General features: G+C 60.8%; 52 protein-coding genes and 3 pseudogenes (1 of these 55 only partly in view). 21 read left to right on the plus strand and 34 right to left on the minus strand.

Features of this window, described 5'->3' with window-relative positions:
- Positions 1–129: 129 nt before the first annotated feature.
- The 5 genes from QRN50_RS20285 to glnT all read right to left on the minus strand — a co-directional run bounded on the left by QRN50_RS20285 (position 130) and on the right by glnT (position 6,438).
- Positions 130–1,455, minus strand: a complete 1,326-nt coding sequence (locus QRN50_RS20285; protein ID WP_058399489.1) for an ammonium transporter — start codon at positions 1,453–1,455, stop codon at positions 130–132.
- Between the two features lie 547 nt (positions 1,456–2,002).
- The gene (locus QRN50_RS20290; protein WP_003367224.1) at positions 2,003–3,343 is read right to left on the minus strand and encodes an FMN-binding glutamate synthase family protein; all 1,341 of its coding nucleotides are present in this window, start codon (positions 3,341–3,343) and stop codon (positions 2,003–2,005) included.
- A 15-nt stretch (positions 3,344–3,358) separates the two neighbouring features.
- The gene (locus QRN50_RS20295) at positions 3,359–4,042 is read right to left on the minus strand and encodes a GltB/FmdC/FwdC-like GXGXG domain-containing protein (RefSeq protein WP_003367221.1); all 684 of its coding nucleotides are present in this window, start codon (positions 4,040–4,042) and stop codon (positions 3,359–3,361) included.
- Positions 4,039–4,959, minus strand: a complete 921-nt coding sequence (locus tag QRN50_RS20300; protein ID WP_011267556.1) for a class II glutamine amidotransferase — start codon at positions 4,957–4,959, stop codon at positions 4,039–4,041. Before QRN50_RS20300 ends, QRN50_RS20295 begins: the two co-directional genes overlap by 4 nt.
- A 144-nt stretch (positions 4,960–5,103) precedes the next feature.
- Positions 5,104–6,438 (minus strand): type III glutamate--ammonia ligase, encoded by a 1,335-nt coding sequence (glnT, locus tag QRN50_RS20305; protein WP_011267555.1) that lies wholly within the window; start codon positions 6,436–6,438, stop codon positions 5,104–5,106.
- A gap of 289 nt (positions 6,439–6,727) precedes the next feature.
- Between glnT and QRN50_RS20310 the strand changes: the two genes are divergently transcribed.
- The gene (locus QRN50_RS20310) at positions 6,728–7,333 is read left to right on the plus strand and encodes a helix-turn-helix domain-containing protein (protein ID WP_003423969.1); all 606 of its coding nucleotides are present in this window, start codon (positions 6,728–6,730) and stop codon (positions 7,331–7,333) included.
- Between the two features lie 48 nt (positions 7,334–7,381).
- Here QRN50_RS20310 and QRN50_RS20315 read toward each other — a convergent pair whose 3' ends face one another.
- The 4 genes from QRN50_RS20315 to QRN50_RS20330 form a co-directional block, all read right to left on the minus strand.
- Positions 7,382–8,548, minus strand: coding sequence for an acetyltransferase domain-containing protein (locus tag QRN50_RS20315; RefSeq protein ID WP_003408090.1), 1,167 nt, complete (start codon positions 8,546–8,548; stop codon positions 7,382–7,384).
- Between the two features lie 155 nt (positions 8,549–8,703).
- Entirely contained in the window at positions 8,704–9,264 is a 561-nt protein-coding gene (locus QRN50_RS20320; RefSeq protein WP_003408086.1) for a gamma carbonic anhydrase family protein, read from the minus strand.
- A gap of 11 nt (positions 9,265–9,275) precedes the next feature.
- Positions 9,276–10,181: a GTP cyclohydrolase FolE2 gene (gene folE2 / locus QRN50_RS20325; protein WP_058399488.1), complete on the minus strand. Its 906-nt coding sequence runs from the start codon at positions 10,179–10,181 to the stop codon at positions 9,276–9,278.
- A gap of 174 nt (positions 10,182–10,355) precedes the next feature.
- Positions 10,356–11,264: a LysR substrate-binding domain-containing protein gene (locus tag QRN50_RS20330; protein ID WP_058399487.1), complete on the minus strand. Its 909-nt coding sequence runs from the start codon at positions 11,262–11,264 to the stop codon at positions 10,356–10,358.
- A gap of 206 nt (positions 11,265–11,470) precedes the next feature.
- On the opposite strand from QRN50_RS20330, the gene QRN50_RS20335 reads away from it, so the two are divergent.
- The 8 genes from QRN50_RS20335 (at position 11,471) to QRN50_RS20370 (ending at position 21,179) form a co-directional block, all read left to right on the plus strand.
- A complete protein-coding gene (locus QRN50_RS20335) occupies positions 11,471–12,991 on the plus strand; it encodes an ABC transporter substrate-binding protein (RefSeq protein WP_058399486.1) in 1,521 nt (506 codons plus the stop codon).
- Positions 12,992–13,093: 102 nt separating this feature from the next.
- The gene (locus QRN50_RS20340; RefSeq protein ID WP_003348343.1) at positions 13,094–14,011 is read left to right on the plus strand and encodes an ABC transporter permease; all 918 of its coding nucleotides are present in this window, start codon (positions 13,094–13,096) and stop codon (positions 14,009–14,011) included.
- An 8-nt stretch (positions 14,012–14,019) separates the two neighbouring features.
- Positions 14,020–14,928, plus strand: a complete 909-nt coding sequence (locus QRN50_RS20345; RefSeq protein ID WP_003408073.1) for an ABC transporter permease — start codon at positions 14,020–14,022, stop codon at positions 14,926–14,928.
- Positions 14,929–14,944: 16 nt separating this feature from the next.
- Complete coding sequence (locus QRN50_RS20350; RefSeq protein ID WP_024652364.1) at positions 14,945–15,946, plus strand: ABC transporter ATP-binding protein; 1,002 nt, start codon at positions 14,945–14,947, stop codon at positions 15,944–15,946.
- Positions 15,943–16,965, plus strand: coding sequence for an ABC transporter ATP-binding protein (locus tag QRN50_RS20355; protein WP_054092302.1), 1,023 nt, complete (start codon positions 15,943–15,945; stop codon positions 16,963–16,965). Before QRN50_RS20350 ends, QRN50_RS20355 begins: the two co-directional genes overlap by 4 nt.
- The gene (locus QRN50_RS20360) at positions 16,962–18,389 is read left to right on the plus strand and encodes a M20 family metallopeptidase (protein WP_024638430.1); all 1,428 of its coding nucleotides are present in this window, start codon (positions 16,962–16,964) and stop codon (positions 18,387–18,389) included. The genes QRN50_RS20355 and QRN50_RS20360 overlap by 4 nt, the downstream gene beginning before the upstream one ends.
- On the plus strand, positions 18,386–19,537 hold the full coding sequence (locus QRN50_RS20365; RefSeq protein ID WP_096126678.1) for a M20 family metallopeptidase: 1,152 nt from the start codon (positions 18,386–18,388) through the stop codon (positions 19,535–19,537). Before QRN50_RS20360 ends, QRN50_RS20365 begins: the two co-directional genes overlap by 4 nt.
- Before the next feature lie 118 nt (positions 19,538–19,655).
- Positions 19,656–21,179 carry an amidase gene (locus QRN50_RS20370; protein WP_058399485.1) on the plus strand — a complete coding sequence of 508 codons (1,524 nt, stop codon included), beginning with the start codon at positions 19,656–19,658 and terminating at the stop codon, positions 21,177–21,179.
- Positions 21,180–21,188: 9 nt separating this feature from the next.
- On the opposite strand, the gene phnP is transcribed toward QRN50_RS20370, so the two are convergent.
- The 15 genes and pseudogenes from phnP to QRN50_RS26010 form a co-directional block, all read right to left on the minus strand.
- The gene (gene phnP, locus QRN50_RS20375; protein ID WP_024642918.1) at positions 21,189–21,941 is read right to left on the minus strand and encodes a phosphonate metabolism protein PhnP; all 753 of its coding nucleotides are present in this window, start codon (positions 21,939–21,941) and stop codon (positions 21,189–21,191) included.
- Positions 21,932–22,498 carry a phosphonate metabolism protein/1,5-bisphosphokinase (PRPP-forming) PhnN gene (phnN, locus tag QRN50_RS20380; protein WP_003403600.1) on the minus strand — a complete coding sequence of 189 codons (567 nt, stop codon included), beginning with the start codon at positions 22,496–22,498 and terminating at the stop codon, positions 21,932–21,934. Before phnN ends, phnP begins: the two co-directional genes overlap by 10 nt.
- A complete protein-coding gene (locus tag QRN50_RS20385) occupies positions 22,498–23,643 on the minus strand; it encodes an alpha-D-ribose 1-methylphosphonate 5-triphosphate diphosphatase (protein ID WP_003403601.1) in 1,146 nt (381 codons plus the stop codon). Before QRN50_RS20385 ends, phnN begins: the two co-directional genes overlap by 1 nt.
- Positions 23,637–24,353, minus strand: coding sequence for a phosphonate C-P lyase system protein PhnL (phnL, locus tag QRN50_RS20390; RefSeq protein WP_058399484.1), 717 nt, complete (start codon positions 24,351–24,353; stop codon positions 23,637–23,639). Before phnL ends, QRN50_RS20385 begins: the two co-directional genes overlap by 7 nt.
- A 41-nt stretch (positions 24,354–24,394) precedes the next feature.
- On the minus strand, positions 24,395–25,216 hold the full coding sequence (gene phnK / locus QRN50_RS20395; protein ID WP_003403603.1) for a phosphonate C-P lyase system protein PhnK: 822 nt from the start codon (positions 25,214–25,216) through the stop codon (positions 24,395–24,397).
- Positions 25,213–26,100, minus strand: a complete 888-nt coding sequence (locus tag QRN50_RS20400; RefSeq protein ID WP_003403604.1) for an alpha-D-ribose 1-methylphosphonate 5-phosphate C-P-lyase PhnJ — start codon at positions 26,098–26,100, stop codon at positions 25,213–25,215. The genes phnK and QRN50_RS20400 overlap by 4 nt, the downstream gene beginning before the upstream one ends.
- The gene (locus QRN50_RS20405; protein WP_024638435.1) at positions 26,097–27,176 is read right to left on the minus strand and encodes a carbon-phosphorus lyase complex subunit; all 1,080 of its coding nucleotides are present in this window, start codon (positions 27,174–27,176) and stop codon (positions 26,097–26,099) included. The genes QRN50_RS20400 and QRN50_RS20405 overlap by 4 nt, the downstream gene beginning before the upstream one ends.
- Positions 27,176–27,772 carry a phosphonate C-P lyase system protein PhnH gene (phnH, locus tag QRN50_RS20410; protein WP_058399483.1) on the minus strand — a complete coding sequence of 199 codons (597 nt, stop codon included), beginning with the start codon at positions 27,770–27,772 and terminating at the stop codon, positions 27,176–27,178. The genes QRN50_RS20405 and phnH overlap by 1 nt, the downstream gene beginning before the upstream one ends.
- Entirely contained in the window at positions 27,772–28,236 is a 465-nt protein-coding gene (phnG, locus tag QRN50_RS20415; protein WP_058399482.1) for a phosphonate C-P lyase system protein PhnG, read from the minus strand. The genes phnH and phnG overlap by 1 nt, the downstream gene beginning before the upstream one ends.
- Before the next feature lie 14 nt (positions 28,237–28,250).
- On the minus strand, positions 28,251–28,970 hold the full coding sequence (gene phnF / locus QRN50_RS20420; RefSeq protein WP_024642913.1) for a phosphonate metabolism transcriptional regulator PhnF: 720 nt from the start codon (positions 28,968–28,970) through the stop codon (positions 28,251–28,253).
- A 36-nt stretch (positions 28,971–29,006) separates the two neighbouring features.
- Positions 29,007–29,795, minus strand: a complete 789-nt coding sequence (gene phnE, locus QRN50_RS20425; RefSeq protein ID WP_011267540.1) for a phosphonate ABC transporter, permease protein PhnE — start codon at positions 29,793–29,795, stop codon at positions 29,007–29,009.
- 28 nt (positions 29,796–29,823) lie between these two features.
- Entirely contained in the window at positions 29,824–30,834 is a 1,011-nt protein-coding gene (gene phnD / locus QRN50_RS20430; RefSeq protein WP_011267539.1) for a phosphonate ABC transporter substrate-binding protein, read from the minus strand.
- A 44-nt stretch (positions 30,835–30,878) separates the two neighbouring features.
- Positions 30,879–31,712, minus strand: coding sequence for a phosphonate ABC transporter ATP-binding protein (gene phnC / locus QRN50_RS20435; RefSeq protein WP_011267538.1), 834 nt, complete (start codon positions 31,710–31,712; stop codon positions 30,879–30,881).
- Positions 31,713–31,939: 227 nt separating this feature from the next.
- The gene (locus QRN50_RS26005; protein ID WP_370661143.1) at positions 31,940–32,704 is read right to left on the minus strand and encodes a methyl-accepting chemotaxis protein; all 765 of its coding nucleotides are present in this window, start codon (positions 32,702–32,704) and stop codon (positions 31,940–31,942) included.
- A gap of 93 nt (positions 32,705–32,797) precedes the next feature.
- A pseudogene (locus tag QRN50_RS26010) lies at positions 32,798–33,829 on the minus strand (HAMP domain-containing protein); the annotation flags it as partial.
- Between the two features lie 333 nt (positions 33,830–34,162).
- On the opposite strand from QRN50_RS26010, the gene QRN50_RS20445 reads away from it, so the two are divergent.
- The 3 genes from QRN50_RS20445 to QRN50_RS20455 all read left to right on the plus strand — a co-directional run bounded on the left by QRN50_RS20445 (position 34,163) and on the right by QRN50_RS20455 (position 37,596).
- On the plus strand, positions 34,163–34,990 hold the full coding sequence (locus tag QRN50_RS20445) for an HDOD domain-containing protein (RefSeq protein WP_024638442.1): 828 nt from the start codon (positions 34,163–34,165) through the stop codon (positions 34,988–34,990).
- 170 nt (positions 34,991–35,160) lie between these two features.
- A complete protein-coding gene (locus QRN50_RS20450; RefSeq protein ID WP_096126679.1) occupies positions 35,161–37,131 on the plus strand; it encodes a DNA topoisomerase III in 1,971 nt (656 codons plus the stop codon).
- A gap of 63 nt (positions 37,132–37,194) precedes the next feature.
- Positions 37,195–37,596, plus strand: coding sequence for a RidA family protein (locus QRN50_RS20455; protein WP_011267535.1), 402 nt, complete (start codon positions 37,195–37,197; stop codon positions 37,594–37,596).
- A gap of 7 nt (positions 37,597–37,603) precedes the next feature.
- Here QRN50_RS20455 and QRN50_RS20460 read toward each other — a convergent pair whose 3' ends face one another.
- The 4 genes and pseudogenes from QRN50_RS20460 to QRN50_RS26020 all read right to left on the minus strand — a co-directional run.
- Positions 37,604–37,915 (minus strand): DUF6482 family protein, encoded by a 312-nt coding sequence (locus QRN50_RS20460; RefSeq protein WP_024638445.1) that lies wholly within the window; start codon positions 37,913–37,915, stop codon positions 37,604–37,606.
- A gap of 179 nt (positions 37,916–38,094) precedes the next feature.
- Positions 38,095–39,891 (minus strand): methyl-accepting chemotaxis protein, encoded by a 1,797-nt coding sequence (locus tag QRN50_RS20465; protein WP_058399479.1) that lies wholly within the window; start codon positions 39,889–39,891, stop codon positions 38,095–38,097.
- A 162-nt stretch (positions 39,892–40,053) separates the two neighbouring features.
- A complete protein-coding gene (locus QRN50_RS26015) occupies positions 40,054–40,917 on the minus strand; it encodes a methyl-accepting chemotaxis protein (protein ID WP_373605097.1) in 864 nt (287 codons plus the stop codon).
- Positions 40,912–41,667, minus strand: a pseudogene (locus QRN50_RS26020) (MCP four helix bundle domain-containing protein); the annotation flags it as partial. The gene QRN50_RS26015 and the pseudogene QRN50_RS26020, both read right to left, overlap by 6 nt.
- Before the next feature lie 205 nt (positions 41,668–41,872).
- Between QRN50_RS26020 and QRN50_RS20475 the strand changes: the two are divergent.
- Positions 41,873–42,817: a DNA/RNA non-specific endonuclease gene (locus QRN50_RS20475; RefSeq protein WP_003407890.1), complete on the plus strand. Its 945-nt coding sequence runs from the start codon at positions 41,873–41,875 to the stop codon at positions 42,815–42,817.
- A gap of 97 nt (positions 42,818–42,914) precedes the next feature.
- Here the strand turns inward: QRN50_RS20475 and QRN50_RS20480 are convergent, their stop codons facing one another.
- The 5 genes and pseudogenes from QRN50_RS20480 to QRN50_RS20495 all read right to left on the minus strand — a co-directional run bounded on the left by QRN50_RS20480 (position 42,915) and on the right by QRN50_RS20495 (position 48,090).
- Positions 42,915–43,835 (minus strand): substrate-binding domain-containing protein, encoded by a 921-nt coding sequence (locus QRN50_RS20480; protein ID WP_003407888.1) that lies wholly within the window; start codon positions 43,833–43,835, stop codon positions 42,915–42,917.
- 18 nt (positions 43,836–43,853) lie between these two features.
- On the minus strand, positions 43,854–44,567 hold the full coding sequence (locus tag QRN50_RS26025) for a methyl-accepting chemotaxis protein (protein WP_370737595.1): 714 nt from the start codon (positions 44,565–44,567) through the stop codon (positions 43,854–43,856).
- Between the two features lie 141 nt (positions 44,568–44,708).
- Positions 44,709–45,839: pseudogene (locus QRN50_RS26030) on the minus strand (HAMP domain-containing protein); the annotation flags it as partial.
- A gap of 205 nt (positions 45,840–46,044) precedes the next feature.
- Positions 46,045–46,881, minus strand: a complete 837-nt coding sequence (locus QRN50_RS20490; RefSeq protein ID WP_024647903.1) for a DUF1206 domain-containing protein — start codon at positions 46,879–46,881, stop codon at positions 46,045–46,047.
- 108 nt (positions 46,882–46,989) lie between these two features.
- On the minus strand, positions 46,990–48,090 hold the full coding sequence (locus QRN50_RS20495) for an SMP-30/gluconolactonase/LRE family protein (RefSeq protein ID WP_080267124.1): 1,101 nt from the start codon (positions 48,088–48,090) through the stop codon (positions 46,990–46,992).
- 190 nt (positions 48,091–48,280) lie between these two features.
- On the opposite strand from QRN50_RS20495, the gene QRN50_RS20500 reads away from it, so the two are divergent.
- The 3 genes from QRN50_RS20500 to QRN50_RS20510 all read left to right on the plus strand — a co-directional run bounded on the left by QRN50_RS20500 (position 48,281) and on the right by QRN50_RS20510 (position 50,196).
- Entirely contained in the window at positions 48,281–48,652 is a 372-nt protein-coding gene (locus QRN50_RS20500) for a hypothetical protein (protein WP_057457586.1), read from the plus strand.
- A gap of 2 nt (positions 48,653–48,654) precedes the next feature.
- Positions 48,655–48,837, plus strand: a complete 183-nt coding sequence (locus QRN50_RS20505; RefSeq protein WP_003315517.1) for a DUF1289 domain-containing protein — start codon at positions 48,655–48,657, stop codon at positions 48,835–48,837.
- 105 nt (positions 48,838–48,942) lie between these two features.
- Positions 48,943–50,196, plus strand: coding sequence for an MFS transporter (locus tag QRN50_RS20510; RefSeq protein ID WP_032653840.1), 1,254 nt, complete (start codon positions 48,943–48,945; stop codon positions 50,194–50,196).
- Between the two features lie 6 nt (positions 50,197–50,202).
- Here QRN50_RS20510 and QRN50_RS20515 read toward each other — a convergent pair whose 3' ends face one another.
- Entirely contained in the window at positions 50,203–50,952 is a 750-nt protein-coding gene (locus QRN50_RS20515; protein ID WP_096126680.1) for a carbon-nitrogen hydrolase family protein, read from the minus strand.
- 160 nt (positions 50,953–51,112) lie between these two features.
- Between QRN50_RS20515 and QRN50_RS20520 the strand changes: the two genes are divergently transcribed.
- The 5 genes from QRN50_RS20520 to purU form a co-directional block, all read left to right on the plus strand.
- Entirely contained in the window at positions 51,113–52,414 is a 1,302-nt protein-coding gene (locus tag QRN50_RS20520; protein ID WP_096126681.1) for an Nramp family divalent metal transporter, read from the plus strand.
- A 187-nt stretch (positions 52,415–52,601) separates the two neighbouring features.
- Positions 52,602–54,713: a TonB-dependent siderophore receptor gene (locus QRN50_RS20525; protein WP_096126682.1), complete on the plus strand. Its 2,112-nt coding sequence runs from the start codon at positions 52,602–52,604 to the stop codon at positions 54,711–54,713.
- 53 nt (positions 54,714–54,766) lie between these two features.
- Entirely contained in the window at positions 54,767–55,495 is a 729-nt protein-coding gene (locus QRN50_RS20530; RefSeq protein WP_096126683.1) for a DUF4198 domain-containing protein, read from the plus strand.
- Between the two features lie 399 nt (positions 55,496–55,894).
- Entirely contained in the window at positions 55,895–56,350 is a 456-nt protein-coding gene (locus QRN50_RS20535; protein WP_096126684.1) for a hypothetical protein, read from the plus strand.
- Positions 56,351–56,647: 297 nt separating this feature from the next.
- On the plus strand, positions 56,648–57,489 hold the 5' portion of the coding sequence (gene purU / locus QRN50_RS20540) for a formyltetrahydrofolate deformylase (protein ID WP_096126685.1). Its footprint extends 25 nt past the window's final position; 842 of the gene's 867 nt are visible here — the first part of the coding sequence; the start codon lies at positions 56,648–56,650; its stop codon lies off the right edge, out of view.

Consider the following 57,489-nt stretch of genomic DNA (forward strand, 5'->3'; position numbering starts at 1 on the left):
ACCCCCGGATCAGCGCCAGGACTCAGCCGTCACTAACGTCGCACTCTGCGTCGTCTGTGCCATCGCGATAGAAAAGCGCTTGTATATGCAGCGACCTCGCGCAAGGCATGACATTGGCCGGCAGCCCTCTCAATGGTTGTAGGCCCGTTCGTTGTGCTCGGCCAGGTCCAGGCCCATTTCTTCGACTGACTCGTGAGCGCGCAGGCCGATCAGTGCCTGCACGGCTTTGAGGATGATCCAGCTGACCGCGAAGCAGTAGGCGGTGGTGAACAGCACGCCTTTGATCTGGGCAATCACTTGGGCGCCCATGCTGACATCGGGCACCAGACCGCCCAGTGCGGGTACGCAGAACACGCCGGTCAGTACAGCACCGATCATGCCGCCGATGCCGTGCAGGCCGAAGACGTCGAGGCTGTCGTCATAGCCCAGGCGTTTTTTCAGCACGGTCACGCTCAGGTAGCAGAACACTCCGCACAGCACGCCGATGGCCAGTGCTCCGCCCACTCCGACGTAGGCACACGCCGGGGTGATGCCGACCAGACCCGCCAATGCACCGCTTGCCAGACCCAGCGCGCTGGGCTTGCCAACCTTGAACCACTCGGTGAACATCCAGCCAAGTATCCCGGCGCACGCCCCCACTTGCGTGTTGAGCATGACGATGCCGGACGTGCCGTTCAGGCCGCCACCGGAACCGATATTGAAACCGAACCAGCCGACCCAGAGCATGGCTGCGCCGGCCATGGTCAGGCTCAGGTTGTGCGCCGGCATCGGGGTGTTCTGATAACCCTTGCGCTTGCCCAGTACCAGGCATGCCGCCAGTGCCGCGACACCGGCATTGATGTGCACTGCGGTGCCGCCGGCGAAGTCCAGCACGCCCCAGTTGTGCATCAAGGCGCCGGCGCCACCCCAGACCATATGCGCGACAGGCGCATACACCAGGGTGAACCACAGCGCCATGAACAGCAGCGCCGCAGAAAACTTCATGCGTTCGGCGAAGGCTCCGGCAATCAGCGCCGGAGTGATGATGGCGAAGGTCATCTGAAAGGTCACGAACACCCCTTCAGGGATATCACCGACCAGGCTGTCGGGCGTCATGCCGGCTAGAAAAGCACGACTCAGACCGCCCACGAAGCTGTTGAAACTCACTTGCCCTTCGACCATGTTGCTAGTGTCCACCACCATGCTGTAGCCATAGATGACCCACAGCACGCCCACGACTCCGGCAATGCCGAAACATTGGGTAAACAGCGACAGCATGTTCTTGGCCCGTACCAGACCGCCGTAGAAGAGTGCCAGCCCCGGAAGGCACATGAACAGGACCAGAACGGCTGCGGTGACCATCCAGGCTGTGCTGCCGGTGTTCAGGACGGGGGCGTCAGTTGCCTGCGCAATCGGAGCAAAGGCGCCGAGCGCGAGTAAGGCTGTAAGGGATTTGCCGTGTAGACGATTGACCATGTTCAAAGCTCCCGCAAATGAATGGAAAGTGTCTGGCAGCAAAGAGGGTTATTCAGAAAGGCGAGGCTCTTTGGCCTCTTGAGGGTTCATCGTCATGCACTCCGTAGGGATACACTCGATTCTCGCGGGTGCCAACGTGATCAAAAATCACATTGCGACGCTCGTTCCCATGCTCCGCGTGGTAATGCATTTCGTGACGCTCTGCGTCACACGGCGGTTTTTCTTTTTCAGGTGGATTGGGGTTCGACTCAGGTCACCTTTTCGCCCTTCGGCGACCTACTTTGATGGGGCCAAAGTAGGCAAAGCCCGCAGCTCCGTTTCCGGCCCGACTTCGTCGGGTTCCTTCGCCCTGTCACTGATCCGGGGGTCGCCGCAACTGGCCATCCATGGCCCGGTGCGGCTAACTCGGCGTCCTGCCGAGTTCCCCCCGGATCAGCGCCAGGCCTCAGCCGTCACTTACGTCGCAATTTGTGTCGTCTGTGCCATCGTGATCGAAAGCACGTTATGGCGTCAGTCAGTACATCGCCTTCGAAAGCACGTCATGGCGTCAGTAACCAGAACCAGACCCGGGAATCCACGATGTCCCGGCCAGGGGCACGCGGGCCATGGCTGCTGATTCGACGGTCAGTGCCACCAGGTCTTCCGGGTCGAGGTTGTGCAGGTGTGATTTACCGCATGCGCGGGCCATGGTCTGGGCTTCGAGGACGAGTACGCGCAGGTAGTTGGCCAGGCGCCGGCCGCCTTCGACCGGGTCGAGACGTTTGGACAGTTCCGGGTCCTGGGTGGTGATGCCCGCCGGGTCGCGGCCGTTTTGCCAGTCGTCGTAGTAACCCGCTGCCGAGCCGATTTTTCTCAGTTCTTCGTCGAGCCGCGGATGGTTGTCGCCCAGCGCTATCAGTGCCGCCGTGCCAATCGCCACTGCGTCGGCACCCAGCGCCATGGCCTTGGCCACGTCGGCGCCGTTGCGGATGCCGCCGGAGACGATCAACTGCACCTTGCGGTGCATGCCCATTTCCTGCAACGCCTGCACGGCCTGGGGGATGGCAGGCAGAATCGGGATGCCGACGTGTTCGATGAACACTTCCTGAGTCGCCGCCGTACCGCCCTGCATGCCGTCGAGCACGATCACGTCGGCGCCGGCTTTCACGGCCAGTTTCACGTCGTAGTAGGGACGGCTGGCACCGATCTTCACGTAGATCGGTTTTTCCCAGTCGGTGATCTCGCGAATCTCGGCAATCTTGATCGCCAGATCGTCAGGGCCGGTCCAGTCCGGGTGACGGCATGCCGAACGCTGATCGACACCGACTGGCAAGGTACGCATGCCAGCCACCCGTTCGGTGACTTTCATGCCCAGCAACATGCCACCGCCGCCCGGTTTGGCGCCCTGCCCCAGCACGATCTCGATGGCATCGGCCTTGCGCAGGTCGTCCGGGTTCATGCCATAACGCGATGGCAGGTATTGATAGACCAGATGCTGCGACTGGCCACGCTCTTCCGGGGTCATGCCGCCGTCGCCGGTGGTGGTGCTGGTCCCCGCGATGGTCGCGCCACGGCCCAGTGCTTCCTTGGCGTTGGCCGACAACGCGCCGAAGCTCATGCCGGCAATGGTCACGGGGATTTTCAGGTACAACGGCTTTTTGGCAAAACGATTGCCGAGCACCACGTCAGTGCCGCATTTCTCGCGATAGCCTTCCAGCGGGTAGCGCGACACGCTGGCGCCGAGCAGCAACAGGTCGTCGAAGTGCGGCAGCTTGCGCTTGGTGCCGCCACCGCGAATGTCGTAGATGCCGGTTTCCGCAGCGCGCTGGATTTCCTGAATGGTCAGGCGATCGAAGGTGGCCGACTCGCGCAGGACTGGAGCAGGTTTGTGGCTGATAGGGTCGCTCATGGTAATGCTCCTGGATCAGTACGCGGAGGCGTTATCGACTTTGAAGTTGTACAGCTGACGGGCCGAGCCGTAGCGTTTGAAATCCGCTGCCTTCTCGTTGAAGCCCGCGCGATTGAGCAACTCCTGCAGCTCCTGCAGATGCTCTTCACGCATCTCCTTGGCGATGCAGTCGGAGCCCAGTGACTCGACCTTGCCTTTGACGTAGATCCGCGTTTCATACAGCGAGTCGCCCAGCGCATCGCCGGCGTCGCCGCAGACCACCAGCCGACCGGCCTGGCCCATAAAGCAGCTCATGTGGCCGATGCTGCCGCCGACCACGATGTCGATGCCTTTCATGGAAATCCCGCAGCGCGCCCCGGCATCGCCTTCAATCACCAGCAAGCCACCGTGTGCCGTTGCGCCGGCTGCCTGCGAGGCGCTGCCCTTGACCCGCACAGCGCCGGACATCATGTTTTCCGCGCAGCCGACACCGACGTTGCCGTGCACGGTGATCGACGCTTTCTGGTTCATCCCCGCGCAGTAGTAACCCGCGTGGCCCTGGATATCGATGGAGATGGCTTCGTTGACGCCGACCGCCAGGTTGTGCGCGCCATCGGGATGCGTGACCAGCCATTCGCGGTCCTGCAGTTCCTTGACCTGATCGTGCAGGGCCTGATTGAGATCACGCACGGTGGCGCTGGAAAGATCGACGGTTTTCATGGGCGTGCTCCCTCGGCTGGCTCGCGTTCCCAGATGTACATGGTGGCCGGGACCGGTTCCCAGACCCTGGCGTTTTCGATCCCCGGCAGGCTGGACAGCGCCTGGTATTCCGAGGCCATGGCGACGTAGTCATCGGTTTCGGCAAGGATCGCCGGTTTGCAGGCGATCGGGTCGCGAATCACCGCAAAACCATTGCGTGTGCCGATGGCGAAGGTAAAGAAGCCATCGAGGTCTTCGAGCGACTTGTCGAGCGCCTGTTTCAGGCTGTCGCCCTGTTGCAGACGCCAGGCCAGATAACCGGCGGCCACTTCAGTGTCGTTGTCGGTCTCGAAGTGAATGCCTTCGCGGCGCAGGTTCTGGCGCAGACGAAAGTGATTGGACAACGAGCCGTTGTGCACCAGGCACAGGTCGGAGCCCGTCGAGAATGGGTGACTGCCTTCCATGGTCACGGCGCTTTCGGTGGCCATGCGCGTGTGGCCGATGATGTGACTGCCTTTCATGGACGCCAGACCGAAGCGTTCGGAAATCTCCCGCGGCAGGCCCATGCCCTTGAGGATCTCGATGCTCTGCCCGGCACTCATGATGCGCACGGTCGGTGCCAGTTCCGCCAGCGCGGCGCGCACCGGGGCTTCTTCTGCCTGAATCTTCAAGACCACGGCGCTGGCGTTCTGAAACCAGTCCAGCTGCGCGCTCAACCTGTCTTGCAGCGCCGCAATCAGCGCCGTGAAATCATACTGTTCGCTGGTGGCCTGCAAGGTCAGCTTGACCCAGCCCTGCGCCACTTCATCGCCATAGATGGCGAACCCGGCACTGTCCGGTCCGCGGTCGGTCATGGCTTCGAGCATCGGCTCGAACAACTTGCCGAGTTGCGACTCCAGCGCCGGGTTTTTCAGATACAAACCAACGATTCCGCACATACGCCTCACCTTGTTCGGGAGCGGCAAGCTTTTAGCTGCAAGCTAAAAACCAACCGCGTAGACAGAGAAATCAAACACGCCGCAATCCAGCCTCTTCTTGCAGCTTGCCGCTTGAAACTTGCAGCTGCTCTCTGAAACTTGCCGCTAGAAAAATTCGATATAGCGCTTCACTTCCCAATCGCTCACGTGGCGGCTGTATTCCACCCACTCCATGCGCTTGAGGCGGATGAATTCATCGACAATCTCGCTGCCCAGCACTTCGCCAAACAACGGGTCGGCTTGCAGCGCGTCGCAGGCTTCGTTGAGCGACTGCGGCAGGGTCTTGATGCCCCGTGCGGCGATCTCTTCGAGGCTCAATTTGTAGAGGTTCTCGTTGCAGACGTGATCGATCTCCAGTTGCCGGTCGATACCGTCCAGGCCTGCGGCAATGATTGCGGCGCTGACCAGATACGGATTGCACCCGGCGTCGGGCAGACGAAACTCCAGACGGCCATAAGGCACGCGCACCATCGCCGAGCGGTTGTTGGCACCGAAGGCAATAAACGCCGGGGCCCAGGTGGCGCCCGAGAGTGAATTGCCGACCACCAGGCGTTTGTAGGAGTTGACCGTGGGTGCCGCAAAGGCGCACAGCGCAGGCCCGTGAGCCAGCAGGCCCGCAGCGAAGTGATAGGCCAGCGTCGACAACCCCATGCCGCTCGGATCGCTGGCATCGTGGAACAGGTTCTTGTTACTGGCACTGGCGATCGACAAGTGAAAGTGCATGCCATTGCCGGCCCGTTTGGGATCGGGCTTGGGCATGAACGAGCAGATCATGCCCATGTCATTGGCGATCTCACCGGCGGCCATGCGGAAGAAGGTGAAACGGTCAGCCGATTCCATGGCCTCGCTGTAGGTGTAATTGATCTCGAACTGGCCGTTGGCGTCTTCATGATCGATCTGATAGATGTCGAAACCCACCGGCTGCAATGCCTCGGTCAGGCGCTCGAGAAACTCGCGAGAGCGCGACAGCCCCTTGTAGTCGTAGCAAGGCTTGTCGAGGTTATCGCTGGCATCGACCATCTGCAGGCTGCCGGTGACATCGCGCTTGAACAGGCTGAACTCGGGCTCCAGGCCGGTATTGAGGCTCCAGCCACGCTGACTGAGGCGTTCGACCTGCTGCTGCAGCACATAGCGGCTGTCATAGGGCCAGGGTTTGCCATCCACATGGCCGATGCACACCACCCGTCCATAGCCCGGCTGCCATGGCACCGGGGTCAGCGACGACAGATCACCCCTGGCCATGAAGTCCGGCCCATGAGGCTCCATGCCCATGCCGCAGATCGCGAAACCGGCAAAGCCGGCACCGTCCTCTGCAACCATTTCCAGACCTGTCACAGGAACCGATTTGGTCTTGGCCGAACCATGAATGTCGACGAACTGAGCCAGTACGTACTTGATGCCGTGCTGTTCGATCAGACGCTGTGTTTCGGGTGGCAACATGGGACGTGTCTCCTGGCAAAAGCAAAACGTTTCAGGGAAGGGCCGCTGTTCACTGCCTTTCGGGATATATTCCGAGCAGGAAAGTTACTTTCTCTTTAGGAATGCAAGGCGCTTGCCAGTTTGGTATGCCAATCGAACGAAGCCACTCAGGAGGGGTAATTCAGCTGTTTATATGGGAAACTCGTTTTCCCTCTGGGAATAATCTGCAACCCGGCCACACCACGGCCGCATCGAAATGCACATTCCCAGTGCGAAATAAAAATTATTGAACGGAAACCGTGCAAAGCCGATGAACATGCCGACCGACCCTCATCCGAAATTGAAGCTCGAGCAGTACCTGGGCATTCAGATCAAGCGTCAGCGCCAGGCTCAGGAACTGAAGCTCGCCGACGTGGCGCGCATCGCCGGTATCAGCCAGGGCATGCTGAGCAAGATCGAGAACGCGCAGGTCTCTACCAGTCTCGACAACCTCAGCCGCCTGTGCGACGTGCTGGGCATGCCCATGTCCAAACTGTTCAGCCAGTACGACCAGCAAGGCAGCAGTGCCCTGCTGGTGAAGGCCGATGAAGGACTCGAAGTGGTGAGGCGCGGCACCGAGAAAGGCCACACCTATCACCTGCTCAACCATACCCGTGGGCCGAAGAAGAGTTTCGAGGCGTACATGGTGACGATGGACGATGCCAGCGAAGAGTTTCCGACCTTTTCACACCCCGGCACGGAGTTTCTACACCTGCTGGAAGGCGAACTGATCTACCGCCACGGCAACCAGCTGTATCCGATGCAGGCCGGTGACAGCCTGACCTTCGACGGCGACATCCCCCATGGCCCCGAGCAACTGGTGCAGGTGCCGATCAAACTGCTGTCGATCATGAATTACGGGGCGCACGGAGACTGACGCCAGGCGAGAAGCGGTACGCCAGCAGGCGCACCGCTGTTGCCGGGACTAGAAGTACTTCAGCCAGCTGATATCCCGACGCCGGGCCTTGAGCGCGGCGAACCAGCGCACTGCCGGGAACAGCAGAACAGCCAGTACCACCGAGGTCAGCCAGACGCCCCACATGTGGTCAAAGCCGAAGTATTTGCCCTGATTCGCACCCCAGATGGCCAGAGCGATCAGGTACAGAATCTTCAGCACGTACAGGTGCAGCAGGTAGAAAAACATCGGTGCTGAACCGAGTACTACCAACGGCCGCAACCAGCTTTTCTCCTGACTGCGCTCGAACCCGATCAGGATCAGCATGCCGATCCCCAGCGTCAGGCTGATGAACAGCAACGATGGCGGGTATTTGGTGATGTTGAAAAAGCTCATGACGGTTTGCAGGCCGGTCTCGCCAACACTCCACGGCTTTTCGCCGTAGCCGTTGATCATGCGCAGAATCACGAAACCCGCCAGCGCACCCAGGCCCCAGGTCCAGAGTTTCGCCTGACGCGTTGCGGCATCGAAACCGGAGACAAACCATGGCCCGGCAGCGTAGCCCAGCGCAATGATGCCGATCCACGGCAAAAGCGGGTATGAGGTACGGAAACGCAGGTTGTCCGACACCTCGATCCAGCCGCGATCATGCAGAATCGCCCACGGGATGTGCATGGCCGACTCGACGCCGAAATGCAGCGTGTCCAGCAGGTTGTGTCCGGCAATGATCACCACACCGATGACCACCAGTGCCCAGCGCGGCAGGAACACCATTAGCGACAGCGCCACCATGCTCAGGCCGATGGCCCAGATCACTTGCAGGTAGATGACGGTTGGCGGGAACTCGAAGGTCCAGGCGAAGCTCACCAGGGTGAATTCCAGCGCGATCAGAAACAGCCCGCGCTTGAGCAGGAACGCCGACACGTCGCTTCTGCCCTGGTATTTCTCGCCGTAGAGGTACGCGGAAAGCCCGGTAAGGAGCACGAACAATGGCGCACACAAATGCGCCAGCGTGCGGCTGAAGAACAGCTCAGGCTCGGTGGCCGTGATGTCCATAGGGTCCAGCACCTGACGGTGCAGAAAGAAGGTTTCCCGCACATGGTCCAGCAACATGAAAAGAATAATCAGCCCGCGCAGAGCATCGATTGAGCGAAGCCGGGATGCCGGCGCTCGAGGGGGGTGAACAGCTGTTGTCATGAAAAGTCCAAGGTCCGTGATGGGGGGGCTAATGGCTTGTAGCTGCAAGCTGCAAGCTGCAAGCTGCAAGCTGCAAGTGGAAAGCTTCAAGCTTCAAGCTTTTAGCCTCTAGCTTGCAGCTTATAACTTGCCGCTTGCCGCTGGCGCGCAGCGCTTCAAAACTCGTTCTGAAGCGCCTTGTAGCCGCGTACCAGATCAATGTTGGTGCGCGCCACATCTTCGGAAAATTCCGAAGCCGAAATGCTCACCGGCGGAAATTGCGAAAGGTCAGTGCCCGACCCGATCCGGGTGGTGGACGGCACATAGAAGTGCTCCGGCAAATCGCGACCGTCGACCACCGAATTGTGCCTGACCACGCTGCCCTTGCCGACCTGGCAATTGAACAGCACGCTATTGAAACCGATGAACACGCGATCTCCGACTATGCAAGGTCCGTGCACGATAGAGCGGTGGGCAATCGAGGTGAACTCGCCGATGGTGACTGCAGCACCTGATTTCGAATGGATCACCACGCCATCCTGGATGTTGGAATTGGCACCGATGACGATCGGTTCCATGTCCCCGGTGGCATCGACTTCGTCGGCGCGGATCACGGCGTAGGGGCCGACAAACACGTTGTCCTTGATGATCACCTTACCGCAGATGATCGCGGTTTTATCGATGTAGGCGGACTCGGCAATGACCGGCAGATGGCCGGAAGGATTTTTACGGATCACGGAATGAAACCTCAGGACAGGTAGTTGGAAGTCTGGGCGGCTGCATCGTGCGGATGCAGGCTTTCAAAGTGACGGACACTGACGCTGGAAGCTGCATAGCGGCCTTCGAGTGCTTGCTGGACCTTGCGTGCGGCGTCTTCGACGTACATCAGGTTCTGGCCGTTGAGCCGCGCAAAGGCCTGTTCGTCGGCACGCTTGACGGCGGTTTGCACCGGGGTGCCCAGCGCCTGCTCTACCAGGTCGATCAGCGTCATCAAGCCCAGTTCGGCCGCCTGCTCTGCCACCCGTACCTGCACCGTCGCAACGCTGCGCTGGCTGTGCGGCGTGGCGAACGATGCGTTCTCGCGCAGCCAGGTCGCGACCTGCATCGGATCGACAAACGACTGCCTGCCGAAGCGCGCCGCAAATGCCTCTTCCAGCAATTGGCGAGACAGTGCGGCCGAGCACGGGCAGGTGGACGAGTAGGTGATATCCACCGAACTGTCGAGGCACAGCCGACCGGCATGCCAGGTGGCATCGAGCTTCACGGGGTAGGATTTCCAGCCGCTGAGCCCTTCTGTAATCAACGCCGGTCGACGGCACAGCAGATTGAAGCTCAGCGTCAACCGGGCGTGGCTGGAATGGCAGTCGAGGTGACTCTCGACCATGGCTTCCAGCAAGGCAGCCAGCGTATCGGGGCTGACGATCTGGCGCTCGGCATAGCCGTCGAGCAGCCGATAGAGTCGCGACATGTGGATGCCCTTGACGCTCGGGTCGGTCAGATCGACCTGCAGATCGACATGCGCGTGAACAGGATGACGAATGCTTGCTTCAGCCAGTCTGATCGGCACTTCCACACCTTGCATGCCGACCCAGTCGAGTGACACCAGCGCCGGGGAAATTTCCGTCAGGGCAACATCCGGGAGAGGTTTGTTCATGTGCGTCGTTCGTCTCGTTGGCGAACTTCACCACGCGGGCGAAGCCTGAAGTTGGCGGTTCACAGCCGTACAGTGCACGGCCATAAATTCGTTACACTATAACATTAAGCTCGCCAGCTTCATCAACCAAAGGTCACTTACTCCACACAGCGCTCCCGCACTACCACCAGCGGCTCAGGTCTTTGCCAGCTCCTCGATCAGAAAATCACGAAAGGCAGCGACTGCCGCCGGCAGGTTGCGCCCGGCCATGCTTTGCAACTCGATACGCCGTGCCTTCATACCATCGTCACTGATCGGCAGCGATTTGAGCTGTTTTTCATGGGCGCGTTTGTCCAGCGTCATCTCGCTGGACAGGCTGATCCCGCCCTCCTCCCGAACAAACCGCAACAAGGCGCCGATGTAATTGCTGGTCAGCACCGGATCGAACAGCAGACCCTGCACACCGCAACAGATATCAAACAACTGGCGCAAGGTCGTGTCGGTATTGGTCAGGGCGATGGCATAAGGTTGCAATTCGGCCAGCGTGACCTCCTTGCGTGCGGCCAGCGGATGGTTATGACTGACCACTGCGCAGATCGCGCCGCTGTGGATGTGCTCGACCTTGATTTCGTTCTGCGGCGTCAGGCTGAAGGTCAGGCACAGGTCTGCATCGCCCGAGCGCACCCGTTCGGTGGCCTGCGCCGGGGCACAGACCTCCATCGAGAAATGGATGCCCTGATACTGTCGCCGAAAGCGCGCAATGCACTGCGGCAGAAAATCCAGGGCAAAGCCCTCCGAGCAGGCGATGCGCACATGTCCACGCTGCAGGCCTTGCAGCTCGGTGATTTCCAGCACCACCTGCTCGGCCTCAAGCTGTGATTTGCGCGCATAGGCCGCCAGGCGGACGCCCGCCTCGCTGAGCATCATGCCGCGCGCCTGACGCTCGAAAAGCAGCGCATCCAGTTCCCGCTCCAGTTTGCTGATCTGTCGACTGACCGCCGAAGACGCAACATTGAGGCGGATCGAGGCTTCGCTGATCGATCCGCACCGCGCCACTTCGAGGAAGTAGCGCAAGGCCGTGGACTGTACGCCGTAGAGTTGCATCGCTGCTCCTGCGTTGCCTTTTCAGCAATGAAAGGTTCGAAATATTGTGCTTGTGGCATTGATACGCTTTGCCTAGAGTCGTGTCGAGGCGCAACTCATCAAAACAACCCAATCAAAAGAACACTGCGGCCTCGTTGCTTCCTCCTTCTCGCATTTGCGACCCACTGCCCTTTGATACATCCACTTTGCCTTTTGGAGACGACGGCATGGGAATCAAGGGTTTCGCTCGCAGCATCGCGCTATTGAGCCTGTTCAGCAGTTTCTCCGTCCTGGCCGGCAAGGCTGACGACACACTGGTCTACGCCTCCGACAGCGAACCGGAAAACATCAGCCCCTATCACAACGACTTGCGCGAAGGCGTGATCCTCGGTCGCCTGATCTGGGACAACCTGGTCTATCGCAACCCGGACAATGGCGAGTACCAACCGATGCTCGCCACCAGCTGGAAACAGGTCGACGACACCACCATCGATTTCCAGCTGCGCCAGGGCGTGAAGTTTCACAACGGCGACCCGTTTAGCGCAGATGACGTGGTGTTCACCCTCAATTATGTGGTGTCTCCCGAGTCCAAGGTGGTCACCGTGCAAAACGTCGACTGGATCAAGAGCGCCGAAAAACTGGGCGATTACAGTGTTCGTCTGCACCTGAAAAAGCCCTTCCCGCCTGCGCTGGAATACCTCTCCAACGCCGTACCGATGTTTCCGAAAAAATATTTCGAAGAAGTCGGGCTGGCAGGCTTCAGCCGTAAACCGATCGGCACCGGGCCTTACAAGGTGACGGCCATCGCCACCGGCGAAGGCGTGAAAATGGACAAGAACCCGGACTACTTCAAGGACAGCCCGCAAGGTCAGCCAAAGATCGGGCACATCAACTTTCGGGTGATCGCCGATGCCGAAACGCGTCTGGCCGAGCTGATGACCGGTGGCGTCGACTGGACCTGGCGGGTGGCGCCGGATCAGGCGGAAAACCTCAAGGCCATGCCCAATCTGGTGGTCACCAGCGGTGCGACCATGCGCATCGGCTTTCTGATTCTCGACGCGCGCGGCACCTCCAGCGCCGATTCGCCGATGAAGCACCTGAAAGTACGTCAGGCGATCAACTACGCGATCAATCGGGACGGGCTGGCTTCGCAACTGGTCGGCGGCGAAAGCAAGCCGTTGCAAGTCGCCTGCTACCCTGGCCAGTTCGGTTGTGACACCACCGCCGCCACGGTCTACAACTACGACCCGGCAAAGGCCAAGGCGCTGCTCGCCGAAGCCGGCTACCCGAACGGCTTTGAAACCGAAATCTTCGCTTACCGCGACCGCGACTACGTTGAAGCCATCATCGGCAACCTGCGCGCCGTGGGCATCAACGCCAAGCTGCGCTACCTGAAATACGCCGCCCTGCGTGATCAGCAGCGCGGCGGCAAGGTACCGATGTCGTTCCAGGCGTGGGGATCGTTCTCGATCCTCGACACCTCGGCGTCGGCCGGTACCTGGTTCAAGGGCAACCCCGACGACAACATCAAGGACCCGCAAGTCCAGGGCTGGCTGCAGACCGCCGACAACGCGCTGGACCCGCAGGTGCGCAAGGATAACTACCGCAAGGCGTTGCAGCGCATCAGCGAGCAGGCCTACTGGGCGCCGCTGTTCAACTACTCGATGAACTACGCATACGTCTCGGACCTGAACTTCAAGCCTTACCCGGACGAGCTGCCGCGCTTCGTACTGTCGAGCTGGAAATAAGCACTTGCCCAGGCCAGTCGGCCAGCCTGGCTGTAAGGCGCATGCCGCGCCTTGCAGCAGGGTCAGCCACCCCGTCATTCCCTGAACACAAGGTCACTTGCCATGTTCGGATTTCTCTTGCGCCGCCTGGGTATTGCCCTGTGCGTAGCGATTACCGTGTCGGTGATCAGCTTTTCCCTGCTGCACCTGTCCGGCGATCTGGCCACTGCCATCGGCGGGCCGGAAGCCAGCAGCGAGCAGATCGAACAGATCCGCGTGCAGTACGGCCTCAACAAGCCGTTGGTTACGCAGTATTTCGAATGGCTGGCCGACGTGGTGCGTCTTGATCTGGGCGACTCGTTCTTCTTTCAGGAGTCGGTCTACAACCTGATCGCCTCACGGCTGTCGATCACCCTCGGGCTGGGTGCGATGGCCCTGAGTATTGCGCTGCTGATCGCCATTCCGCTGGGCGTGCTGGCCGCGGTGAAACGTGACACGTGGATTGATCGCCTGGCACTGAGCATCGCAGTACTGGGTCAGGCCATGCCGAGTTTCTGGTTCGCACTGATGCTGATCGTGGTGTTTTCGGTCACCCTGAAATGGCTGCCGGTATCCGGCAATTCGACCTGGGCGCACTTCGTGATGCCGGCCATCGCCCTCGGTTATTACGCCACGCCGGCGATCATGCGCCTGACCCGTGCGGGCATGCTCGACGTGCTCAACTCCGATTACATCCGCACCGCACGAGCCAAGGGCCTGCGCCCTGCCACCGTGCTGTTCAAGCATGCGCTGCGCAACGCGCTGATTCCGGTGGTGGCCCTCGCCGCCGTGGAATTCGGTTTCATGCTCGGCGGTTCGGTGGTCATCGAGACGGTTTTCTCGCTGCAGGGCATTGGCCAGCTGGCCTGGGACGCAATTGCCCGTGACGACTTCCCGGTGGTGCAGGCGGTCGTGCTGTTGATCGCGGTGATCTACATCGTCCTCACCCTGCTGGCCGACGTGCTCAACGCACTGCTCGACCCGCGCATCCGCGTGAAATAGGAGGCCCCATGAGCACAACCACCTCATCGCCGCTGCTGATCAACGATTACCAGCCTCCGGCGCGCAGCGTCTGGCGCACGTTACGCAGCAGCTTTGCGCATCGCGGCTTCGCCATCGGCGCGGTACTGCTGCTGGTCATCCTGCTTGGCGCGCTATTCGCGCCCTGGCTGGCACCCTACGACCCTTATGCGCAGGACGTGATGCTGCGCATGAAACCGCCGGTGTGGATGGCCAACGGCACCTGGGACTACGTGCTGGGCACCGACAAACTGGGCCGCGATTACCTGTCGCGCCTGCTCTACGGCGCACGCATCTCGTTGTTCATCGGCTTCTCGGCCGCGCTGATCTCCGGGATCATCGGCACCATCATGGGCCTGTTGGCCGGCTACTTTGGCGGCAAGACCGATGCACTGATCAGCTACCTGATCACCACCCGCCTGGCGATGCCGGTGGTGATGATCGCGCTGGCCTCGGCATCCTTGATCGGTGGCTCGCTGAAAGTGGTGATCGTGTTGCTTGGCTGCCTGCTCTGGGACCGCTTTGCCGTGGTGGTGCGCGCTGCCGTGCAGCAGATTCGCGACGCTGAATACGTCGCCTCGGCCCAGGCCTTGGGTTGTTCGACGCTGCGCATTCTGGCCAGTGAAATCCTGCCCAATCTGGTCGGTGCGCTGATCGTCGTCGCTACGCTGGAAATGGCTCACGCGATCCTCCTCGAGTCGGCGCTTTCGTTTCTCGGGGTCGGCGTGCAGCCGCCCATTCCTTCATGGGGGCTGATGATCGCCGAGGGCAAACCGTACATGTTCTTTTCCCCTTGGGTCATCGCCATCCCCGGCGTCGCCCTGATGGTGCTGGTGCTGGGCATCAACCTGGTCGGTGACGGCCTGCGCGACCTGATCCTGCCCGACGGGCGCAACTGACAGAGGAGATACGCACATGGCGCTGTTACATGTTGAAAACCTGCGCGTCGAGATTCCTCTCGGGCAAGACACGCTTCACGCAGTGCGCGGCCTGGACTTTCAGGTCGAGCGCGGCGAAATGCTGTGCATCGTCGGCGAGTCAGGCTGCGGCAAATCCCTGACTTCGCTGGCGCTCATGGACCTGCTGCCGCGCAAGGCCCGGCGTACCGCAACGACACTGAGCCTGGACGGCATCGACATGCTGACCCAGAGCGAGCGGCAGATGTGCGACCTGCGCGGCAACCGTCTGGCGATGATCTTTCAGGAGCCCATGACCTCGCTGAACCCGGCCTACAGCATTGGCGATCAGCTCAGCGAAGTGCTCACCCGACACCGCAAGGTGTCGCGCAAGGAGGCACTGCAGCGCGCCGCGCAGATGCTCGATAAAGTCGGAATCAGCAACGCGGGCGAGCGCTTGCGCCAGTATCCGCACCAATTGTCCGGCGGCCTGCGCCAGCGGGTGATCATCGCCATGGCCCTGATGTGCGAACCGGACGTGATCATCGCCGACGAACCGACCACTGCGCTGGACGTGACCATTCAGGCGCAGATCCTGCGCCTGATCCGCGACATTCAGAAGGAGCTGGGTCTGGCCGTGATCTTCATCACCCACGACCTGGGGCTGGTGGCACGTATCGCCGACCGGGTCGCGGTGATGTACGCCGGACAGATCGTCGAGACCGCCCCGGCCATCGAGTTGTTCGAGAACCCGCAACACCCCTATACCCGCGGCTTGCTGGCGAGCATTCCGATCCCCGGACGCACTCAGCCGGGCCAGCCGCTGGGGTCGATTCCAGGGCTGGTGCCCAGTCTGGTGGGCGAGCAACACGGCTGCGCATTTCGCAATCGCTGCCCGCAGGCGATCCCGGCCTGCGCCGACGACGTCCCGCCGATCAATAGCCACAACCACATGACTCGCTGCCTGTTTGCCGCAGCGGGCGCCGAACCTGTGTTTCACCGTGAGGGCGCACCGTCATGAATACCGCCGTGAAACAGGTTCCGACTGCCAGCGTCAAGAAAGACATTGCGCTGGAGCTGTGCGATATACGCCGCGAATTCAGCATCAGTCGTGGTTTTTTCAAACCCGATGCCACGCTCAAAGCCGTCGATGGTGTGTCGTTGCGCCTGATGCGCGGCGAAACACTCGGGCTGGTCGGCGAATCGGGTTGCGGTAAAAGTACCCTGGCGAAGATGCTGCTGGGGCTGCTTGCGCCCAGCAGCGGCGACGTACTGGTCAACGGCAAGCACCTCGCCGGCACCGACCGCAAGGAGATGGCGCGGCGCATTCAGCCGATCTTTCAGGACCCCTACTCGTCACTCAACCCGCGCAAGACCCTGCGCGAGATCGTCACGCTGCCGCTGATCGTGCATGGCATCGGCACCCCGGCAGAACGTCGCCAGCGCGCCGAAGCGATGATGGACGTGGTCGGCTTGCCCAAACGCGTGATCGACAGTTACCCGAGCCAGCTTTCCGGTGGCCAGCGCCAGCGTGTGGCGATTGCCCGGGCGCTGGTGATGCGTCCGGATGTGTTGATCTGCGACGAGCCGACTTCGGCGCTGGACGTTTCGGTGCAGGCGCAGATCCTCAATCTGTTGCAGGACCTCAAGCAGGAGTTCGGCCTGACTTACCTGCTGATCAGCCACAACCTGGCCGTCATCGAACATCTGGCCGACCGCGTGGCGGTCATGTACCTGGGGCGGATCGTTGAAGAGCGCAGCCGCGAATCCTTGTTCGCCCGGCCCGGCCATCCCTACACCCAGGCGTTACTGGACTCGGTGCTGACCCCGGACCCGCACCTGGGCATTCCCGACCTGGGTTTGCACGGGACCTTTCCCAATCCCATGTCGCCGCCGTCCGGCTGCGCCTTTCATCCGCGCTGCCCGGCGTGCATGCCGGTGTGCAAGGAAAAAGCCCCGGCCATTGGCCGCATGGAAGGCGGAACCGTTCGCTGCCACCTGCACGACACCTCGAAACCTCTGGAGCAGATACCCTCATGAGTAGCCGTTCGCACGCCATCGAAAACGTCACTGAACAGTTCGACAACGGCGCGTTTTTCGCCCTGCTCGGCAAAAGCGTTGCCTACCCGACCCAGAGCCAGGAGGCCGAGAGCCTGCCCGAGCTGTATCGTTATCTTCATGAGTTCATCACCCCGCATGTCGAGCGCCTGGGTTTCAGCGTTACCGTGCATGACAACCCGGTCGCCGGGCGTGGCCCGCTGATGATCGCCACGCGCATCGAAGCCGCTGAACTGCCGACGCTGCTCAGTTACGGCCACGGCGACGTGGTTCGCGGCTATGACGCACAGTGGCAGACCGGCCTGTCGCCATGGCAGGTGATCGAACGTGGCGAGCGCTGGTACGGGCGCGGCACCGCCGACAACAAGGGCCAGCACCTGATCAACCTGACGGCACTGGAGCAGACACTCAAGGCTCGCGATGGCAAGCTGGGCTTCAACGTCAAACTGCTTCTGGAAATGGGCGAAGAAGATGGCTCTCCCGGCCTGAGCGCGTTCTGCCAGGCCCATTCTGAAGAGCTCGCCGCCGACATCTTTATCGCCTCCGATGGCCCGCGCCTCGCAGCGGCACGCCCTACCCTGTTTCTCGGCTCGCGCGGGGTGTTCAACTTCGAGCTGACGGTGAACCTGCGCGAAGGCGCGCACCATTCCGGCAATTGGGGCGGCCTGCTGGCTAACCCGGGCATCATTCTGGCCAATGCCATCGCCAGCATGGTCGATGAGCATGGCCGGGTGAAAGTTGCAGGGCTGATGCCCAAAGCCATCCCTGACGCAGTGAAGGCCGCGTTGGCGGATATCGAGGTCGGCGGCGGCCCCGGCGACCCGGACATCGACGCCGACTGGGGCAACCCGGCGCTGTCGCTCAGCGAAAAAGTCTTCGGCTGGAACACCCTCGACGTGCTCGCTTTCAAGACCGGCAACCCGGACGCCCCGGTACACGCCATTCCCGGCAAGGCTCACGCGTTGTGTCACATTCGCTTTGTGGTCGACAGCGATTACAACGCCTTCATCCCCGCGGTGCGCGCGCACCTGGATGCCCATGGCTTCGATCGCGTCGAGGTCAGGCAGACCCGCATGGACGTGATGCACGCCACGCGCCTGTCGCCGGACAGCCCGTGGGTCGGCTGGGCGCTGGATTCGCTGGCCGCCACCACGGGCAAGAAACCTGCGCTGCTGCCCAATCTGGGCGGTTCGCTGCCCAATGACGTGTTCGCTGAAGTGCTGGGCCTGCCGACGGTCTGGGTGCCACACTCATACCCGGCGTGCTCGCAGCATGCACCTGACGAGCACTTGCTGGCTCCGGTGGTCAAGGAGAGCCTGCAAATCATGGCCGGACTGTTCTGGGACCTGGGCACGGACGGCGCACGACTGACCCGGGAACAACGGGCACAGGAGCTGAGTGAATGAATGAAGCACAACTGCACGCCACTGCGTGGCTGGCTGAGCAATATGAGGCGATGGAAGCGCTGCTGCAGCGCCTGGTCGATACCGATTCCAACAGTTATGACAAGGTCGGCGTCGACGCAGTCGGTGAGCTGCTCTGCGCGCAATTGCAGGCTGACGGAATCAGCGTCCAGCGTATCCCGGTCGAGGGTTTCGGCGATGTGCTGCTAGCTGAACTGCCCGGTGGACCCGGCAAGCCGGTGCTATTGCTTGGGCACCGCGACACGGTGTTTCCGAAAGGCACCACGTCCACCCGCGGCTATACCAGGGACGCCGAGCTGGCCTACGGCCCTGGCGTGGCCGACATGAAAGGCGGACTGGTGCTCAACTGCTTTGCGCTGAAGGCGTTGAAGCGCGCAGGCCCGCTGCCGTTCCCGGTGCAGATTCTGTATACCGGCGACGAGGAAATCGGCTCCGCCAGCGCTCGCAATCACATCGAACACTACGCCCGCCAGGCGCGCGCGGTGCTCAACCCCGAGCCGGGACGCGCCAGTGGCAATGTGGTCAGCGCGCGCAAAGGCGGTGCCACGCTGATCATCGAAGTCAGCGGCCGCGCGGCGCATTCAGGGGTCAATCATGCCGACGGCGCCAGCGCCATTCAGGCGCTGGCGCAAAAGATAATCAAGTTGCATGCGTTGACTGATTACGCGGCGGGCATCACCACCAATGTCGGGCTGATCTCCGGCGGTACCTCCAGCAATACGGTAGCGCCCAGCGCCACGGCGAAGCTCGACGTGCGTTTTGTCGAGCTTCGCCAATGGGCGGAAATACTTGCAGCCGTGCAGGCTATCGTCGCCGAAGAGGAACTGTCCGGCACGTCGGCCAGACTGCTGGAAGCCACCACCTTCCTGCCGATGGAAGCCCGGCACAGTACCGAGTTGCTGAGTATTTATCAGGGCCTCGCGCAGGAGCTGGGTTTCAGCGTGGAGGGCGAATTCACCGGAGGTTGCGCCGACTCGGGCTTCACCGCAAGCCTGGGGATCCCGACCCTGTGCGGCCTCGGCCCGGTGGGCGGCAAGGTCCACACCGACCGCGAGTACCTGGAACTGAACACCCTGGTGCCCAGAGGCCAGGCACTGGTCGCGACGATTCTGGCGCTGGGGGATGTGTGACGCAGAGCGTCACGAACTGCATTCCCACGCGGAGCGTGCGGAACGATGAACATTCGGGCCAGTATCGTACCCTTACTCCGCACCCAGCGTTATACCTAACTCCAGCGAGGAACACTCCATGCAAAACTCGTCCGAGCTGCTCGGTAAATCCGCCACCGAACTGCGTGCGCTGATCGGCAACAAACAGCTCTCTCCGGTGGAGTTGCTGGACGCCTGTATCGAGCGGATTGAAAGCCTGAACCCGAAGATCAATGCGTTCGCCGCAACCTGTTTCGAGCGCGCCCGCGACGAGGCACTGCTGGCCGAACAGGCCGTTATGCAAGGCGAACCGCTGGGGCTGCTGCATGGCCTGCCAATCGGCATCAAGGACCTGGAAGAAACCGCCGGGGTCCTCACCACCTACGGCTCGCAACTGTTTCGCGACAACATTCCCGCGCAGGACAACCTGTTCGTCGCGCGCCTGCGTGCGGCCGGGGCAATAATGGTCGGCAAGACCAATGTTCCGGAACTGGGCGCAGGCGCCAATACCCGCAATGTGGTGTGGGGCGCGACCGGTAACCCGTTCAATCCTGAACTGAATGCCGGCGGTTCCTCGGGTGGATCAGCCGCCGCACTGGCCGTGGACATGGTGCCGTTGTGCAGCGGCTCGGACACCGGCGGTTCGCTGCGCATTCCCGCAGCGCTGTGCGGTATCGTCGGCCTGCGTCCTTCACCTGGGCTGGTGCCGAGCGAACGCAAGAAGCTCGGCTGGACACCGATTTCAGTGGTAGGCCCCATGGGCCGCAATGTTGCCGATACCCTGCTGCAACTGCGCGCCAGCGCCGGGTTGGGGCAGTCCGACCCGTTGAGTTATGCCATCGCCGCCGACGAGTTCGCACCGCGCCCGATCGACCTCAGCCAGTTGCGCGTCGGCTACAGCGAAGACTTCGGCGCGTGTGCTGTGGATGACAGAATCCGTGCCGTCTTTCGGGAAAAGATCAGCGCCCTGAAATCGCTGTTCAAGTCCTGCGAAGCCATCGACCTGAACCTGACCAGCGCCCATCGCACCTTCGACGTCCTGCGTGCCGAAGCCTTCGTCGCCGGGCTGCAGGACGCTCACGACTGCGATCCTGATGCACTGGGGCCCAACACCCGCGCCAATTTCGACATGGGTGCCGCGATGTCTTTGCAGGACTGCGTCAAGGCGCATGGCGAGCAAAGCCGGATCTTTCGCGGTTTTCAGAAACAATTCGAGGAATACGACCTGATCCTCGCGCCCACCACGCCAGTCTCGCCCTTCCCCTGGAGCGAGCTGTACCTGCGCGAAGTCAACGGCGTGCCCCTGGACAATTACTACCGCTGGCTGGCGCTGTGCTACACCATCACCCTGACCACCAACCCGGCGCTGTCCCTGCCCTGCGGCACCGACCACAACGGCATGCCGTTCGGGCTGCAGGTCATCGGCGGGTTTCGTAGCGATGCGAAGCTGCTGGCCTGCGCTGCAGCGATCGAGCAGGCAACACTGAATGATCCACGCCTGTCACGTCCGCGTCCCGACCTGCAGAAACTGCTGGCCTCGGCGGTCGACCTGACCCACATCGTCACGCATCCGCCGATTTATGGCGGGTCGAGAACGGGCAAGCCGGAGATCGGGGCGATGTGAAGACGTCGCTCAGACCACCGTCATACCATCCCTCCCCACCACTACATTGCCCGGCAACTGTTTGGAGTGCCTCATCAACCACGCATCCAGCGTATGGCCGACGTGCGTCAGCACCGCCCTGCCCGGTCGCAGCCACTCGATGGTTTGCAGCGCCAGGGTCAGGTCGTTGTGATTACGCGGCGGCTGAGGCTGTGGAGGCATCGAGCAGTCGAGCACCAGCAGATCCAGCGGTGCACGTTGCAGGTACTCGCGGGTGTCGTCGGGCAGGCCGACGGTGTCGGTCAGGTAGGCAAAACGTTGCCCGTCACCTTCGAACAGGTAGCCGAACGTAGGCTTTGAGTGCGTCAGTGGCAGCGCTGTGACCTGCAACGCGCCCAGTGCACGGCGTTCGAAGGCCGCGAATGGCTGGCTGAAATCCAGAATGCCAGGGTGCTTGTAGAGGTCGGCCAGGCCTTCCGGATCCGCCGGGCCGTGCACCGGAATCACCAGCCCCTGGCCCCAGCGCAGGTGCAACAGCCCCTGCGCATGGTCGGCGTGGTAATGCGTCTGCAGAATCCCGCTCAGGCTGCGCGGCGGGAAACGCTCGGTGAGGTCGGTCAGGCCACTGTCGATCAACCAGCGCTGGTCGGCGCACTCGATCAGCGCGCTGCACGGCAAGCGGCGCAGATCATGATTGGTCCGCGCGGCAGCACACGCCACACACTGACAACCGTAGACCGGCACCTGCCGGGCGTCACCGGTGCCCAACAGGGTCAGGCGCATGCGTGACGCTTGTCGAGCAGGCCGAGCAGCGTGGCAACGGTGTGTTGCAGGTCAGCGGAATTATCCAGCGGGAAGACCTGCGGGTTGCTCGCCAGCAAATCTCCGGCAAAGCGCGAGTTGCGCGCAAGGCGCTCCTCGATTTCCGCGAGGCTTTCCCGGTTGCGTGCCAGCAGGCGCTTGCGCAACACCTCCTGATTGACCGTCAGCAACACCGCCAGCAGCGTGGGATAGCGCGCCTGCGCCTTTTGCAGATGCGCCCGGGAGCCGTTGATCAGGACGTCATGGCCTTCCAGCAGCCACTGATCGATCTCGACGGGAATGCCGTAGTGCAGACCATTGGCCTGCCAGCTCAGGGCGAACGCGCCTCGCTCGCGCATCTGCTCGAACTGCTCGACAGTCACCGCCTGCGCCGCCTCGCCCACCGCTTCGGCGGAACGGGTGATGACCCGCCGAACGATCCGGCAATCACGTTGCGCCAAGGTATCCCGGGCCGCGTCCAGCAGGCTGTCCTTGCCTGATCCGGACGGCCCGATGAGATAGATCAACCTGCCAACCATCAAAACACCCTCTTGCCTTGTCGCCAGACCTTGTCGATAACCGGCAGGCCGGCATGATCACGTGCCTGGATCAGATCTGCGCGCAGCCCGACACGTATTTCACCACGATCCGCCAACCCGGCAGCCACGGCCGGCGTGTGGCTGACCATGTTGATCGCCTGCGGCAGGTCACATGCGTTGTCCTGAGCGGCGAGCATGAATGCAGCCTGCAACAAGCTGGCCGGGTAGTAATCGCTGGACAGAATATCCAGCAGCCCGTCCGTGGCCAGCGATGCTGCCGCCACGTTACCGGAGTGCGAGCCGCCGCGCACGATGTTCGGTGCGCCCATCAACACGCTCATGCCCAGTTGCCGACAGCCACGGGCCGCTTCGAGTGTGGTCGGGAACTCGGCGATGTTCATGCCGAAACCCGCCGACTCCTCGACATGCGCCATGGTTGCATCGTCGTGGCTGGCAATCGACAGGCCGCGCGCCAGGCACAGTTCGACGATCGCACGCCGGTAACGGTCGGCGTACTCGTTGGAGTTGGCCACCTGTTCAACGATGAAACGGTCCATTTCCTCGTTGTTCATGTGGTACTTGCCCATGTAGTACTCGCGGTACTTGGACTCCAGGGCAAACTGACGCTGGCCGGGCGCGTGGTCCATCACCGAGACCAGTTGCACCAGTGGCTGGTCCACCAGATCGCGAAACACGCTCAAGGTATCCGGGTGGCTGACCTCGCAGCGCAGGTGCAGCAGGTGCTCGGCACGAGTCAGGCCTGCCGCGTTGGCGTCGGCAATCGCCTGCAGCATGGCGGGCAATTGTTGCATGCGCTTGCCTTTGGGGTTGATGTCGCCGATCGACAGTGCGTCGAACACCGTGGTGATCCCCGCCGCGACGATTTGCGCATCGTGGCTGATCACCGCCGACATCGACGGCCAGTCGACACCCGGACGCGGCGACAGGTGCTTTTCGAGGTTGTCGGTGTGCAATTCCACCAGCCCCGGCAGCAGGTAATCGCCCTGCATGTCCTGAGCCTGACTCAACTGGCTGCATCCACTCTCGACCTCGGCAATCAGGCCGTCACGGACCACCACAGTGCCGGTGAATACCTGCTCGGCCGTCACCACGCGGGCGTTACTGAAAACCTGTTCGTTCAGCATTGCAGCAACTCCTTGGCGGTGAGGTCCACCGGGGTCATGTCGAGTTGACGATTGGCGACTGCCTCGCGGGCATCGCGGTCATGGAAAATACCGATCAGGGCTGCACCGGCCTGTTTGGCCTCGTCGACCAGCTCCAGCACCACCCGGCGGTTGGCGTCGTCCAGCGACGCAGTCGGTTCGTCGAGCAGCAGCACCGGCCATGGCACCATGAATGCGCGCGCGATGTTGATGCGCTGCTGTTCGCCACCGGAAAACGTACTGGGCGCCAGCGGCCACAAACGCTGCGGAATGTTCAGCCGCCCCAGCAGCAGTTGCGCGCGATCCTGCGCCTGCTCACGGGACCAGCCGCGCGCCAGGGCCGGTTCCATGACCACGTCCAGGCTGGACACACGCGGGATCACGCGCAGGAACTGGCTGACGTAGCCGAGTGTCTTGCGTCGCACCTCAAGCACCTGGCGCGGGGTTGCGCCAACCAGTTCAGTCCACTCGCCTTCATGCTGCACGCGAATGCTGCCGGCGGCAGGCAGGTAATTGCCGTACAGGGTGCGCAGCAGCGTGCTTTTGCCCGCGCCGGATTGCCCGCTGAGCACCAGGCACTCGCCAGCGCGCACCGAGAAATTCAGACCGCGCAGCACATTGAGGACCACGCCGTTGTGCTGATGCAGGGTGAAGGTTTTCGACAGGTCACGGACCTCGATCAACGTTGTCATCGGGCTCACCTCTTCTGTACAGGCTGTTCGGACAGTGCGGCTCATGGCTGCAATACCGAGGACACCAGCAGTTGCGAATACGGGTGCTGCGGGTCATCGAGAATCTGGTCGGTCAGGCCGCTTTCGACCACTTCCGAGCGACGCATGACCATCAGCCGGTCAGCCAGCAGCCGCGCGACCGCCAGATCATGGGTGACGATGACCACGGCCAGATCCAGTTCGCGCACCAGCCCGCGCAACAGATCGAGCAAGCGGGCCTGCACCGACACGTCGAGCCCGCCGGTGGGTTCGTCCATGAACACCAGCCTGGGGCTGGAGACCAGATTGCGGGCGATTTGCAGGCGCTGCTGCATGCCGCCGGAAAAGGTCCGCGGCAAGTCGTCGATGCGCTGCGGATCGATCTCCACCTGGGTCAGCCAGTCCAGCGCGGCACCGCGCAACTGCTGATAATTGCGTACCCCCTGCGCCATCAGACGCTCGCCGATATTGGCGCCGGCCGACACGCCCATGCGCAGACCATCGCGCGGATTCTGTTCGACAAAGCCCCACTCGGTGCGCAGCAACGTGCGCCGCTGCGCCTCACTGGCGCTGTACAGGTCGAACCAGTCGCCCTCCTTGCTGCGATAGTCGATGCTGCCGCGGTCCGGCGGGCAACGTCCGCTCAACAGCGAGAGCAGCGTGGATTTCCCCGAGCCGGACTCGCCAACGATGCCCAGCACTTCACCGGGATACAGATCGAAACTGACGTCCTGACAGCCCTTCTGCACACCGTACAGACGGGTCAGACCGCGTACCTTGAGCAGCGGCTGCACAGCCTCGGGAAGGCGCTCGCCCGCCGGGTCCAGTGAACGTGCACTGATCATCGGTCGTTCTCCTGCTGTTTGACGCGCTGGGCGCAGTAATCGGTGTCGGAACAGACAAAGCTCTGCGTCCCGGCATCGTCGAGAATCAGCTCGTCGAGAAAGGAATCATGGCTGCCGCAAATAGCACAGCACTGCTCCCAGCGTTGCACCTCGAACGGGTGATCTTCAAAGTCCAGACTCACCACCTGCGTATACGGCGGCACGGCGTACAGACGCTTTTCGCGCCCCGCACCGAACAGCATCAATGCCGGGCTCATGTGCAGCTTGGGGTTATCGAATTTGGGAATCGGCGACGGGTCCATCACATAGCGTTCATCGACCATCACCGGGTAGGCGTAACTGGTGGCGATATGGCCGAAAGTGGCGATGTCCTCGTAGAGTTTGACGTGCATGACGCCGTAATCATCCAGCGCGTGCATGGTCCGGGTCTCGGTTTCCGAGGGCTCGATGAAACGCAGCGGCTCGGGAATCGGCACCTGATAGACCATGATCTGATCGGCGTGCAGCGGTGTTTCCGGGATCCGGTGACGGGTCTGGATAACCGTCGCCTCGGGCGTGCGTTCGGTGGTGGCGATGCCGGCCGTGCGGGCAAAGAAACGCCTGATCGAGACCGCGTTGGTGGTGTCGTCAGCGCCCTGGTCGATGACCTTGAGCACATCATCGGCGCCCAGGATCGCCGCGGTCAGTTGCATCCCGCCGGTGCCCCAGCCATACGGCAGCGGCATTTCGCGGCCGCCGAACGGCACCTGATAACCGGGGATCGCCACCGCCTTGAGCAAGGCGCGGCGAATCATGCGTTTGGTCTGCTCGTCCAGATAAGCGAAGTTGTAGGCCTCGTCCCGTGCAGGCCTTTGCTGTGCGGTGTTCGTCGGTGCATGAGTCATTGGTCGCTCCCCGGTTTCGGTGCAGACGTGCGCAGCTTGCGAATCAGCTCCAGTTCGGACTGGAAGTCCACGTAATGCGGCAGCTTGAGGTGCGAGACGAAACCCGCCGCTTCAACGTTGTCGCAGTGCGCCAGGACGAACTCTTCCTGCTGGGCTGGTGAGACGATCTCTTCATTGAATTCCTCAGCGCGCAGCGAACGGTCCACCAGTGCCATGCCCATCGCCTTGCGCTCCGCGTTGCCGAACGCCAGACCGTAACCGCGGGTAAACTGCGCGGGTTCGCTGGCCGAGCCGACGAACTGATTGACCATCTCGCATTCGGTGACTTCGATGTCGCCAATCACGATCGGGAAGCCCAGTTCTTCAGGTTCTATCCAGACTTCCACCTCACCGATACGGATTTCCCCGGCGAACGGGTGATTGCGGCCATAACCGCGCTGGGTCGAATAACCCAGCGCCAGCAGAAACCCCTCATCGCCACGCGCCAGCGCCTGCAGGCGCTGGGCACGAGTGGCGGGATACTCCAGGGGCTCGCGGGTGATGTCCGCTACGCGTTCGCCATCGTCGACTTCGGGCTTCATCAGCCCTTCTTTGGCCAGCAACCCGAGCACTCGCGGACAGGGCTCCAGCGTGGCGTGCGGGGTGACTTCCGGGCCCGGGTGCTCACCTTCGGCCAGCAAGGTGAAATCCAGCAAACGGTGGGTGTAGTCGAAGGTCGGCCCCAGCAATTGACCGCCGGGGAGGTCCTTGAACGTGGCCGACAAGCGACGGTTGAGCTGCATGTCCGAGGTGTCGATGGGCAGGCTGGCGCAGAAGCGCGTCAGCGTGGTGCGGTAGGCGCGCAGCAGGAAGATCGCTTCGATCAGATCGCCCGCCGACTGCTTGATCGCCAGTGCAGCCAGTTGCGGGTCGTAAAGCGACCCTTCGCTCATGACCCGTGCTACCGCCAGCGGCAGTTGCTGACGGATCTGCTCGACGTCGAGTTCAGCGATGCCGGTGTCGCCACGACGCCTGCTGGCCAGCAGGCGGTGAGCGTTATCGATGGCCTGTTCGCCACCCTTGACCGCGACGTACATCAGGCACACTCCTGCACGCGAGTGCTGCGTGGCAAGCCGAGCAGTCGATTGCCCGAGACCAAGAACACATCCAGCCCGCAAGGAAAAACATTACGCGCTTCACGTGCGGCCCAGAAACCTTGATCCAGCGGCAGGGCCACCGAATGGTGTCGCTCGATGCCCGGACCGCTCCAGGCAAGCATCCGCCCGCCTTGCAGGTCAGGCAGCTGGATCAGCAAGGTGCAGGACTGATCCGGGTAGCGGTCATTGCCGGTATCGAAATCGTGCAGTTGCAGGGCCGTCGCCGCATCGAGCAACGCGAAGCGCGCTGCGTGCCGCTCAGTGACAATCGGGCTGCCGCAATGAAAGGCAATGTTCGCGCGAATCGCCGGGGTATCGAATGCCGGTGCCAGCCACACTGGCGTGTCCAGGTCCAGCAACGCCAGGCACAAGGCGTGGGTTGCACTGTCCAGGCCCTGCAAGGCCGGCGGCTGATGCGCGGTGGGCAAGGTCTGGATCACGCCCGGCCCGGACAACGCCTTGAGGGCGACACGAAAACTGCGCTGGGCATCCAGTACCGGATCGCTGAAGGCAGGTTGCAAAAGAACGGCGTTCATCAGTCTTCTCCTCGGACCAGGGTAAAGAATTCGACTTTGGTTGCCGCGGCCTCGGCGTCCTTGCGCGCCCGACGCTCGGCTTGTGCACGCGCCAGCGGCTCGATCAGTTCGGACAGCCACCAGGCCTGCTGCGCGCCTTGCAAATGCGCGTCGGCCAGCGCCGCCAGTTCAGCGTGGCGCTTGTCGCGTCCCGCCAGATAGCTGTAGCCGGTGCGCCCATCAGCCAGACGCACCACACAGCGCGTCACGCTCATTTCGCCAAGGTTGAAGGCTGAACCGGTGCCGCCCATACGGCCACGCACCAGGGTCATGCCGATTTCCGGGGCGCGGATCATCTGGTAATCGGTGTCGCGCAGCGCCCCTTCGTGGCGGTTTAACTGCTCGCGGCTCGGCTGATCGGCATGAGCGCGGGCCAGTACGCCCATCCAGTGCTGACGCGCCGTTGTTTCGGGAGTTGCTTGCATGGAACACCTCGGTGTCAGGTCGTCTTGAAAGGAGTCGCCACTTGATACTGGAAGCGATCGGCGCGGCTGACCGAGCGGGAAAGCTCCACCGGCAGCCCCGCCGCGTCGCAGGAAACCGTCAGTACGGTCAGCGCCGGCATGTGTCGGGGCATCAGCAACCACGCGGCCTCTTCACGGGACGGCAGGCGGGCGCCGATCAGGCTCTGCGCACGGCTCAACGGCAACTCGCGCTCGGCCAGGTATTGGCGCACCGAGCCGCCGCGGTAATCGGCCAGCAAATCGCTGTAGCGGGCGCTGTAGCGGTGGAAGATCAGGCTGACCGCCTGGCCGTCCAGTTTGCGCAGTGTCTGCAGTTCGATCAGCGGCGCGTGCTCGTCCACTCCCAGATGCCGGGCATCTTCACGGCTGGCCTGACATTCCTGACGACGCAGCAGGATCGCTTCCACGCCCAGGCCCTGCGCCGACCAGGATTTGCTGTAGGCGCTGTCAGCCTGCATCGGGTAAATCAGCGGACGCTCCAGCACCTGAGTGCCTTTGCCCTGACGTCGCAACACGCTGCCCTCACGCACCAGTTCATCGACCGCGCGGCGAATGGTGTGGCGGTTGACGCTGAAGCGCTCGGCCAGCTGGAATTCGGCGGGCAGGAAATCGCCGGGCTGATAGGTGGTCAGCTCTTCACGCAAAATGTTGGCGAGCTCGCGGTACATCGGACTATCTTGTCTAGACAACTGCATGATTAAAAAAAGTGTTCATTGAACACCCCTCTTCTGTCAGATGAATTGCTTGCGCAGGCGCTGCGACATGATGTCGATGACGCTTACCACAACGATGATCACCAGCAGCACGGCGCTGGTCTGGACGAACGCAAAAGCGCGAATGTTTTCCCAGAGAATAACCCCGATGCCGCCTGCGCCGACCATTCCTACCACGGTTGCCGAGCGCACATTGGATTCGAACCGGTACAGAGCATAGGAGATCCACAGCGGCATGACCTGCGGAATGACCCCGTAGATGACTTCCTGCAAGGCGCTGGCACCGGTGGCGCGCACCCCTTCGACCGGTCCGGGCTCGATGGCTTCGACAGCTTCAGCGAACAGTTTGGCGAGGACCCCGGTGGTGCTGATCCACAGCGCCAGCACCCCGGCGAACGGCCCCAGCCCGACGGCGACCACGAACAGCATCGCAAAGACCATCTCGTTGATCGAACGAAAAGCGTCCATGCAGCGCCGCAGCGGCAGATGAATCCACCACGGCGTGATGTTCTCGGCGCACAGAATGCCCAGCGGTATGGAGCAGACAATCGCCAGCGCCGTGCCCCACAGAGCGATCTGGATAGTCACCAGCATTTCCTTGAGGTAACTGCGCCACTCACGGAAGTCTGGGGGAAAGAAATCGGCGGCGAATGTGGCCATGTTCGACGAGTCGCGAACCAGTGCCATCGGGTTCATTTCTGCGCCGTGCCAGGCCCAGGCCAGTGCAGCGAGCAACAGGCCCCAGCCCAGATAACGGGACCTGTTGGGTTTGCCCGCAACCTGGGTATAGGCAACGTGAGTGGTCATGACGAACTCCTGATCGTGAACGGCGGGCTCAACCTGCGGAGCTGCCTGCGGTTTTCTGGTTCAGCTCGGTGATACGCTCCTGCAACTTGCTCAGGCTGGCATCGATCTCCTTGAGACGGGTGGCTTTCTCCTGCTCATCCAGCGTGGTGCTGGCCACCACTTCGGTGCGCTGCTTGAACAGTTCGAGCTGGCGAATGGGCAACAACTGGTCGTCGCTGGACTTGAGGAACTTGCCCATCTGCATGTTCTTCAGGACGGTTTTCTCTTCATCGGTATCGCCGTAACTGGTGAAGAATTCACGAATCCTGGCCTTGTCCTGGTCCGACAGCGCCTTGCTCCAGACAATCGGGTCGGCCGGGATCAGCGGCGATTTCCAGATCACCTTGAGTTGCTCGACCTTGTCGGGCTGGGTCACGGCCAGGCGATCCCAGCTTTCGGTGTTGAAGGTCGCAACGTCCAGCTGCCCCTTGGCAACACTCAGGGCGTTGACTTCATGACTGGAGTTCAAGGTGCGCTTGAAGGCGGTGGACGCATCGACGTGGTTTTTCGCAAACACGTAATAACCTGGCACCAGATAGCCCGAAGTGGAGTTCGGGTCACCGTTGCCGAAGGTCAGGCTCCTGGCGTTCTTGAGCATGTCTTCGACGCTATTGATCGGGCTGTCCTTGCGCACGATCAGCAGGCTCCAGTAGCCCGCGTCACCGTTGGCGGCCGAGGTCTGGGCAAAGATCTCGCCGTTGGAGCGGTCCACCGCTTCCATCGCCGCCTTGTTGCCCAGCCAGGCCACGTCCACCTTGTTGAAGCGCATGCCCTGAATCAGGCCGGCGTAGTCCGAGGCGAAGGTGGCGTTGACCTTAAGACCGGTCTTGCGGCTCATGTCATCGAGAAACGGCTGCCAGATACTTTTCAGGTTTTGCGAAGACTCGGTGGACATGATGCCGAAATTGATGGCTTTTTCTTCTGCGGCCTGGACCGTGCCCAACGCGCAGGCAGTCAGCAAGGCGGCAGAGGCGAGAAGACGACCGATACGCTTGAACATGCAGGCTCTCCGGAAAATGTCAGGTGGGGGATGTTGAAGCGACGTCAGACCTTGGCCAGCGTGAGGCGGGCTTTTTGCCGCACGCGCTGGCTTCGCTCGGTGATCATCAGACTCGCATCCGCGTCAGCACCGTAGAGGTCGTTGAGGAACTGTTTGCTGAGGTCCTGCGCCTGGCCATCAAAATGGATGCGCCCGGACTTGAGGGCCACAGCACGCGGGCAATAGCGCACGGCATAATCGACCTGATGCAGGGTCACCACGACCGTCTTGCCGTCGCGGCGGTTGATGTCGGCGAGAATTTCCATGACACGTCGGGCCGATTCCGGGTCCAGCGAGGCAATCGGTTCGTCGGCGAGGATCACTTCGGCGCGCTGGGTCAAGGCACGGGCAATCGCCACCCGCTGCTGCTGTCCGCCGGACAGGGTCGAAGCCCGTTGCGCAGCAAGGTCTGCCAGCCCGACCCTTTCCAGCGCGACCATCGCACGCTGTTTTTCCTCGTTATTGAACAGCGCCAGACTGCCGCGCCAGCGCGGCATGCGCCCCAGGCAACCGAGCAGGACGTTGTCGAGCACGCTGAGGCGGTTGACCAGATTGAATTGCTGAAAGATATAGCCGATATCGGCGCGCAAACGTCGCACCTGGCTGTTGAGGCGACCGGAGGACTGAACCTCGCGCCCCAGTACCTGAACCTGACCGCCATTGCTGCGATCACAGCACGCCAGGCCGGCGAGATGCCGAAGCAGCGTTGACTTGCCCGAACCGGAAGCGCCAATCAGCGCAACCATCTCGCCGGGTTGTATAGACAACGCAAGGTCAATGAGCGCGCTTTTGTGGGAAAAGGTCTTGTTCAGGCCTTGTACATGAATGGCTTCGTTCATGAGGCTTCTCGGTCTGCACACAACCCGGGACAGGTCGCATTCGGTTGTCAACCAAACTGAACCTGTGTTGTTGCAGCCTCATGAAGCTCGAATGACGGGGTCATAACAGTTTGTCGCAGATGTTGTTGCGATGCGCACATGGTCAGCGATGCAGGGCGTCGGGATGCGATTCCAGATGCTCTGTCTGCGCCGCCCGGGTATGAGCAACGGCGCAGAGAGTGGCCGGATCAGATCCGGAAGCTGCCTACCAGTTGCTGCAGACGGGCAGCCTGCTCTTCCAGCGAGTTGCAGGCTTCCAGGGTCTGGCGCAGGTTGTCGACACCCAGCTGGTTGAGGGTGTTGATGTGAGTGATGTCGACATTGATCGACTCGACCACCGAGGTCTGTTCCTCGGTTGCCGCCGCGACCGACTGGTTCATGCCGTTGATCTCTTCGATACGGCGGGTCACGCTGCCCAGACGCTCGCCGGCCAGGTTGGCGATGCCGACGCTGTCCTCGCTCTGACGCTGGCTCTCGGTCATGTTGGTCACTGCGTCGCGAGCGCCGACCTGCAGCTCTTCGATCATGGTCTGCACTTGCTGGGCAGAATCCTGAGTGCGATGCGCCAGGTTGCGTACTTCGTCGGCCACTACCGCGAACCCGCGCCCTGCTTCACCGGCACGCGCTGCTTCGATGGCTGCGTTGAGCGCCAGCAGGTTGGTCTGCTGGGAAATGCTGGTGATCACCTCGAGAATCTGCCCGATGTTGGCAGTCTTGCCATTCAGGCTTTCGATGTTCACGCACGACTCGCTGATCTTCCCGGACAGCTCGTTCATCGCCTTGATGGTCTGCTGCACGACGTTCTGGCCGTCGCTGGCCAGGCCGCTCGCATCGCTCGACTGCTGCGAGGTGCGTGCCGCATTCTGGGCGATTTCCTGGGCTGCTGCGCCCAGTTCGTTGATCGCCGCCGCCACGCTTTCGGTACGGTTGGCCTGCTGGTCGGAGTTGCCCATCGAGGCGTTGGAGACCTTGACCACCCGGGTGGCAACCTCACCCAATTGCGCGGCAGTCGAAGCCACTTCACGGATCGAGGTGTGAATACGCTCGACGAAACGGTTGAACGACTCGGCCAGTTCGCCGAACTCATCCTGCGAGGTGATTGCCAGACGCTTGGTCAGATCGCCCTCGCCGTCAGCGATGTCACGCATCGCCCGACCCATCTGATGCAAGGGTTGCATCAGCACGCGAATCAACAGGCCCAGCAGCAGGATGATCACCACCACCACTACCACCATGGCCGTGATGGCCGAGGCACGGAACTCGGCCAACATGGCATAGGCGGAATCCTGCTCGAGGACCAGTGCCACGTACCAGTTGGCCGTCGAAACACCTTGAACAGGCGTGAAGGAAATGATCTCCGGCTTTTTACCGGAGTCGATTTCAGTCACGCCGGTAGTAATTTTCGGAGTATTGGTCGGGTAGGCTTCACTGATGTTCTTGAGCACCAGTTTGCTGTCCGGATGCACCAGAATCTTGCCGTCGGCACTGACCAGAAATGCATAGCCATGGCCATCGAAGTTCAGCGAGTTGATGATCTTGGTGACGTTGTCCAGAGCGATATCAGCACCGGCCACGCCCACGAACTGATTCTGAAACTTGACCGGGGTGGCCATGGTCATGACCAGCTTGCCGGAGGATGCCGCGATGTAGGGTTCGGTCACAATGGTGCCCGGCGCATTCTGTGCCGCCTTGTACCAGCCACGCGCACGCGGATCGTAGTCAGCCGGGCGATTGGCCGACGGCACCGAGAACATTACGCCTTCGGTGCTGCCAAAGTAGCTCAGTTGAAAGCTTTCGCTGTAGGCAGGCAGGCCGATGGCGCGCTGCAACTGGGGCAGTTCCTTGCCATCCGCGGCGATTTGCTGCGACATCGACTGCAGCAATTGCATGCGGCTTTCCAGCCAGGTCTGAATGTTTTGTGTGGTGAGCGTACCCAGTTGTTGCAACTCGGACTTGACGCTGGATTTGAGCGACTGACGTTGTCGATAGTCATTGACGACAATGAACACACTGAACGCCACGACCACAATCAATGCGGCGGCGAGAAGGATCTTTTTGCTGAAACCCAGACTTTTCATAGCGGTTACTTCCACGGCAAAAAACCAATAAGGACGATCTCTGGATCGCCAATCAAACTTCACAACAGTGCCGTCTATTTCACGTTACAACCCACAGGCCGTTCAGCAACCGGAGCCGATACACCTGCCGCGGCGTCAATCACCAGACAGGTGCGAGTATCGAAACCTTACAGAGACGCTTGTATCGCCATATCGGCGCGATCCACGAGTCCTTGATTATTTTTTTCATCGTGCGTCGAGACATCCCTCCCACAATTGACACTCAAGCGTGCAGAACAGGAAAAACTGGCTATGGTTGAAATCATCCCCCGCCCTGCACAGGATGGCCCCGCCATGCCAAGTATCGAGCAACTTTTTGACGGTTTGCACAGCCTCCCGAGTATTCCCAAAGTGGCTCAGGACTTGATGCTGCAATTTGACAATCCCTCTTCGAACCTGGAAAGCATCGCCCGCAACATCGAGAAGGACCCGGTGATTGCCGCCAAGGTACTGCGCCTGGCCAACTCGGCACGCTTTCGCGGCTCGAGGGAATCCTCAAGTATCGAAGACGCGGCCATGCGCCTGGGTTTCAATACGCTGCGTACGCTGGTCATGGCCTCGGCAGTGACCGGTGCATTCAAGGCCGGGCCGAGTTTTGATCTCAAGGGGTTCTGGCTCAAAAGCTTTCAGGTGGCAGGAATCTGCCGGATGCTGGCGAAACAGACCGGCGTCGACCCTGAAATCGCCTTTACCTGCGGGGTCATGCATAACATCGGTGAGTTACTGATCCAGACTGGCGCACCCGATGTTGCCGAGCGTCTGAACAACGCCGCCAAAGCCGGAACGCCAGGGCGTGCGGCCAGCGAAACCCTGCAACTGGGTTTCAGCTACCCGGAGGTCGGTGCAGAACTGGCCAGTCGCTGGCATCTGCCCAAGGTCATTCAACAGGCTATCGCCTATCAGGCAACGCCGATGAAGGCACCGGCTGACGCATCGCTGCCGAGGATCGTCGCCCAGGCCATCACCATTTCGGATGCCCTGGAAGCTCACGGCGGCGCGACACCTCAGGCGCAGCAGGCGTCAGGCGGGCCGCTGATGGAAGGCATCGATCTGGACGCGCTGTTTGCCGGGCTGCCGGCGGTGCTGGAAGCCGACAAGGCATTTTCCGAATTGTTGAGCTGAGCCACCGGCAACTCTAGAGGCGGAACCGCGCAAGCGGGCATGGCGTCAGGCGGTCGATTGCAGCGGCCGCACAGCGCGTTTATCTGTATATCCATACAGATAAAACTTGCCCGCTACGCATTCAACGTTCATCCTTGCAGCCCTTGCACCGGTAATCGACGACGGTAGTCATGCGGCTGTTTCTCTGCGAAAAACCCTCCCAGGCCAAAGATATTGCGGCCGCGCTCGGCGCAACCCGGCGTGGCGACGGCTGCTGGGTGGGTGCCAATGCGACGGTAACCTGGTGCATCGGCCACCTGCTGGAAACCGCCCCGCCCGATGCCTACGATGCACGTTACAAACGCTGGGTACTGGAAGACCTGCCCATCGTGCCGGAAAAATGGAAGATGCTGGTCAAGCCCAGAACCGCCAGCCAGTTCAAGGCAGTCAAGCGGCTGCTGGGTGAAGCGACGGAGCTGGTGATTGCCACCGACGCCGACCGTGAGGGCGAAATGATCGCCCGCGAACTGATCGAGCACTGTCGCTATCGCGGGCCGATTCAGCGTTTGTGGCTGTCGGCACTGGATGACGCCTCGATCCGCAAGGCACTGGCGGCGCTCAAGCCCGGTGCCGATACGTTCAGCCTGTATCACTCGGCACTGGGCCGATCACGTGCCGACTGGCTGATCGGCATGAACATGAGCCGCCTGTTCACCCTGCTGGGTCGGCAATCCGGTTATCAGGGCGTCCTTCCGGTCGGCCGGGTACAAACCCCGACCCTGCGACTGGTGGTGGACCGTGATCGCAGTATCGCCAACTTTGTCCCGGCGCCCTATTGGGCTATCGACGTCAGGCTGCTGCATGACAATCAGGCGTTCATTGCCCAGTGGCGCGCACCCTCGGATGCCTGCGACGATCAGGACCGCTGCCTGAATCAGGCGCTGGCGCAACAGGCTGCGCAAGCGATGCGCGCCGCAGCCAGCGCACGGCTGGTCAAGCTGCGCACCGAGCGCATTCGCGAAGCGGCGCCCTTGCCGTTCGACCTGGGCACCCTGCAGGAAATCTGCTCGAAAAAGCTCGGGCTCGGCGCGCAGGAAACCCTGGACATCGCCCAGTCCCTGTATGAAACCCACAAGGTCATCACCTACCCGCGCAGCGATTGCGGATACCTGCCGAACAGTCAGCACGGTGAAGCCGCAGGCATCATCGCGGCGCTGTGCAAGGCCGATCCTGCGCTGGCAAACCTGTTGCCGCACCTCGACCCACAACGTCGGTCACGGGCCTGGAATGACAGCAAAGTGACGGCCCACCACGGCATCATTCCCACCGCAGCTGTACGCGGCGTAGAACGTCTGAGCGGTAAACCGCGAGCGGTGTACACCCTGATCAGGGCGCGTTATCTGGCTCAGTTTCTGCCCAACCATGAATACGACCGCACCCAGGCCGATTTCGACTGTGCAGGCCACGCGCTGCGTGCGGTGGGCAAGCAGATTGTCGAGCCGGGCTGGAAGCGTGCAATGCCCGAAGCGCTGGCCCCGGCCAAGGGTCGCGAAGCGCCTGCCCCGCAGCCGTTGCCGGCATTGTTTCAGGGCTGCGAGTGTGCAGTCGCCGAGGTCATCCTCAAGGACCTCTGGACCCAGCCGCCCAAGCCGTTCACCGAGGGAGACCTGATCAAGGCGATGAAGAACGTCGCCAAACTGGTGGAAGACCCGCTGCTCAAACAGAAGCTCAAGGACACCACCGGCATCGGCACCGAAGCCACCCGCGCCGGGATCATTCAAGGCCTGCTGGACCGTGGCTACCTGACCAAGCAGGGCAAGTCGCTGTGCGCAGCTCCGGCAGCCTTCAGCCTGATCGACGCCGTGCCCCGTGCCATCGCCGATCCGGGCACCACCGCCATCTGGGAACAGGCGCTGGACATGGTCCAGAGCGGCGAAATGAGCCTTGAAGAGTTCGTCGCCAAACAGGCGGCGTGGATGAGCAAACAGGTGAGCCGTTGCGTCGGCATGCGTATGAGCATCAGCGGACCGGCCAGCCCGGCAGGCGTTAAACCGCCCTGGAAGAAAAAACGCAAGACCACAACGCGCGTCGCCAAGACCGCCACAACGGACACTGCGGCGAAAAAGCCGCGGCGTGCTGTCAGACCGGCCGCCAAGGCGTAGGCCGCAACAGCGATAGCCAGACCAGCCATTGCACATTCAAGCGTTACGAACAGGTGTTACAACATGTCAGACCGAGAGCTCATCATCCCGCCCACCATGCAGTCGATCATGGACCGTGCAGGCTATGCGCCTGCGGTCAGGGTTGGCGATACCCTGTACTGCGCGGGCCAGGTGGGACGTACACGGGATATGGAGGTCATTCTCAACCCCGAGGCGCAATTCATCGCCTGCTGGGAGAATCTGCGCACGGTACTCGCCGAGGGCGGCTGCACCTTCGACGATATCGTCGACATGACCACTTATCACGTCGCCATGAGCGAACACATGGCGGTGTTTCGCGAGGTGAAAAACCGCATCTTCCCGCGTGGCCAGTGCGCCTGGACCTGCATCGGCGTGGCTGAGCTGGCACATCCAGGGCTGCTTCTGGAGATCAAGTGCATTGCGGTCAGGCGCAACAACGCCTGATCGGCAGTTACAGGCTGGAGCGCAAGGGTATCTCGTGCCGCGAAGCCTGTGCCCGAACGTCATCCAGACCGACCATCTCGTCATGCGCCACGGCCTGGGTCATGAACAGCTTCACGTCAGACACCGAAGACAGCACCTTGCGCGCTTCTTCCACCGAGGCAACGTGCAGGGTTTTTCCACTCGAGTCCTCCACCGGCACGGACTTGCCGTCGATCTTCGCGTGGAGCACGTAGGAACCGCCTTCCATGGAGATCAGATCGAGTTCACGAACCGTTTGATCCTTTACATGCTTGGTCAGGTCTTGAATGTTCAAAGTCACACCTCCGGTGGCGTTCTGGAAATCAGCGCCGCTTGAAAATGGAGCTTTTATTGGCACAAACGTTCAGTCGTTTCGGATCAGGCCAGCCTGCATGCGTTCTGCCATGGGTACATGAAACGGGTTAGGCGATATTACTGTGGGTCGGCATCGAGCATCGGGCGCGCACGTCGCGCCCCCGCTTATTTCCCCAGCAGCAGCGCGGCATCGAAGCCCATCCGCAAGTTGCCCCAGTGGCGCCCCTCGAAAAAGAACGGCACATCGATTTCGGTCATGATCTCGCCGGTATCGCGCAAGTAAGTCTGCAACAGAAAACGCTGCTTGTTGCCTGCAGCACGCAGGCCGATCGGGTCGGAGAACATGCGTTTGTTGCGGCACACCGGCAGGTCGACTTCGCGATTGCCGGTAGGTTTTTGCGATACCCAGCTGTTATTGACCGGGCAATAGCCTTTGCTGTCGACAATGAAGGTGACCTTGCCGCCGCGTGTGCCCTTGGTCAGCTTGTCGCATTCTTCCTGGCAGATTTGCGCAAAACGCTCGGTGTAACCGGTCGTGTATTGTTTGGGGTCTGTGCCCGGAATCAGCTTGTAACTCTGATCGAACAGATTGACACCCTGCTTGTGCAGCTCGGCCAGACGGACTTGCAGAATGTCACGGCACTGACTGGCGCGAGTAATCGCCGCATCCAGTTCGCCATGCCCAAGCACAAATCGCCCCAGCAACGCCTGCACCTGCTCGGCCACACTGGACAGATCCCGGGTGGCCGTCGCGGAGTGCTGCATGCGCTGGTCGATGGCCTGGCTATCGGAATAAATCCGCGTTACCCGTTCATTGATCCCCGTGTTTGTAGAGGCAAACTGCTGAATGTGCGCCGCGATGTCGGCGAGCTTGTCGTTGGTCGACTCGAAATCGCCGATCATGCTTTCGAAATGGCCGGACGCACGCTCCACCACCAGCTGGGTTTCGCGGGCGCTTTGGCTGATCTGAATGGTCTGTTCGTGTGTGGAGCTGACTTCCTGAAGCATGGCGTCGATGTTGCGCGAGATGTCGTCAGTGGCTTTGCTGACGTTTTGCGCCAGCGTGCGTACTTCGTCGGCCACCACCGCGAAACCTCGACCACTCTCCCCCGCCCGCGCCGCTTCGATGGCCGCATTGAGCGCCAGCAGGTTGGTTTGCGAAGAGATCTGCTGAATAAGCCCGACAATCGACTTGATGCTTGATGAACGCTCATTCAAGCCGGAGACCAACCCGCCGAACTCATTCAGGCTGCTGGATATCTGGCTGATGTTTCCGGTCACTTCCAGCAATTCGGCGTAAGAGTCGCGCGCCATGCTCAGGTTCTGCGCGGTGGTGCTGGAAATGCCCTGAGTCTGCTGCGAGACATCCTCGATGCTGCCCACTGCCATGTTGCTCTGGTCCATCACTTCTCTGGCGAAGCGGGCCTGATCGGTCGCGCTGTCGCTGGAATCACTGATGTTCTTCAGCGAACGCGCCGACTCGACGGCAATCTGTACCGTCAGCCCCTGAATGCTGCTGATGATCTCGCGCTGTTTGGCCAGAAAGAGATTGCAGGTACTGGCCAGCCCGCGAATTTCATCGTGAGTGAGCAACGGCAGATCCCTCGACAGATCACCTTCACCGCTGGCGACATCTTCGAGCGCGCGGGTCATGGACATCACCGGGCGCACGATCAGGTGGCGGAAATACCAGACCATGAAGCTGACCATGACCAGCGTGAACAGCGTGCTCAGCAAAATCGCATTGCTCAGCAGATCCAGCTGACTCTGGATCACGCCCAGCGCGGCCGGGTCCGTTTGTGTGCCGCGCAATTGCAGCATGATGTCGGAACGAATATTCAGCGCCACCCAATACAGCAAGGCGCTGACCAGGACCAGCAGGAAAAGGCTTGATAGCTTCTTGGTCAGCGTGTTGAAAAACTGCTTTTCAACTGACTCGTACAAAGCCTTTAACGTCTGCATTTTGCTGCTCCTGGGTACAAGGGTGATTCCGGTGCGATGGTTAACGTCTGTCGCTACCAAAGCTTTAATGCGTTCGCCTTCAGCGCAGGCGGAAAAACTTCAGCCACGCAGTTCACGGCGCTTTTAGCGCCGCAGAGTACTGCAGACCTGGGCAATTTGATATCACAGCTGAAAGCGATCGACCGATTGTGAAAGCTGTCCGGCCATTACCGACAGTTCGTCGGTGGTACTGGCGGTCTGGCCGATGACCCGGCTATTGCCCTCGGACATGCTGGCAATCATTTCTACCTGATGGGCGATTTCATTACTGGCCAGACTTTGCTCGCCAATGGTACGGGTGATGTCGTTGACCAACTGCGTGGTGCTCAACGTAGCATCCAGGATGTCGCTGATCGCACGTTCCACTTCGGCGGTGACCGCCATGCCCTTGTCGACCTGAGCGACACCGGCTTCCATGCTGGTAACCGCTTCGCGGGTGCTCTGCTGAATGCGCGCAACCATAGCGGTGATTTCCTGGGTAGACGCACTGGTGCGTCCGGCCAGGCTGCGCACCTCGTCGGCCACCACGGCAAAACCACGGCCCTGCTCGCCAGCACGGGCAGCCTCGATGGCCGCGTTGAGCGCCAGCAGGTTGGTCTGGTCGGCAATCCCCTTGATCACCTGAATAATATTGAAGATGCCTTCCGAGTCCTTGTCCAGCGTGCGGATCACCTGAGCCGACTGCTGTGCCGAACGGGCAATGCTGTCCATGTCACTGACCACCTGATGAATCACCCGACCGCCGTTCTTGGCCAGGGATTCGGCCTGACTGGCCATTTCCAGTGCCTGCCCGGCATGCCGGGTGATTTCTTCGATACTTGCGGTCATCTCGCTGGTCGCCGCCGACATGGTGCCGGCTGCCGAACTCTGTTGCCGGCTGCTGTCGGCCACCTCATGGCAACCACTGCTGAGCTGACGGCTCATGCCGCTGACGTCATTGGCATTGCTGCGCACCACTTCGATCATGCTGCGCAGGTCACGCTGCATGATCGCCAGGCTGCGAATCAGCATGCTGGCTTCGTCACGGCCACGGGACTCGGCAATGGGTTCGCTGAGGTTGCCATGAGCAATGCTGTCGGCAATACGACTGGCGGACGCAAGCGGGATCATGATGCTGCGCGTCACCCAATGCCCCTGGACCAGCAGCAGCAAAATACTGATCGAAAGCACGACCGCCAAGGTGAGATTGGCACTGCGGGTGGTCTGACGGGTGCGTTCGCCGCTGGCTTTGGAGTTGTCCTCGATCAGGTCACTCAAGGTCGACATCTGCCCCTCCAGTTGCGTGAAGGCGCTGGAGAACGTACCCAGTTCTTGCTGCGCACGGTCCGGGCTGTCGATGGCCAGCCCGACAATCCGCTCGCCTGCGCTGATATAAGCGTCGAGGCTTGGCTTTATCCTGCTCAGCTCCGCCTTGATGGCATCGGTGAGCGGCAGTTGCAGGTTATCGCTCACGACCTTGCGAAACAGTGCGGCATGCTCTTTCAGGGATGTCTGCACTTCGTCACGCGTGCTGTTGCTCCTGCCCAGACCAAACAGCATCGCCGACAGCACATCGGCACGCAGCGCGTCATGCATCATGTCGGCTTCCAGGTGATTGCCCAGCGCAGCCATGCTGACTTCACTGTCGAGCATCGCCGCCTCCATGCGCGTGTTACCCAGGTAGTTGACCAGGCTGATGATCATGACGGTCAGTACACTGGTGCCTATCAGCAAGAACAGACGTAGCTTTATCGACATCCTGTAGCCCTCCGGTCAATGAAATAACGCGAGCTGCGGATTGCTCTTATCAACAGCTTATCGACGCACGTTGCCAGATACTTAAGCCTATTTAACGGAATTTGCCGAATCGGCAGTCGATCATGTCGAACGTCCGGCCTGACGCCACTCTGTAACGCGTCTATGGTGAACTAAACACATTCAATCCCCCACAGGAGCAAGCACTGTGCCTGACAAGAAGTTCGCCATCGATCTCGCCTACCGTCCCCGCCTTGCCGACCTCAAACCGCTGACGTCGACGACCCCATTGCTCGAACCACAGGCGCTTGCCGCAGGACGCACCACACCAGCAAGCGACTTGAAAAAACGCACCGGCTATGCAGAGAACTTCCTCGGCGATTTTATCGTGCCCTGGCCGACTGCCGACGAGGAGCTTGCGCCTGACGTCTATCCTTTGAAGAACGCCGGCGATCGCCTCGATTACACGCACTTTTCCATCACCATGTCGCGCAGTCGGCGTCTGGCGCTGTATGTCGGCGTCAACATTGACGGTGCCAACAGTGTAGAGGTCAAGCGCAGCAAGGATTCCTGGGCATTTGACGGCCGTCTGCCCGCCGAGGCGCAGATTGGCGAGAGCGTGTATGCCGACAACCTGCTGGATCGCGGCCATCTGGTTCGGCGTCAGGACCCTAACTGGGGCAAGGAAGCCGAAGTTGCCAACAGCGACACCTTCCACTTCACCAACTGCTCGCCGCAGATGGGCGCGTTCAACCAGAAGACCTGGCTGGAACTCGAGGACTACATTCTCGACAACACACGACGCTGGAAATCACGGGTAACGGTGTTCACCGGCCCGGTGCTGCGCGACGACGACCGCAGCTACCGCAACGTCAAAATCCCTTCTGCATTCTGGAAGGTCGTGGCGTTTCTCGGTGATGACGGCAAGCCTTCGGCCAGCGCCTACATGATCGACCAGACCCGCGAGCTGGGTAAGCTGGACATCATGTTCGGCCCACTCAAAACCTGGCAACGCAGCGTCGCGCAGATCGAACAACTCACCGGCATTCGCTTTGGCGACCTGTCCAGCTACGACGGCTTCTCCAACGAAGAACGCCTGACCGGCACACGCATCGAAGCCCAGATCCGCGGACCGCAGGATATTCGAGTCTGACTTGCCGGTAAGCGCGCCCTGCTCCATGTTCGACCCCGAGTGTGCAGCAAGGACACAAACGTGTGACGCCCAGCGCCACACGTTTGTAACCTGAGCACTACTCGAACTGCTGACGATTTTCCGGAGTAATGAGCTTGAACGGCACCCAGATGACCGGGGACGCCAGGGTTTCGCCGCGCGCCATGCGCATCGCGGCATCCACTGCGCCGTTAGCCTGCCCGAGCGCATCCTGGAACACGCTCACCGCCATCTTGCCTTCGGCCATCAGCTTCAAACCGTCCGGGGTGCCGTCGATCCCGCCCACCAGGTAATCACCCGCCTTTTTACCGGTTTTTTCCAGCCCCATGATTGCCCCAATGGCCATTTCGTCGTTGTTGGCGGCGATGATGGAGAAGTCAACGCCCTGTTTGACCCATTCAATCACGATGGTCGCAGCCTGACTGCGCTCCCAGTTGCCGATTTTCTTCTGCACAACCTTCATGTCCGGGTACTTGGCGACCACCTTCTCCACGTCCTCGGTGCGCATGACCGATGATTTGTTGCTCGGGTCGCCGACCAGAATCACCACATTGCCCTTGTAATTGGCACGGCGAGCCAGCTCTTCCATCTGCAATGTGCCGGATTCCAGTTCGTCGGAGCCGACGAACGCCGTCAGTGCAGGCCACGTGGCAGGCTCAGGATTGCGATTGACGAATACCAGCGGAACCTTGGCCTCGTTGGCCAGACGCATCATTTCCGGTGCACTTTTGCCACTCACCATCGCGACAACGATGGCATCGACTTTCGAGTTCACCAGATTGCGAAACTGCCGCATCTGCAGCTCCACGTCGTCCTGGCCGTTTTCCATGAAAATGTCGGCGTCCAGCAGGGCTACCTGTTTTTCCACGCCGTGGCGCAGGATGGTCTGGAAGTTGTCGTTATATTTGGCCATGCCTACACCGATCAGCGGCGTGGCCGCCTGCGCCAGGCCAGCGAACAGCAGGCTCGCACTCAGGGAAATCGATAACCACTGTTTCATGTTCTGACTCCCGGGGCGTTAAACGCTGAAATGATGGAGCAGCTCGCGCTGATCCCTGGCCATTTTCGACAGGTCCTGACTGCTGATTGCCGATTGCTCGGCACCGTCGGCGGCCTGCTGGGCGGAATCGTTGATGTGCGTGACCATGCGACTGGTCTCCTGCACGGTCGCGCTTTGCTGTTCGGTGGCCGCAGCGATCTGAATGTTCATGTCGCGAATCACATCCACCGCCTCGCCCATTTCCACCAGCAATTGATCAGCGCCGGAGGCCAGTGTCACGCAATGGTCGGACTGGATCTGGCTTTCGTTCATCACCTCTACCGCCGAATGGATCTTGCTCTGCATCTGCCCGATCATTTCCTGGATCTCGCTGGTGGAGGTCTGAGTGCGACTGGCCAGCGAGCGCACCTCATCGGCCACCACCGCAAAGCCCCTGCCCTGCTCACCAGCCCGCGCCGCTTCGATGGCTGCGTTGAGCGCCAGCAGGTTAGTCTGTTCGGCAATGGTGCGAATGGCGTCGACGATGCCGTCGATGTTCTGCCCGTATTTCTGCAACTCGTCGGTCACCGCAGACGCCTTGTTGACCTGCTCAGCCTGCTGGCGAATGTTGACGATGGTTTCAGCCACGCGCTTTTGCACTTTCCCGGTCAACTCACTGGTGCTGTCCACCGCGCCACGGGTGTCCTGAGCCCGACGGGCGACTTCCTCGACCGTGCTTTCCATTTCATTCATGGCTGACGCGGCAGAGTTGAGACGATCCTTCTGCTCGTCGACCACGCGGGTAGTCTGCTCACTGATCTGCGCGTTCTGGCTGGCGGTCAGCGCCAGGGCATCGGCCGACCCGATCAGCTGACGAAACGTCTGTTGCAACGACTGGGTGAATTCATTGAGATAACCCCCCAACTCACCAAACTCATCGCGGCGGCTGACGTCGAAACGTACCCGCATGTCGCCACTGGTGAGCGTCTTCAAAACCTCGCGGAACGCCGCCAGAGGGCGACGCAGGCTGAAGGCGACCCATGTGCCGATGATCGCTGCCGCCATGACGGCCAGCAGACAGGCGATCAGCAACAGGCTGAGGCTGGTGGCGATGGTCGAATCAGCCCCGGCCTTGGCCTCGTTGGCCACCGCCAGTGACTGATTGCCGAACTCGCCAATCTTGCCCAGCGTTGCTTGAAGACGGGTTTCCGCTGCCTGGCGCTGTTTGTCGACCTGCTCGGCGAGTGCCGCTTCCTGCCTGTAGGCCTGATAAACGCCGTCGCTGCCGGTCAGGTCGTTCAGCAAGCGGTTGACCATCACGCTGGCAATCCGGCCAGCGCGCGGGTCGACTGCGATGAGCTCCCGTGTGCGGCTGCTGATCACCTCATCCTGCAGGTTGAGCACGCGCTGCAAGGTCTGAATATTCGGTGTGGCGGCATGGGCAGCCAGACCTTCGTAGGATTTGCCGACGTCCAGTAACAGCTTTTCCCCCGCCGCCACCGTCTCGGCGGAGCCGGCGTTGCGCTCGCGGGCAATATAGTCACGAAGATAACCGGTCAGTTGCGCGCCCTGAGTGCTGCTGTAGCCCTGCAACACTCGGCTCTGAAGTGCCTGCAGAACGTGCTGTCGATGGCTGGCAATCAGCGTCTGCGCCTGCTCGGCATAAGCCGCACTCAGTTGGCGTTGCTGGTTCAGGTTGTCGCGCAGTTCGGCACGATCGCCAATGTAGGCAGGCGTGCTGTCCAGCAACTGATTGAACCGGGTCATGCTGTCGTTGAACGGCTGCTTGCCATCATCGATCTGTTTGGGATCAGTGCTGACCAGAATCCCGAGCAGTGCCTGGTTGGCGCGCAGCACATGCACGTAAAGCTCGCTCGCCGCCCTGCTCAAGGGTGCGGACTGCCCTGTGATGACGCTGATCCGATCGCTTATGGAATGGGTGCTTTGATAGCTGATACCTGCCATGGCGAGCAGCAGTAACACCAGCACAGCAAACCCACCGATCACTCGCTGAAGAATGGTCATGGCTATCCTCTTTTATTTTTATTGCGCTGAATCTGATCCGGGCCCGCGTGGAGAACGTCAGTCCGGAAAATGATCGCAGCGCTAAAGAGAATGTCGGCCGCACCAAGGACGACTTGAGACGTAGATCACATTATTTTTACTGGCAGGCGCCACTAAGGGACTGCCTGACCTGAGACGTCACGCAGTCCTCTACCAGAATACGGGATCAGCGGAAATGGCGCGCTACAGCCTCCGGCGCGTCAGGCACGTCCATATTGATCCTGCGCCAGGCCGCCTGGGCGAAGCTGTACACCGAAAACGCAATCAGCCCAAGTGCCACGATCAGCAATACCAGGCCGCCTGCGGGCAGATCCTGCAAACCGTTGAGCGCATCTTTCATGCCCGGCGGGTGCATGGCCTGATAACTGGAACCGCTCACTGCCAGTAGCACGGCAATTTCGATGAACGCCACGCCGCGGGCGATCAGGCCGAAGCGCGATACCGGACGCACGTACTTCATCACGTCTTCATCGGCCTCGAAATACTTCTCGAAGGACGCCTTGTAGCCCTTGATGATGTGCACAATGCCCAACCCCAGGGGCACCAGGGCGACCACGTAGACCAGCAGATTGGAGTGATCCCAGGACAGAATGGCTGCCAGCAGGTCCTTGGCCTGACCACCACCCGATGAGCCTCCGGAGCTCTTCAGCCCACTGACCAGCAGCCCCAAGGCAAAGAACGCCAGTGCGCCGTAAGTAAAGCCGCCCACCAACAGACCGCCGCGAATCACCAGCCCTTTGAATTCGCGGCCATGATGGTCAACGTCCCGGGTAGCCTGCAAGACACGCCATGCCGCAAACGCCAGCAGACCGACGATCACCACCCCGACCAGAACGCCGCCGAAGGGCTGGCTCAATAGCGCTTCAAGACTGCTGTGGCTGTCGGCCGGCTGCGAGGAGCCCTGCGCCGCCAGTACCGCGAACAGACCAATAATCAGATAAACAACCCCACGGGCGGCATAACCGCCTCGTGCAAGTAGAACAAGGCCGCGTTGCGCCGACATAAATAACTATCCCTGAAAGTAATTACAGGAACAGACCGGGCATAGTCCGAGGGGTTCGACCCGATTGACGACGCGTCGTGTCATACGCCGTCATCGGGTCACGCGCTGTCAGGCAAACGTGGCACCGCGCGCGTTCACGAACACCGAATAAAGCGAATGGCTGCTGGCCATGAACAGCCGATTGCCCTCTCTCCCGCCGAAGCAGACGTTGGCGCAGCGCTCGGGCAGGCTGATATGGCCGATGGCCTTGCCTTGAGGGTTGAACACTCGTACACCGTCGAGTTTCTCCATATCCGCCTTGGGATCACCGTTACCGCCCCAGCCGCACCACAGATTGCCGCTCTCGTCGCACTTGATGCCGTCGATCGCCGCGTAGTCCAGGCCTTCGATGAGCTTGCCCAGCTCGCCCAGCGTGCCGTCTTCGTTGACCGCTATCGCCCAGATGAGGCCGTGGGGTTTGGCGCGCCCCTCGACCACATACAAGGTTTTTTCATCCGGCGAAAAGCACAAGCCATTCGGACCGGCCAGATCATCGATCACCCTGGAGACTTTGCCGTTCGCGGGGTCTATGCGATAGACGCCGAAGGGTTGCTCCTGCTTGACCTTTTGACCTTCGTAGTTGCTTTCGGCCTGGAAGGTGGGATCGGTGAACCAGATAGACCCATCACGTTTGCAGGCGATGTCATTGGGCGAATTGAAAGGTTTGCCCTCGAATCTGTCGGCCAGCACGGTGATGCGCCCGTTGTACTCGGTACGCGTCACGCGCCGCCCCTCGGTGGTAGTGCTGGAGCCCTCACAAACCAGCAGCCGGCCCTGACGGTCGCGACACATGCCATTGGAAAAGTTCGAGTGCTCGCGGTACACCGACAGCTCACCCGTCACCTCGTCCCAGCGCATGATGCGATTGTTGGCAATATCGCTGACCAGCAGGTAGCGACCGTCACCGATCCACACCGGCCCTTCGGCCCAGCGCATGCCGCTGGCCAGTTTCTCGACGCTGGCATTGAATATTCGTATGTGGGTAAAGCTGTCGTCCAGCACACTGACCAAAGGGTCGGGATAACGCTGGGTCAGCGGCTGAGCGCTGGAAAGACGCGGCAATGCGCCAATGGCGGCAACGGTTGCCGAAACGGCCAGCGACTGCTTGAGAAAGCCCCTGCGGCTTTGATCGGGTGTGCTGCCTGATGATGAGAGTTCCATGATGAGCATCCATTATCTTTATTATCGGAAAGGCGCGCGTCTTGCGGCCGCACGTCATCCTACAAGATACCGCTGGGCGGCTTGAATAATGGCCGTTTGCGATCAGACTTCGCCTGCAGATATACCGCCTCCCATGCTTCGACACATACTCGCGATAAGGTATCTTGCGCCACTCCTTTTCAACGCCCCAAGGTCCACCATGCCCTCCAGCAAACGCGAACAGGCCCAGACAGATCGGCGTCTGGTGAGCGCATTGACGCACGCCTGCGAGGCCGCCAAGGCCGAGATGCCCGGTTTCTGCTGGCTGACTCATGAAGTCGATTACGCGGCGTTCCCGGCCAGCCTGCAGGTGGTGTGGGTGTTCGATACGCTGGCCGACAAGAACGCTGCGCTGCAGCGCGGGTTGGACGAGCGCATGATCGGTCTCACGGTAGAGGCACTTGACGATGCCCAGGTCAGCCTGTCGAATGCAGCGGCGCATGTGCATGTCGACTGCGAAGAGCAGTGCCTGCGCGAGAACGCGGGCGACTGGCAGCAGCGCATCAAACGCAAATACGCCAGACGAGGTTGAGCATGGCCAAGGACATCGAAAACCCGTGTATTTCCGTGTGCCAGCTCAGCGGCGATCTGTGCGTGAGCTGCGGGCGTACCAAAGACGATATTCGCAAGTGGAAGCGCATGAAACGGCCCGAAAAAATGGCTGCCGTGCAACGCGCGACCCAGCGACTGAAAAGCCTGCAGAAAAAGAGCATTTGAAGCCTAAATTTCATCTTGGGTGCGGAAACTTCTTTAAAACGGCCCGGGTCAGTATTACCCGTGACTCGGTTGCCTGGGGTCGGACGAATTACAGGAACTTCACTCTTGGTCAGTCATGCAGATCGCCGCAACACCCTTTCACTGGATAGCCTGAATTTCTTCCTTGCCGATGTCCGCGATGGCCTGGGCCCGTATCTGGCGATCTATCTGCTGGCGGTGCACAAATGGGACCCGGCCAGCATCGGCGTGGTGATGACCATTGCCGGCATTGCCGGGCTGCTGACCCAGACACCTGCAGGGGCGCTGATCGACCGCACGCCCTACAAGCGCGCCATGATCGGTGTGGCGGCCTTGTTGGTGACGCTGAGTTGCCTGATTCTGCCCTTCACCTCGTCTTTTTCCGTTGTCGCCCTGACCCAGGCGTTGAGCAGCATTGCGGCCTCGGTATTTGCACCGGCCATCGCGGCCATTTCCCTGGGCATCACCGGGCCCAAAGCGTTTACCCGCCGTACCGGGCGCAACGAAACGTTCAACCACGCCGGTAATGCCTGCGCAGCCCTGCTGGCTGGCGGCTTCGCCTACCTCTTCGGACCTATTGCGGTGTTCTACCTGATGGCCGCCATGGCGCTGGCGAGTATTGTCGCGGTCAGCTTCGTTTCCGCAGACGCCATCGATCACGACGTGGCGCGGGGTTTCGATGCCAGCCACGACGTCAGTGGTCATCAACCGTCGGGCCTTTCTGCGCTGTTGAGCAACAAGCCGCTGCTGATGTTCGGTATTTGCTGCGCGCTGTTCCATCTGGCTAACGCGGCGATGCTGCCGCTGGTGAGTCAAAAGCTCTCACAGATCAACATGCAGATGGCCACACCGCTGACCTCGGCGTGCATCGTCGCGGCCCAGCTGGTGATGGTGCCGGCCGCGCTGCTGGTAGGCATGAAAGCGGATGTCTGGGGGCGCAAGCCGCTGTTGCTGGCCGGTTTTCTGTTCTTGCCGATTCGCGGTGTGCTCTACACCTTTTCCGATGATCCCTATTGGCTGGTCGCGGTGCAGATGCTCGACGGCATCGGCGCGGGCCTGTTCGGTGCCCTGTTCCCCTTGATGGTCAAGGACCTCACCCAAGGCAGCGGGCGTTTCAACGTGAGTCTGGGTGCGCTGTCCACGCTGTTCGGGCTGGGTGCAGCGCTGAGCAACAGCCTGGCGGGTTTTGTCGTGCATGCAGCAGGTTACAGCGCGGCATTTCTGACCCTCGCCGGCGTGGCAGCGGTAGCGTTCTGCCTGTTGTGGCTGGCCGTGCCGGAGACCCTTTCGCGCTCGCATAATGAGCCCGAGCTCAAAGCGGACAATGCCGTGGGCGCGTGACCACCCTTAGTCCACCGTAACCGCCCTCACCCGCCAGCCCTCGCGCTGGCGGGTTGCGACTACCAGACCACCTCCTTCACCTTGCATCCCGCCAACCCAGCGCCCTGCCTCGTCCCACAGACCACTGCGCCCCGCCGACTGCCAGCCGCCGGTCGGCCCGCCATGATTGGCCATCAACACTGGCAGCGAGTGACGGCGGGCATGCCCCGAAAGCAGTCCGGCATCGTATTCATAGCCTCCCGGCGAGATCAGCACACTGGCTGCGTACACCCAGGCTGCGCCTTGCGCCATGCGCTGCGCGTGTTCGGCGTGGGCGAAGTCGGCACACACGCACAGACCGATTCGCTGCTGATCAACTGGCAGATAGCAGTCCTCGTTGCCGGCGCTGAACACGACGTCTTCGCCGGGATGCAGATATTGCTTGGCGTAGGCGATGACATCGCCCCGAGCGGTGAAGGTCAGTGCGCCAATCAGCACGCTGTCGTCCGGCCCCCTGAGCGGCACGCCAAGGGTGGTCGTCAGTCGCCATTTTTTAGCCAGTGCCACGAGCGGCGCCAGACGCGCATCGCCTGGAAGCAAAGCCAACTCGCGAGCCAGATCCGGCTCGTAGCCTGTGAGTGACAACTCGGGAAACAGCAGATAACGGGCGCCCAGTTCAGCTGCCCGCTGCATAAACGCCAGATGCCCGGAGAGATTGCTTTCGATATCTCCCCGTGCAGAACAGAATTGAGCAGCGGCGAGCATTGGAAACGTCATGGGCTCTCCAGATAAACGGGGTTGGCAGACGCGAGCTTAGCCTGCATCACAGCCGGTTCACACATAGTTACATTTTTACCAACGACCCATGTTGTACGACGTCTTATCTTGTCTGGCAGTGACTGACATCTCATTACAATAAAAAACGGAGATTCACCGCATGCCGCTTACCCCGTCTCTCAAAGAAACGGCCACGCCAGTAGCCGAACCTCGTTTCAAGAAACTTGCCAGGTTATTGGGGCCAGGCATCATCGCCGTGCTGTCCTGGCTGGGCGCGGGCGATCTGATCACCTCATCGGTGGCAGGCGCCAGCTATGGTTACGCCATGATGTGGGTACTGGCGATTTCGCTGTTGCTCAGGTTTCTGATCGTCAACATCATCGCCCTCTTCCAGCTCTGCAATAACCAGGGCATGACCATCCTTCAGGGTTACGCGCAGCTGCATCCGCTGTTTGCCTGGTTCATGCTTGGCTACGCATTGCTCATGGGGCATTTGATAAACGCCTACATGATCAAGGGCGCTGGCGAGGCGCTTGCCATGCTGCTGCACATCGACCAGCCACTGCTCTGCTCCGTCGCAGTGGTGATTGCCGTGTGGCTGTTGGTGGGGCGCAATATCTACGCAATGATCGAAGGCGTGATGAAGGTGCTGCTGGCGATCATGACCCTGGCGTTTCTGACCCTGGCGATCATGTCCGGGCCCGACGTCACCGGCATCATCAAGGGTACCATCGGCTTCAGCATTCCGCCTGATGAGGGCGTGCACGGCGCACTGCTGGTGGCGGTTTCGGTGATCGGTGCCGTAGCCGGGTCGATCGCCAACTTCGTCCACCCTTACGTGATGCGTGAAAAAGGCTGGACCGGCCCGGAGCACAAGCGCATCCAGCGCAACGATCTGCTGTTCGCGGTGATCGTCGGCATCGTCATCAACCTGGCCATCTGGGTGGTGGGCGTCGAAATCCTGCGGCCCAACGGTATTCAGGTCAACACCCTGGCGGACCTGGGCAAGGCCCTGGAAATCTTTTTCGGCCCATTGGGTTGGTACATCTTCTTCATCGGCGTGTTCGCCACCCTGTTCGCCAGTATTTCCGGCAAGACCACAGCCTTTCCGATGCTGATCACCGATGCTTTCCAGCACATCCAGCCCAAGCGCCGCGAACGCTACGGCAAAGTGTTCCACAACGACCCGATGCACCGGTGGTTCATGCTGTTCATTCTGGTCACCCCGCTGATCTGGTCGCTGCCCGGCATGCCGGACTTCGTGACCCTGACCCTGGGCGTCAACGCGCTGAATATCATCGGATTGCCCGTCATCTCGCTGGGGCTGCTGATCATGTCCAATCAGAAGTCACTGTTGAGCAAGGAATACCGCAACAACTGGTTCGAAAACATCGCGCTGACCTTCGCCACAGGACTGGCGTTGTGGGTGGCGTTTCAGCTAGGGACGGAGTTGCTGGCGTGAGTGAGCAAGGTCCATTTCCTCAACGGAGATGGACCTCACGCGTTATCCCTATTCCCACCACTTGAATCCTGGTCCTCAAGCCCGGGACGCCTGCTGATAGATGCGACGGTTACATCTCCCCTCAACAAACAGCAATAATTCTCAACGGAGATGTTATATTGTATCCATTACTATCAGGAAGTCTCACATGTCGTCTCGTAGAATCGCGTCTCTGGCAGGCTTGGCAATCGGGGTATTGGGCAGCAACAGCTATGGGCAGGAACAGCCGCAGACCATTGAACTGGAAAGCGTCAACGTCACTTCCGACTATCAGTACGAGACGGCGACCAGCCCGGTCCAGGGCTATCGCGCCACCCGCTCGGCCACGGCCACCAAGACCGACACCGCCATCGCGGATATCCCGCAGTCGATCAGCGTGGTACCTGCCTCAGTGCTCAAGGACCTTGGCAGCAACAATGTCGAGCGCGCGCTGGATTTTGCCGGCGGCGTATCCAAGCAGAATAACTTCGGCGGTCTGACGCTTTACGAGTACAGCATCCGCGGCTTCACCACGTCCGAGTTCTACAAGGACGGCTTCAGCGCCAACCGCGGTTACCCAGCCACGCCGGATGCCGCAAATATCGAACGCATCGAAGTGCTCAAAGGCCCCGCCGCCAGCCTGTACGGGCGTGGCGATCCGGGCGGCACGGTCAACATCGTCAGCAAAAAACCCCAGCCCGAAGCCTTTACCACCTTGCAGACCAGCGCAGGCAGCTGGGATCGTTATCGCACCGCGCTGGACGTCAACACGCCGCTGGATGAAGAAGGCAATCTGCTTTCGCGGGTCAATCTGGCCGTCGAAGACAACAACAGCTTTCGTGACCATGTAGAGAGCAAACGGGTGTTTGTCGCCCCATCCTTCAGCTGGCAATTGAACCCTGACACCCGTCTGCTGGTGGAAACCGAGTTCGTGCGCCACACATCGACGTTCGACCGAGGCGTGGTCGCCCCCAACAACAAGTGGAGTGGCGTGTCGCGCTCGACCTTCCTCGGTGAGCCGGACGATGACATCGATAATGACAACAACATGATGCAGTTCGCCCTGGACCACCAGCTCAACGATGTGTGGTCGCTGCGTCTGGCCAGCCATTACAAACAGGGCGATATGTCGGGTTTTGCCAGCGAGGCGCGCCCGCTGAATGCCGACGGGCACACGGTCAATCGCCGTTACCGTGAGCGCGACAACAACTGGCATGACAGCATCACCCAGTTGGAGTTACGCGGCCGTTTCGAGGGCCTGGGCGTCGAGCACGAGGTGCTGATCGGCACCGAGTACGAGAACTATCGCAAGAACGAACGCGTCACGACCATCGCCGGCAGCCCTTACGCCATCGACATCTACAACCCGGTCTACGGCCAGCCGAAACCCGCTGGCGCACGCTCCGGTACTGATTTTTACGAGCATGTCGAAAGCCGCGCGCTGAACCTGCAGGACCAGATTGTCTTTACCGACAAGCTGCGCGGCATGATCGGGGCACGCTACGAACACTTCGATCAGCAGGTCGATGACTTCACCACCAACGCCACCTCCGGGCAGCGCCAGGACGCTTTCACTCAGCGCGCCGGGTTGCTTTATCAACTCACACCGCAGGTCGGCCTGTTCGCCAACGCCTCCACCTCGTTCAAGCCCAACAATGGCCTGGATGCCGCAGGCAAAACCTTCGACCCGGAAGAAGGCGTCGGCTACGAAGTCGGAATCAAGAGCGAACTGTTCGACGATCGCCTGAGCACGACCCTCGCCGCCTTTCATATCGAAAAGGAAAACGTTCTGGCCCTGGACCCCGGCACCGACACCAATCGCGCGGTGGGCAAGGCTCGCAGCCAAGGCTTCGATGTGCAATTTACCGGGCAGGTCAGCGAAGCCGTTCGGCTCATCGGTGCCTTCGCCTACATTGACGCCGAAGTGACCAAGGGCGACCAGAGCATCCCCACGGGCAGTCGCATCCTTGGCGTCGCCAAACACAGCGGCAGCCTGCTGGGCGTCTATGAGTTCCAGGAAGGCGCGTTGCGCGGCTCGGACGTGGGCGCGGCGTACACCTACGTCGGCGACCGCTCGGGGCAGTCGGGCGCTGACTTCGAGTTGCCGGCCTACCAGACCGTAGACCTGCTGGCGCATTACAAAGCCAGCGACAACGTCACGGTGGGTTTGAACCTGAACAACATTTTCGATGAAAAATACTACGAGCGCTCCTACAGCAACTACTGGGTCGCGCCTGGCGAACCGCGCAACGTTACGGTCAGCCTGACCCTCAGCCTCTGACGCCCATGACACCCGATTCAATAGACCCTCGCTCACAACAACAAGGACGCATCATGCTTTCAAGCAAACCTTTCCTGGCCCTGAGCCTGCTCGGCGCTTTATTCGCCAGTCACGTCAATGCGCACGGCCTATGGACCGAACAGCGTCGCGGCAATATCGAAGTGGTCTACGGCCATGGCGCCGAAGACAACGCCTTCAAGGCGCAGAAAGTCAGCGGCGCGTGGGCCTACGACCTGCAAGGCAAAATGATCCCGGTGACGGTACAACGTCTTGAAGACCACGCGCGTCTGGTGCCGCTCAAGCCGCCTGCGGTCATGAGCATTGCGCTGGATAACGGCATGTGGACGCGCAACGCCGAGAAGCAATGGATCAATGAGGGCCGCAGCAAAGTGCCCAACGGCACCGACTCCATCCATACCTTCAAATACAGCGTGGCGATATACGCAGAAGGCGCGCACCTGCCAGCGTTCAACAAGCTGAATTTCGTGATCGTGCCGCAGACCGATCCCTTGAAAGTCGGCGCAGGCAAACCACTGCCGGTGCGCGTACTGATCGACGGCAAACCCGCCGCCGGCATCAAACTGATCGGCGATTACCGCAGCGCACCGGACGCCGTCAGCGCTGAAACCGATGCACAGGGTCTGGCCAGCGTCATCGTGCGTAACGAGGGGCTGAACATCATCGCCGCCGAAATCACGCTGCCAGTCAAGGACAACGCCGACATCGCCGAACGCGGCTTGTTTACCTCGCTGACGTTTGTCGGTGAGGCGCATCATGACTGATGACGCGCAGTAGCAAATTGCTTCTATTCAGGTACGCAAAGTATCTTCGGCCGACGTTGCCGGAGAACTTTGCTGATCGAACCTTGCGCGTGCCTGCTCGATTGCCTGTCTGTTATTGCTTGCCCATGCGGACAGCATTTCCAGCTGCGGTTTCAATGAGTGGCCGAGTTCGGTCAAGTCATAGCAAACAAGGTCGACGCCTTGGTCAGGCAGTCGGGATCAATCAAAGAACCCGTCCAGTAGAGGTGTACAGACCATTCCCCAAGAGCCTGACCATCGGATGCGTGCGCGAATATACAATTTTGTACAAAATAGATACATCAGGCTAAAGGCCCTGCTGTTGCGGGCCGATAGGCGTATTAGACAAGACTCCACAAATGCTCCGGGACCGGAACCTCAATGAAAATCACACCTTTCGACACCACTCCGATCATGAGTATTCAGGTCGTGACCTCAACGCCAGCTTCGGTGACAGAAAGCTCCGCAGTGTCAAGTGTCACACCTTCAGCTGTTAAGGTTCAGATCTCGAATGAAGGTCAGGAAAAACTCGAAAGTGAAAAGAACGCAGACATCGATCAGTCCGGCCTGCCTGAGGACGTCAAGGAAGTCTTGAAAAACATCCGCAAGCTTCAGGATCAGATCGCTGAAAAGAACCAGGAATTGATGGAACTGCTGAACGACAAGACCCTGTCGGAAGATGAGAGGAAACGGCAGAGAGAGCTTTTGACCTCCACCATCAGAAGCATGCTATCAGCGTTGTCCCAAGCCACGAGCGCGCTGAATAACGCGATGTCGTCCAATAATATGGACTCCGACAGCCGTAGCCAGGCCAAGGGCCTGATCGGGATGAAATAGGCGTCACGCATCGACCGGGCCCTGAATATTTCCAGCGGGCGCAATGCTCCGCCGGAATAGCAGCTTGCCAGCACAGTAAAATCTGGCAACGCCGCGCGCCCCCCCTAGAAACCCGCAATATTCCCTTTAGTAAACAAAGTTTCCAGAAACCTCTGGACGCTGGATTTCCTTTCGCCTATAAAACAGCCTTCAAGAATATTAAATTCCTGTAGAGAATTTTATTCGTCGACGAAAAACCTCTGCATCTGACCTTTTTCGCCCTGCGCCGAACTGCCGCCACCCTTCAGAGGACACGCCATGCAACACGAGAAGAACCATTTCATCCTGAAGATCAGCTGCCCGGCGACCTCCGGCATTGTCGCGGCGGTGACTTCCTACCTGGCTGGCAACAGCTGCTACATCGGTGAAATGGCCCAGTTCGACGATGAGTACAGCGGCACCTTTTTCATGCGCGCCGTGTTTCGTTTCAACGATGGTCATGAGGGTGACATCCAGCAGTTGAAAGCCGGCTTCGATGCCGTGGCCAGCGACTTTGCCATGCAGTGGGAGCTGCATGACACGCGCCGGCCGGTGCGTGTGCTGCTGATGGTCAGCAAGTTCGATCACTGCCTGACCGACCTGCTGTACCGCTACCACAAGGGCGAGATGGACATGACCATCACCGCCATCGTCTCCAATCACCTGGATTTGCGACCGATGGCCGAGCGTGAGGGTATTCGCTTCATCTACCTGCCGGTGACCAGGGAAACCAAGGCCGCGCAGGAAGCCGCGCTGATGAAGGTGGTCGATGAAACCGGCACCGAGCTGGTGGTGCTGGCGCGCTACATGCAGATTCTCTCCGACGACCTGTGCCAGCAACTGGCGGGTCGGGCGATCAATATCCATCACTCGTTTCTGCCGGGCTTCAAAGGCGCGAAGCCCTACCACCAGGCTTACGAGCGCGGCGTGAAGCTGATCGGCGCCACCGCGCATTACGTCACCAGCGACCTGGACGAAGGCCCGATCATCGAGCAGGAAGTGCAGCGCGTCGATCACGTCTACCTGCCGGCCGACCTGGTCGCGGCGGGACGCAATAACGAAACCATCGCGCTCTCGCGGGCCGTCAAATATCACCTGGAGCACCGGGTGTTTCTCAACAA

It is taken from the genome of Pseudomonas sp. MEJ108, from assembly GCF_030208985.1.
Taxonomy (GTDB): Bacteria; Pseudomonadota; Gammaproteobacteria; order Pseudomonadales; family Pseudomonadaceae; genus Aquipseudomonas; species Aquipseudomonas fragariae.

Bases quoted from the DNA above. Each gene is read 5' to 3' on its own strand.
- phnK (WP_003403603.1), bottom strand. From the start codon at position 25,216: ATGATCAGTGCACGTTCACTGGACCCGGCGGGCGAGCGCCTTCCCGAG.
- QRN50_RS20500 (WP_057457586.1), top strand. From the start codon at position 48,281: ATGCCCTCCAGCAAACGCGAACAGGCCCAGACAGATCGGCGTCTGGTG.
- QRN50_RS20520 (WP_096126681.1), top strand. From the start codon at position 51,113: ATGCCGCTTACCCCGTCTCTCAAAGAAACGGCCACGCCAGTAGCCGAA.
- QRN50_RS20530 (WP_096126683.1), top strand. From the start codon at position 54,767: ATGCTTTCAAGCAAACCTTTCCTGGCCCTGAGCCTGCTCGGCGCTTTA.
- QRN50_RS26015 (WP_373605097.1), bottom strand. From the start codon at position 40,917: ATGCAGCGTGACCTGCGCAGCATGATCGAAGTGGTGCGCAGCAATGCC.
- QRN50_RS20495 (WP_080267124.1), bottom strand. From the start codon at position 48,090: ATGCTCATCATGGAACTCTCATCATCAGGCAGCACACCCGATCAAAGC.
- QRN50_RS20345 (WP_003408073.1), top strand. From the start codon at position 14,020: ATGAGCACAACCACCTCATCGCCGCTGCTGATCAACGATTACCAGCCT.
- folE2 (WP_058399488.1), bottom strand. From the start codon at position 10,181: ATGAACAAACCTCTCCCGGATGTTGCCCTGACGGAAATTTCCCCGGCG.
- QRN50_RS20490 (WP_024647903.1), bottom strand. From the start codon at position 46,881: ATGTCGGCGCAACGCGGCCTTGTTCTACTTGCACGAGGCGGTTATGCC.
- QRN50_RS20350 (WP_024652364.1), top strand. From the start codon at position 14,945: ATGGCGCTGTTACATGTTGAAAACCTGCGCGTCGAGATTCCTCTCGGG.
- QRN50_RS20525 (WP_096126682.1), top strand. From the start codon at position 52,602: ATGTCGTCTCGTAGAATCGCGTCTCTGGCAGGCTTGGCAATCGGGGTA.
- QRN50_RS20455 (WP_011267535.1), top strand. From the start codon at position 37,195: ATGTCAGACCGAGAGCTCATCATCCCGCCCACCATGCAGTCGATCATG.
- QRN50_RS20450 (WP_096126679.1), top strand. From the start codon at position 35,161: ATGCGGCTGTTTCTCTGCGAAAAACCCTCCCAGGCCAAAGATATTGCG.
- QRN50_RS20360 (WP_024638430.1), top strand. From the start codon at position 16,962: ATGAGTAGCCGTTCGCACGCCATCGAAAACGTCACTGAACAGTTCGAC.
- QRN50_RS20400 (WP_003403604.1), bottom strand. From the start codon at position 26,100: ATGACTCATGCACCGACGAACACCGCACAGCAAAGGCCTGCACGGGAC.
- QRN50_RS20505 (WP_003315517.1), top strand. From the start codon at position 48,655: ATGGCCAAGGACATCGAAAACCCGTGTATTTCCGTGTGCCAGCTCAGC.
- phnL (WP_058399484.1), bottom strand. From the start codon at position 24,353: ATGACAACGTTGATCGAGGTCCGTGACCTGTCGAAAACCTTCACCCTG.
- QRN50_RS20385 (WP_003403601.1), bottom strand. From the start codon at position 23,643: ATGCTGAACGAACAGGTTTTCAGTAACGCCCGCGTGGTGACGGCCGAG.
- phnD (WP_011267539.1), bottom strand. From the start codon at position 30,834: ATGTTCAAGCGTATCGGTCGTCTTCTCGCCTCTGCCGCCTTGCTGACT.
- phnG (WP_058399482.1), bottom strand. From the start codon at position 28,236: ATGCAAGCAACTCCCGAAACAACGGCGCGTCAGCACTGGATGGGCGTA.
- QRN50_RS20465 (WP_058399479.1), bottom strand. From the start codon at position 39,891: ATGCAGACGTTAAAGGCTTTGTACGAGTCAGTTGAAAAGCAGTTTTTC.
- QRN50_RS20295 (WP_003367221.1), bottom strand. From the start codon at position 4,042: ATGAAAACCGTCGATCTTTCCAGCGCCACCGTGCGTGATCTCAATCAG.
- phnF (WP_024642913.1), bottom strand. From the start codon at position 28,970: ATGCAGTTGTCTAGACAAGATAGTCCGATGTACCGCGAGCTCGCCAAC.
- QRN50_RS20355 (WP_054092302.1), top strand. From the start codon at position 15,943: ATGAATACCGCCGTGAAACAGGTTCCGACTGCCAGCGTCAAGAAAGAC.
- phnH (WP_058399483.1), bottom strand. From the start codon at position 27,772: ATGAACGCCGTTCTTTTGCAACCTGCCTTCAGCGATCCGGTACTGGAT.
- QRN50_RS20340 (WP_003348343.1), top strand. From the start codon at position 13,094: ATGTTCGGATTTCTCTTGCGCCGCCTGGGTATTGCCCTGTGCGTAGCG.
- QRN50_RS20315 (WP_003408090.1), bottom strand. From the start codon at position 8,548: ATGACAACAGCTGTTCACCCCCCTCGAGCGCCGGCATCCCGGCTTCGC.
- QRN50_RS20405 (WP_024638435.1), bottom strand. From the start codon at position 27,176: ATGTACGTCGCGGTCAAGGGTGGCGAACAGGCCATCGATAACGCTCAC.
- QRN50_RS26005 (WP_370661143.1), bottom strand. From the start codon at position 32,704: ATGGGCAACTCCGACCAGCAGGCCAACCGTACCGAAAGCGTGGCGGCG.
- QRN50_RS20365 (WP_096126678.1), top strand. From the start codon at position 18,386: ATGAATGAAGCACAACTGCACGCCACTGCGTGGCTGGCTGAGCAATAT.
- QRN50_RS20285 (WP_058399489.1), bottom strand. From the start codon at position 1,455: ATGGTCAATCGTCTACACGGCAAATCCCTTACAGCCTTACTCGCGCTC.
- QRN50_RS20310 (WP_003423969.1), top strand. From the start codon at position 6,728: ATGAACATGCCGACCGACCCTCATCCGAAATTGAAGCTCGAGCAGTAC.
- glnT (WP_011267555.1), bottom strand. From the start codon at position 6,438: ATGTTGCCACCCGAAACACAGCGTCTGATCGAACAGCACGGCATCAAG.
- phnC (WP_011267538.1), bottom strand. From the start codon at position 31,712: ATGAACGAAGCCATTCATGTACAAGGCCTGAACAAGACCTTTTCCCAC.
- QRN50_RS20445 (WP_024638442.1), top strand. From the start codon at position 34,163: ATGCCAAGTATCGAGCAACTTTTTGACGGTTTGCACAGCCTCCCGAGT.
- QRN50_RS20370 (WP_058399485.1), top strand. From the start codon at position 19,656: ATGCAAAACTCGTCCGAGCTGCTCGGTAAATCCGCCACCGAACTGCGT.
- QRN50_RS26025 (WP_370737595.1), bottom strand. From the start codon at position 44,567: ATGAATGAAATGGAAAGCACGGTCGAGGAAGTCGCCCGTCGGGCTCAG.
- QRN50_RS20335 (WP_058399486.1), top strand. From the start codon at position 11,471: ATGGGAATCAAGGGTTTCGCTCGCAGCATCGCGCTATTGAGCCTGTTC.
- QRN50_RS20480 (WP_003407888.1), bottom strand. From the start codon at position 43,835: ATGAAACAGTGGTTATCGATTTCCCTGAGTGCGAGCCTGCTGTTCGCT.
- phnE (WP_011267540.1), bottom strand. From the start codon at position 29,795: ATGACCACTCACGTTGCCTATACCCAGGTTGCGGGCAAACCCAACAGG.
- phnN (WP_003403600.1), bottom strand. From the start codon at position 22,498: ATGGTTGGCAGGTTGATCTATCTCATCGGGCCGTCCGGATCAGGCAAG.
- QRN50_RS20535 (WP_096126684.1), top strand. From the start codon at position 55,895: ATGAAAATCACACCTTTCGACACCACTCCGATCATGAGTATTCAGGTC.
- phnP (WP_024642918.1), bottom strand. From the start codon at position 21,941: ATGCGCCTGACCCTGTTGGGCACCGGTGACGCCCGGCAGGTGCCGGTC.
- QRN50_RS20515 (WP_096126680.1), bottom strand. From the start codon at position 50,952: ATGACGTTTCCAATGCTCGCCGCTGCTCAATTCTGTTCTGCACGGGGA.
- QRN50_RS20330 (WP_058399487.1), bottom strand. From the start codon at position 11,264: ATGCAACTCTACGGCGTACAGTCCACGGCCTTGCGCTACTTCCTCGAA.
- QRN50_RS20300 (WP_011267556.1), bottom strand. From the start codon at position 4,959: ATGTGCGGAATCGTTGGTTTGTATCTGAAAAACCCGGCGCTGGAGTCG.
- QRN50_RS20290 (WP_003367224.1), bottom strand. From the start codon at position 3,343: ATGAGCGACCCTATCAGCCACAAACCTGCTCCAGTCCTGCGCGAGTCG.